The following is a 57,671-nucleotide window of genomic DNA, read 5'->3' as shown; positions in this document are numbered from 1 at the left end:
GTGGCACCGATCACCCCGGGCTACAACAAGCAGTTGGCCGGTGGCTCGGCCTGCGTTCCGCGGCGTGGCGGCCAGACCATCAAGACCCTGTACACCGGCAACGGCGCTACCAACCCCAACGCCTTCGGGCTGATCAGCTGGAACGAGATCAGCGAGGGTTCCTACATCGACCCGATGACCCGCTACGGCTACCAGGATCTGAACGCGTTGAGCTCATTGATCAGGTAATGGGCCCAGTACGAGGCGGTCAAGGGCGGACGGAGGCGCGGTTCAGGGCACCCGGTGGATCGGGCCGGCCCAAGTTGTGCGCTGGCTGGCACTATGTCGGCCATGGCCGGTGTAGGCTGAGCGCATCGCGGCCAGGCAAGCGGGGGCCACAGCCGCTGACGGTGGAAGAGCTGCCGGGCCTTGGGCCTGCGCGCGGGGGATCTTGCAGTGGCCGAATCTATTCGAGTGCTCGTAGTACAAACCGGCGGCTTGATGCGGCAGGCGGTGGTCCAGCGGCTGGAGGCCAGCGGGGTCACCGTGGTCGGGCAGGCCGAGACCAACGCCGAGGCCTTGGTCGAGTACGCCCAGCGACATCCTGACGTGGTGACGGTCGACGTGCGGCTGGGTGCTGAATCGGGCCTGGTGCTGATCGAGGATTTGCTCGAGTTCCATCCCGGCGCGGTGGTCGTCGTGTATTCCGGACACGGTGATGCCCGCCTGGCCAGGCAGGCCGTGGCGGCCGGCGCCGCTGGTTATATCTGCCGCGGCGCCAGCAGGGCAGAACTGCGGGACTGGCTGGAGATGGCGGTGGCCGGGGTCCGTCCGGTGCTGGATCGGCGCTTGGTCGAGGTGCGGTCCCATAGCGTGGCCGATTCGGTCGAGAGCGCCGGCTCAGCCCCCCAGTTGACTGCCCGCCAACGCCAGGTCCTGCATCTGGTGGCAGCCGGCACCACCTCGAACAAGGATCTGGCCAAGGAGCTTTTCATCTCGGAAAAGACCGTGAAGAGCCATATCGAGCGGATTGCCGCCAGCCTGGATGTCTCGCGCCGGACGCAGCTTCCGCTGCGCGCGGTGGAACTCGGCCTGCTGCCGGTGCCCGACCAGCCGCCCAATCGGACGCAGCCGCCGCGGCCCGCCACGGCGATGGCCGGATCCCGGCGTACGGGATAGCCGCCCCGGGCCACCGGCGGCTCCGGAGCCCGCGGCTGACCGCCCGGGGGGCTGGTTGCGAAAGCTCAGGGGTCGTCTAAGCTCGAATTACTGAGCAGTCAGTCCGGCCTCTGCAAGCACGGCCAAAAACCGAGTACCGCGCAGCGATCCGCATGCGCGGCTGGGGAACAGATGACTGACATAGTTGATCGCGCCAGGACCGTCGAGCCGCAGCCCATCTTGGTGCGGCCGTACCCGGCGCCTGCCAATCCGCGTGGCTCGGTGTTCCTCAACCTGCTGCGTACCACTGACCACAAGATCATCGGTCAGATGTACCTGGTGACCTCATTCCTCTTCTTCATGCTCGGTGGTCTGCTCGCCATGGTGATGCGGGCCGAACTGGCATTGCCGGGAATGCAGTTCCTGTCACCGGAGCAGTACAACCAGCTGTTCACCATGCACGGCACCATCATGCTGCTGCTGTTCGCGACCCCGCTGGTGTTCGCCTTCGCGAACCTGGTGGTGCCGCTGCAGATCGGCTCGCCGGACGTGGCCTTTCCCCGGCTCAATGCCTTCTCCTACTGGCTGTTCCTGTTCGGTGGGCTGACCGTCGTCTCCGGTGCGCTGACCCCGCAGGGCGCACCTGACTTCGGCTGGACGGCCTACACCCCGCTGAGCAACATGCAGCATTCTCCCAACGTCGGCGCGGATCTGTGGATCGTGGGCCTGGCGGTCGGTGGTCTCGGCACGATCCTCGGTGCGGTGAACATGGTCACCACCATCCTGTGCATGCGAGCACCGGGCATGACCATGTTCCGGATGCCGATCTTCACCTGGAACATCCTGGCCACCTCGCTGCTGGTGCTGCTGGCCTTCCCGATCCTGACCGCGGCGTTGCTGGTGCTGTGGACCGACCGACATCTCGGTGCGCAGGTATTCGAGGCGCGTAACGGCGGGCCGGTGCTCTGGCAACACCTGTTCTGGTTCTTCGGCCATCCCGAGGTCTACATCGTGGCCCTGCCGTTCTTCGGCATCGTCACCGAGGTCATCCCGGTGTTCAGCCGCACCCCGCTGTTCGGTTACAAGGGCATGGTGCTGGCAACCCTCGGCATCACCGGACTGTCGCTGACGGTGTGGGCGCACCACATGTTCGCCACCGGCGTGGTGCTGCTGCCGTTCTTCGCCTTCCTGACCTACCTGATCGCGGTGCCCACCGGGCTGAAGTTCTTCAACTGGATCGGCACCCTGTGGCGCGGCTCGATCACCTTCGAGACTCCGATGCTGTGGTCGCTCGGCTTCATGGTGACCTTCCTCTTCGGCGGCCTGACCGGCGTCATCCTGGCCTCGCCGCCGCTGGACTTCCACGTCTCGGACACCTACTTCGTGGTGGCGCACTTCCACTACGTGCTGTTCGGAACGATCGTGTTCGCCGCCTTCGCCGGCATCTACTTCTGGTTCCCGAAGTTCGTCGGTCGCTACATGGACGAGCGGTTGGGCAAGCTGCACTTCTGGTTGACGTTCTTCGGCTTCCACCTCACCTTCCTCATCCAGCACTGGCTGGGCAATGCGGGCATGGCCCGGCGCTACGCCGACTACCTGCCGAGCGACAACTTCACCACCATGCACCTGATCTCGACGCTGGGGTCCTTCGTGCTCGGTGCCTCGATGCTGCCGTTCCTGTACAACGTCTACAAGTCCTACCGGTTCGGTGAGCTGGTGACCCAGGACGACGCCTGGGGCCACGGCAATTCCCTCGAGTGGGCCACCTCGTGCCCGCCGCCGCGGCACAACTTCATCTCGATGCCGCGGATCCGCTCCGAGCGCCCGGCGTTCGAGGCGCACTACCCGCACCTGATCCCACGGCTGGATCGCGAGGCACATGCGGAGAAGCGTCACCACAAGAATGTCGCGCAGGCCGGCGTGGCCGCGGTGGGCGCCGAGGGCACCGAGCCGCGTAGCCAGCGGGACCCCGATCCGGGCCCTGGCAGCTGAGCCTGCACCCGCTAGACGACACGCGGCCTGGGGCTGTCACAGGATGTCTGTGGCAGCCCCAGCCGTGTATGCGCATCGTGCCGGTTGATCGATCCCGTCGCCGTGCCGTAGCGGCTGCCGGGACCGGTGTCAGTGCTGGTTGATGGCCCCCATCACCACACCGCCGGCCGGCTCGTCGCCGCCGTCGTCAGCACCTGCTTGGACAGCCGCCGAATCGGGGGTCTCGGAGTTATCGCGGCCGTCCTCCTCGGCGGCGTCTGCCTGCTCCACGCCGGGAAGCCGGCCTTCATCGGCGGCCTGTTCGAGGTCACCGGTGCCGGTGTCGTCGTTCTCGCTCATCGTCGTCCTCCCCATAGTCCGGCCAGGTCGGTCGTGGTTGGCCGCCTCGCTCGCGCGCTCCAGTCTTGCGCTGCCGGGCGAATCGATGCAACCGGGGCCCCACGCCCCACGGGTGCGCAGGAACAGCAGAGGACCGTACAGCCGAGCTGTACGGTCCTCTGCGCTGATCCCACGGGGTAACTACTCCCGTTGGTACTACGGCTGGTGGCTATCCCTTCAGGCCGGACCGGGAGACGCTCTCGATGACCTGCCGCTGCGCGATGATGAAGATCAGGATCACCGGCACGCTGGCCACCACGGCACCGGCCATGATGATCGGATAGTCGACGGTCGCCGCGTTCTGCAGCTTGGCCAGACCTGAGGGCAGGGTCAGGTTGTTCGGGCTGAACAACACGTACACCGGCCACAGGAAGTCGTTCCAGTTGGTCAGGAACGACAGCACCGCCAGCGTCGACAGTGCCGGCTTCGACAGCGGCAGGATCACCCTGGTGAAGATCCGCCACTGGTTGGCGCCGTCGATGATGGCCGCCTCCTCCAGCTCCTTGGGCAGCGTGGAGAAGAACTGCCGGAGGAAGAACACCCCGAAGGCACCACCGGCACTGGGAACGATGATTGCCCACAGCGAGTCGAGCCAGCCGAGCTTGCTGACGATCAGGAAGTTCGGAACCAGGAACACGAAGGCCGGCAGGAAGATCGTCGTGATGACGCTGGCGAAGATGAACTTCTTGCCCGGGAAGTCCATCCGGGCAAGGGCATAGGCGGCCGCGGCGTCCACCGCCACGATCAGCACCGAGTTCGCCGCCGCCGCGAACAGGCTGTTGACGAACCAGCGCAGCACCGGGTTCGCCGAGCCGGAACCGAAGAGGGTCTTGTACGCCCCGACGTCCCAGGGGCTCGGCAGCCAGGACAGCGGAAGCCGGGTCGAGGCCTCATGGGTCTTGAACGAGGTGCTCAGCATCCACAGCAGTGGCGCCACGAAGATGATGGTGAGCACCGCCAGCATCAGCCAGAAGGCCACCTGTCCCAGCGGTGTCCTGGCTGCCGGCTGGCTGGGCTGGTGGCCGCCGTTGCCGGCCGGTTGGTCAGGATCGGGTGCGGTGGCGGCGCTGGCGCCGCCCGGCGCGAGGCTCGTCATGATTCGTCCTTCTCGCGGAACAACCGGAAGTTCAACAAGCTCACCAGCACCAGGATCAGCGCCAGGATGTAGCTCATCGCGGCCGCGATCCCCTGCCGGTACTGCTGCAGACCGACTTGGGAGATGTAGTAGATCGCGGTTCTGGTGGCGTTGTTCGGCGCTCCCTTGGTCACCAGGAACGACTGGCCGAACATGTTCGCCGAGGCCAGCAGCGTCAGCGTCAGGACGAAGAGCATCACCGGACGCAGCCCGGGCAGCGTCACGTTGCGGAACTTGTCCCAGGCTGTAGCGCCGTCCACCTCGGCGGCTTCGTAGAGCTCGGGCGAGATGTCCTGCAGGCCGGCCAGGTAGATGATCGCGTTGAAGCCCAGGGTCCACCAGACCGTCATCCCGACCAGGCCGACCCAGGCCCACGGCACCTGGGTGGTCCACGGGGTGGTGCCGCTGAAGCCGACCTTGGAGAGGTAGAAGTTCAGCATGCCGATGGTCGGGTCGAGCAGGAAGCGGAACAGCACACCGACGACCGCCACGCCCAGGACGTAGGGGGTGAAGAAGATCGCGCGGAAGAAGGTCCGTCCCGGGAACTTGCGGTTCAGCAGCAACGCGATCGCCAGCGGGATCGTCACCAGCAGCGGAACGCTGAAGACGGTGAAGATCGCTGTGGCGCGGATGCTGCGCCAGAAGTCCGCGCCGTCACGCGATCCGGACTTGAACAGGTCGGTGTAGTTGCTCAGGCCGACCCACGGCTGATGCGGCAGCAGGTAGTCGTAGTCGTGCAAGCTGATCCAGATGCCGTAGATGGCCGGCAGCAGGATGAAGCCGATGAACAGCACCCCGTAGGGCGCCAGGAACAGGTACGGCGTCAAGGAACCACTGCGCCGCACCCGCCGGCCGGCCGCCTTGGTCGGCGGCCGCCCTACAGCGGTTGCCTCACTGGTGGTGGTCACTGGATCAGCCGTACTTCTTCTTGTTCTGAGCCAGGATCTGGGATGCCTTGTTGGCCGCGCTGTGCAGCGCCGAAGCCGGATCCGACTTGCCCAGCACGGCCGCGTTGACCGCGTCGTACATCGCGGTCATGGCGTCGCTGATGCCGGCCACGGCCGGCGGGAAGTGCACGTCCGGGACCTCGTCGGCGAACGGCTTCAAGCCTTCGATCGAGGTGAACTCCGAGCTCTCGGCGAGCTTCTTGACCGCGGGAACCTTGCCGCTCTTGGCCCAGTCGGCACCGTGCTGGGTGAACCAGCTGACGAAGTAAGCGGCGGCCGACACCTTGTTGGCGTCATTGCCCTGGGTGCGCGGCAGCACGAACTGGTGGGAGTTGCCCCATACGCCGCCCTTGTCGCCGATCTTGGGCAACGCGGCCAGGCCGATCTTGGCGGTGCTCAGCTTGGTGACCTCGTTGACCTGCCAGATTCCCTGCCAGTTCAGCGCGTTCCGGCCGTTCTTGAGTGCGACGTAGTCGGCGTCCTGACCGACGTTCTTCGGGCTGTAGCCGTTCTTGACCAGATCAGTCATGAAGGTCAGCGCCGCGATTCCGCCCTCGGAGTCCCAGGTGGCCTTGGTGACGTCCTCGTTGAACAGCTCGGCACCGAACTGCCACAGCAGCGACTGGTACATCAGGCCGCCGGTGAACTGGAACGGGCTTACCCAGCTGCCCTGAATACCCTTGGACTTCAACTTGTCCAGGGCGTTCATGTACTCGTCCTTGTTGGTCGGCGGCTTGTCCGCGTCCAGACCGGCCTTCTCGAAGAGGTCCTTGTTGTAGAACAGGCCAAGGCAGTGCACGTCCACCGGGATGCCGTAGCGCTTGTTCTGGTAGATGCCGCCCTGCCAGACGGCCGGTGCGAAGTCGGACTCGCTGAGCTTCAGGTTGTTGGCGATCGCGTCGATCGGCACGATCACCCGCTGGGCTGCCTGGGTGGGGATGTCGTCGCCGTGCATGGCCGAGATGTCCGGGCCGTTGCCGCTGGTGACCGCCGCCGGCATCTTCTGGAACAGGTCCGCCCACTGGAAGACGTTCATGTTGACCTTGATGTTCTTCGTCGCGGCGTTGAACTCGCTCACCATCTTCTTGGCGTAGTCGCCGTCGGCGCCGGTCCAGCCGTTCCAGAAGGACAGGGTCACGTTGGGGCCGTTGTACGCGCCACCGGCCGCCGATCCCGACGGGCCGCCGGCAGCGCCCGGCGGTGTGCTCTTACCGCCACAGGCAGCCAGCGCGAGCGCGCCACCGAAGGCTCCGGCCGCTCCGATAAAGCCCCGCCGAGACAGTGGAACGTAGAGCTGGTTCATCGAAGATCTCCTTGGTAGGTAGAAGTCAGGGATCGTGAAGGCAGAGCGGGTGTCACAGTCTGGACGTGCGGGGCTGAGCCGGAGCGACGGCCGGTTACCTCAGTCATCTCGGCAGTCATCTCGGGTGCAATCGCTGAAGCACGCTGGAGGCAGCGGATACCAAGGTGTACCCCAATCGCGAGGGGCTCCTGCGGTCTCGTCTGACCGTAAAGATCGCAACAGTTCGATCTCCCAGTCGAAGGTAGCGGCAGTGGTGACGTCAGGCACCGGCCGAACCGCATTGGTATCAATCTGTGCCGAAAAATTGGGCCACTGCCCGTGCTGCATCCGGACATTACTGCAGAGTCCGGCAACTCCGCTCGGTGGCTGCCCCGCACATGCATAGGTCAGCACCCGAACAGGGCAGGCCGGGGACGGCCTTGTCGGTGTCCCGTGCACAGCGCGCCTTCCGTCGAAGGGGGTCCGCTTCACGTTCTACAACGTTGAATATCTGTTGTAAAGAGTTGATACCTGTGTGGTTCGGGTGTGAGCCGTGCGCTGGCCGCGGGCGTGGCGACGGTCTTTACAACGTTAGAAGCCTGGGTCAGGATGGCTAGGCCGGTCGCTGTCCCCATTTTTCGGAGGTTGTCAATGCGCTGGTCCAGAAGAATCGTCGTGCCGATGCTCGCGCTGGCCACAGCCGCCGCGACCGTCGCCGCTGCCGGCCCGGCACCGGCAAGTACCGCGGCTTCCACGCTGACACAGCAGAGCCAGCACCCGGTCGCCCCGTCCTACACCAACCCGCTGAAGTTGGCATTGCCGTCCGGCGCCCAGGCCGAGAGCTGTGCCGACCCGGACGTCATCCACGGAGCCGGCGCCGATCGGCACTGGTACCTCTACTGCACCTCCGACGCGCTCACCGCCTCCGAGCTGGGGCCCGACGGCAAGCCGGTGCTGCACAACGTGCCGATGTTCAGGTCGCTGGACCTGATCCACTGGTCGTACCAGGGCGATGCCTTCCCGACCAAGCCGTCCTGGGTGAGTGGCTTCCTGTGGGCGCCGGAGATCGTCTACCGCAACGGCCAGTACCGATTGTATTACGCGGCGTCGGACACCTCGCTGCCCGGGGGCGGCTCGGCGATCGGCGTGGCCACCAGTGCCAGCCCGACCGGACCGTGGAGCGACTCGGGACAGCCGGTGGTGGAACCGCAGGGCCCGGTCGGCGGCCGCCGCTGGATCTTCGACCCTGAGGTGCTCACCGCCAAGGGCGTGAACTACATCTACTTCGGCAGCTACTTCGGTGGCGTCGCGGTCCGCACGCTGTCCGCCGACGGGCTGTCCACCGATCCGGCCAGCCAGAAGCAGGTCGCGATCGACAACCGGTACGAGGGAACCAACATCGTCGTGCACAACGACTGGTACTACCTGCTCGCCTCGGCCACCAACTGCTGCAACGGACCGCTGACCGGTTACTCGGTGTTCGCCGGGCGTTCGCGCAGCCCGCTCGGGCCGTTCGTCGACCGGGACGGCGTCTCGCTGCTGGCCGGTCGGGTCGGTGGCACGCCGGTGCTGGCGCAGAACGGCAACCGCTGGGTCGGTGCCGGTCACAACACCGTGATCACCGACTTCTCGGGCCAGCAATGGATGATCTATCACGCGGTCGACCGCAACGATCCTTACTACGCAGGCAATGTCGGCTACACCAAGCGGCCCGCGCTGATCGATCCGCTGGACTGGAAGCAGGGTTGGCCGATGGTGCGTGGCGGCCGCGGCCCGTCGGACAGCCCGCAGCCGGGCCCGGCAGCCCAGCCGGGCGAGCGAACCGCCTACCGGCCCCGGTTCGTGGTCGAGCCACGGCCGACCCGGCTCTACAAGTCGCTGTCGGATGAGTTCCGGTCCGACACCCTGTCCTCCCAGTGGACCTGGATCCGCCAGCCGGCGGCGGGCAGTTACCGCCTCGATGACGGGCAGCTGCGCTGGCAGACCCAGGCCGCCGACCTGCACCCGCCGGCAACCCCGCTGGCCTCGGTGCTCGCCGAGCCCGCGCCGGCCGGCAACTACGTGGTGGAGACCAAGGTCCGGGTCACCACCCCGCCCGAGGGCTGCTGCTTCAACTACGTGCAGGGTGGCCTGGTCATCTACAACGACGACGGCAACTACCTGAAGCTGGCGTCGGTCTCGATCTGGAACACCCGGCAGACCGAGTTCGGCAAGCAGGTCTCGCCGGTGCCCGCCGGGTACCCCAGCTACGGCAATGCCGTCGTCGGACCGGTCGGCGTCACCGCGTACCTGCGGATCGTCCGGCAGGGCGAGCGGTACACCTCCTACACCAGCCTGGACGGCAAGCGCTGGGACAAGGGCGCCACCTGGACCCAGGCGAGCACCCCGAACACCAAGATCGGCCTGATCTCGATGGGCGGAGCTGGCTTCAGCAGCAACTTCGACTACGTCCGGGTCAGCAGGGTGCACTTCGCACCGGAGGCCAGTGGCAAGTCCGGCTGGTAGGAGTTCGGCTGATCGGCGGTTGAAGCTCGGCTGATCAGAAGCCGCGGCGCCGGCGGGGATTCCCCGCCGGCGCCGCGCTGTCTGGGGAGCCGGCTGGTTCAGCAGGGCAGCTCGGCGGCCTCGTCGTAGCTGCGGTAGCCGCTGGGAATGCCGAATGCCGGTGTTCCGTCGGCGTTCCAGCCGGCCGGCTGGGCGAAGATCGCCCGGTCGTTCCAGCCGCCGGCCGTGGTGGTCTTGGCGTGGTAGACGATCCAGTTGGTCCCGTTGGCACCGGGCACCGGAAGTGATTCACCGGCCGTGCCGTAGACCCCGTTGGCGGAGGAGAACACCGGGCCGCGCTTGGTGTAGGAGAGGTAGGTCGTCAGGTCTCCGCCGTGGTAGACCAGCTCTCCTAGGCTGTAGGACGTGGTCCAGCTGGCATTGGCGTTGTAGACGATGGTCAGGGTGTTGTTCGGCCCGATCCAGGCTTCCGGGCCCTCTTCGATCGCCTGCACCGAGGTCTCCCAGGGCTGGTCGGGGTTGGCGATCAGCCGGCGGTAGTCCTGGTCGATGTGCAGCGGATCGCTCATGTGCGCGATGTAGATCTGCTGCGGCGCCGAGCCGCCGTTGCCGGTCGGCGTACCGGACCACAGCATCCACCAGTTGCTGTTGTAGTAGAAGACGGTGGCGTCGATGGCCCACTGGTTGGTCGAGTCGCTGACCTTGCCGAAGAAGGCCCAACTGCCGAGCGGATCCTGGGTGTTGGCCGTGATGGCGAAGATCCGGTGGGTGTTGTTGGTTGCCGGGTCGCCGCCCTTGTCGGTCGCGCCGGCGAAGTAGATGATCCAGCGCCCGTTGAGGTATTCCAGCTCGGGCGCCCAGATCTCGGCACTGTGGTCGGTGCCCAGGGGCGCGGTCCAGATGACCCGCTTGGCTGCGGTGTTCAATCCGCCCAGCGTCGGCGACACCCGGAGGTTGATGCTGCGGGCACCGTCGGACTGGACCAGGTAGTAGTTACCGTTGCGGTACCAGATCGACGGGTCGGCACCCGCGGACAGCACCGGGTTCTTCATCGTGCAGGTCGCGGCGACCGCGGTGCTGGCCCGATCCGAACCGGCCACCACCGCAACGGGCATCAGGCACAGGGCCGACACCAGTGCGATGGAACGCCGGCCGCGCATGGTGCGGCGGCGAGTGGGCTTGTTCTTAACAGCGGTGTCATCCATGCCTGGAATGAGAGCACCGGCACCGCAAGGCGTCAAGCGGGCCCGGCTCGCTCAGGCGTCGCCCATCACCAAGCCCTCGATGGTGTGCCGCTGCACGATGGGTACCAGCTCGTCCACGATCGGGCAGTTCAGGTGCCGCCTGATCGATTCGGGCAAGGCCTGCCAGTAGTCCTTGGTCACCGCGAGGTCATGGTGCTCAGCACCGTTGGCCTCCGGTGAAACCACGCCCAGGATGAGGACCGGGCGCAGCTTGTTCGAGTGGTTCACCGTGCCACGGTGGATGGTCAGGGCGGACCGGGCTGAGATGTCGCCCATCTGCGGGTACTTGCGAACTGCCCTGGCCTCGAACCGGGGGTAGTAGGACTTGGGCGGGAACATCGAATGCTCGTAATCGGTGCTGTCGTCGAACTGGGTGCCGTGCGCGATCTCGAAGGGCCCCATGTCCTCGGTGGTGTCCACCGTGGTCACATTGAAGGCCAGCGAGGTGAGCCGCCGCTCGTCACGGGTCTCCTTCGGGCTGGGAAAGTCCCGGTGCCACGGTTGGTTCACCGCCCCGGGAAAGGGGATGTCGAAACCGACTTCGACGATCCGGTAGTCGGGCCCCAGCACCGCCTCACTGATCGCCTGAACCCAGGGATGGCTGACCAGCTGCACAAATCCCCGCAGTGCCTCCGGGTGGATCTGGACGTACCAGCGGTTGGGCCCGCGCCCGACCGCGCCGTATGGGCGGCTGCGGGCATCGTGATAGGCCGCCATGACGTCCTCGCCGAGGGCGTTCACCCACTCCCGCGAGAAGGCTCCCTTGCGCCCCACCACCCCGTCGCTGTACAGGGACCTGACCGCCGCCGCGATATCGCTGTCACCGTCACTTGACGTGACCAACTGGACCCTGGGGGAAAGTGTTTGAGTCATAAGACCCTCCATGCGACACACGGGATGCGTGAAGGTTACATCGGCAACTCCGTCTGCGACATGCACGAATTGCTAAATGTATTACAACAGTTTTCCCCAGGTCCGATCAGCTGCCGGTTCAGGCTCTGTCGGGTGCCTCCACGCCCTGGTAGTAACTCTCCGTGGGCGCCTTGGCCTGCCGCCACCAGCTCTCGTTCTGCCGGTACCAGTCGACGGTGGCAGCCAGGCCCGCTTCGAAGTCCTCGTAGGTGGGGCGCCAGCCCAGCTCGGTCCGCAGCCGGGTCGAGTCGATGGCGTAGCGCAGATCGTGCCCGGCCCGGTCGGTCACGAATTCGATGGGAACCGTTACCGACATTATCCTGGCAAGTGCTTCCACCACCTGCACATTCGATCGCTCGCCGGCTGCGCCGATCAGATATGTCTCACCGAGACGGCCCTTGTCAATTATGGTGAGGACGGCGGAATTGTGGTCGTCCACATGAATCCAGTCGCGGACGTTGCGGCCGCCGCCATAGACCTTGAACGGAATTCCGTCGAGTGCATTCGTGATCTGGCGTGGAATGAATTTCTCTACGTGCTGGCGTGGGCCGTAGTTGTTCGAGCAGTTCGAGATGGTCGCGGCGATGCCGAATGAGCGTACCCAGGCGCGCACCAGGTGGTCGGCGCCGGCCTTGGTCGCGGAGTAGGGGCTCGAGGGCCGGTAGGGGGTGTCCTCGGTGAACGAAGCCGGGTCATCGAGCTCCAGGTCGCCGAACACCTCGTCCGTAGAGATGTGGTGCAGCCGTCGATCGTGCTTGCGGACGGCCTGCAGCACCTCGTAGGTACCGATCACGTTGCTCTGGAGGAAGCGGCCGGGAGAGGTGAGCGCCACGTCGTTGTGGGATTCGGCGGCGAAGTGCACGACGATGTCGCTTCGCGCCACCAGCGGATCCAGCACCGAGGTGTCACAGATGTTTCCGGTCACCAGTTCGATGTCATCGATGACGTGGGCAAGGCTCTGCTCATTCGCGGCATAGGTGAATGCATCCAGTACGATCACTGACGCGGCAGAGCCGCTGGATAGTACCGAATGCACGAAATTGGAGCCGATGAATCCGGCACCGCCTGTCACCAGATATCTGGAACCTGCCACTGTTTACCGCTCCTTTGTGACGCCGAATCTCACTGATCGCAACCCTCGACGATACCGCATGCGCATTGTCGGATATCCGGCTCGCAAACCGCCCCCCGGCGACGGTCCCACGCCGATGTCTGAGGGCGTGGAACGGCTGGGGGCCGGTGGCGGGTAGGTGCAGGCGGTTAGGGAGGCGTCACGTACGGCGCGAGGAACGACCGGGCTGACGGCGTGTCCAAGCGGTAGCTGACCTGGGTGGAGTAGCACGGTATGTCGCCGGTGATCGTGGTGGCGGGGTAGGCCTGGTCGTGCGCCGGGTCGCCCTCGAGGTCAGACGAGGCATTGCGCGCTCCTGGGCGGTGAGGTTGGAAGGTGAGGCGGGGAACTGCGGGCCGGTCGGGAGTACGCCAGTGGGGAGCCCGGCCGAAGCCGGACTCCCCACTGTGCCTTGCGGTTGGAGCTGAGCGGTCAGAGCTGAGCAGTCAGAGCTGAGCGGTCAGCCTAGAAGGCGCTGGTGCCGTTCGGGGTGCCCAGACCGGTCGGGCCGTCCCAGCCCACAGCGGCGTGGCACCAGATCGCGGGACTGCAGGTGCCGTTGGAGCCGGAGGTGACGTCGTTCAGGCCGGAGGCGTGGCTCCAGGTGTAGGACGCCGGGTAGCCGGCGGTGTTGCCCGACAGCGCGTACACGCTGCCGATGATCGGCGCGGAGGCACTGGTGCCGCCGTAGACCTGCCAGCCGCTGCGGCCCTGGTACAGGGTCGAGTCGTACACCGCGACGCCGGTGTTGGGGTCAGCCACCGCGGAGACATCGGCGTTGGCCTTGCCCGAGCACTGGGTGACCGAGGTCTGCCATGCCGGCTTGGCGTTCAGGGTCGAGCAGCCGCTGCCGGCGCCACTCCACACGGTCTCGCTCCAGCCGCGGGTGTTGCTGGCCTTGGTCAGGCTGGTGCCACCGACGGCGACGACAGTGTCGAAGGAGGCCGGGGACTCGATGCCGTAGCCGGCGTCACCGGTGGAGGCCGTCACCGCGATGCCGGGGTGGTCATAGGCCGAGGTGCCGGCACTGTCACTGCCGCCGTAGCTGTTGCTGATCGCGACCACGCCCGGCTGGGTGGCGGCGTAGTTCACCGCGGTGCCCAGGTTGGCGAAGGAGTTGGAGGTCGCTTCGACCAGCAGGATCTTGCAGTCCGGGCAGGCGGCCGACACCATGTCGAGGTCCAGGCTGATCTCGGTGGCCCAACCAGCGTTGGTCTTCGGGAGGCTGGTGGTGCTGCCGGTCTGGCTGACCTTGCGGAAGCAGCCATTGGCCGTGGTGCAGGCCGACAGGCCGTACTGCGAGCGGTAGACGCCGAGGTCGGACTCGGCGGTCGGGTCGTTGTAGGCGTCGACGATGGCGACGGTACGGCCACCGCTGGAGGACGCGGTCAGGGCGTAGGCGGAGCGGATGTCGGCCGGGCCGAGACCGGCCGGGGTGGCGGTGACGACGGGCTGGCCCTTGCTGTCGACTACGACCTTGGCGTGGCAAGCGGCGTAGCCCTTGGCCGGCGCGGCGCAGACGTTGGCGGCGTGGCGGACCTGGGGAGCGGCGGCCGGGGTACTCGCGGATGCGATACCCACGGTCGAAAGCGAGGCAGCCGCGACGGCGGCACCGATCGCGACGAGCGTGCTGGAGAGCTTCACTAAACCTCCTGGGAAGTGGTGTGGGCAGGCGCGGCGGTCGGCGCTTCTAGCCGGGGGGGTGACCGCCTTGCCCACGTCGGGGTGGGTTCATCGTGACCCCTTCCCAGAGCCGGCGCAATAGGTGACACCACTCGCCAGTTACAGCAGTGTTTGGCAGGTGAGCTAAATGCCCTGATTATGCGCATTATTGAGCTATGACTGCGCGAAAGTGGTCTAAATTGGTAGGACCTGATGAAGGCCTTAAGACGGCTTTCTTTACTCAGAACTGACAATCATGTGATATATGGGACGCTCTGACAGCTGCCGGCAACGCACTGCTGCCCGCCGCGAGCGCGACGGGCAGCAGGAGGGCGTGTCTTACGGCGTCTCTACGGCGTCGGATCGCTGAACCGCCCGCCGCGGATATCGCTGTTTCCGAAGGTCGCCGGGCAACTCGCGAGTACGTCGGGTGCCGGTTGCGGAGCGGCTGTGTAGAGCGAGGCCCGGTAAGCGTCGATAGCGGGGCAGTCAGCCGCATTGCTCGCGTCGTTCCAGACAGCGGTTACCGCCGAATTCGTCGCCGCCCCATACACGTAGTCACCCAGGAACTCCGCAGTCAGGCCATTCTGGCTTGTTCCGCGCGGGTCCCCATTGGCTGACCGGTCGAGTTCGGTGAAGGCGCCCGGCACTGCGTTGCTGACATCGGCATGCAGCACCACGCCCACCAGATTACGAGGGTCGGAGGTGTTGTTCCGGTAGGGCGTGGTGTAGGCGTTGTAGACCAGGTAGAGGTCGGTGCCGTCCGGGGAGACCGCCGGGGCGGTATAGATCGGCCGGTCGCCGGCTGCCAGCGGCACCGCCATCGGTGTCGCCCAGCTGTTGCCGCCGTCGCTGGACCAGGTCAGCATGAGCTGCTCGTGGTTCAGGCCCGCGCGGCCGTCTGCCCAGGTCATGAAGATCTCGTCGGTGGCCGGACTGCCGGCCGGCCGACCGTTGGCGATGTCCACGCTGGGACTGGCCGCCAGATCCACCCGGGCGCCTGCGATGCCGTCCATCACCGGACGTCCCAGCACCGGGTCGATCACGCCGGGCGCGACTACCGGGGCAATCTCGGCGGGGCCGGCCCAGTGCGCGCCTCCGTCGAACGAGCGGTACATCATCTGCATCGACTGGCCGCCGCGAGTACCGATGCCGAAGATGTAGACGGTGCCGTGGCTGTCGGTTCGCACGGTGCAGCCGTCGGGCTGGGTGTTGATGCCGTTGTCCGTCGCCGGTCCCACCTGCCTGGTCCGCCAGGTGGTCCCGCCGTCGCTCGAGGTGGCCACCGTCAGCGGTGTGGGAAGGGCATTGCCCTTGCTGTTGCTGCGGAACGACGCCCAGCAGGAGTAGACGTTTCCGAAGAACGGGCTGCTCTGGGCACTGTCGGCCCAGATCTGCTCCTTGTCGGAGAACGTGGTCGAGGACTGCTTGGAGATGACCACCGGGCTCTTCCAGGCCGAGTTGTTACCGGCTGCCGCCGACCGCACGTCGTCGGTCCGGGACACCGCAATGGCCTCGAAGCCGCGGATCGTCTGCTCAGACCGGGTCGCGCTGAAGTTCGAGGCGAGGGTCGCGTAGTAGAGCCGCGAGCCGTTCGCCCAGGAGAAACTGCCGTCGGCACCCGGTCGCGGCCCGAAGGTGAGTGCGGGGTCACCGTCGGCGACCAGGCCCGCTTCGTAATACCCCGGGAGCGTGCCGATCGGCCCGACGTGCGGCGTGCAGGGTGCCGGTCCAAGGCAGTCCCGTGCCGTCCAGCCGGTATAGGTGGGCTGGGTCCAGGACTGGCCGCCGGTGAAGGAGAAGTACACGCCGGACACGCCTACGCCCCCGGTGAACGGGCAGGTGTCGGGTGCTCCGGCGGCGCAGGATTCCAGATCGATCTCGTCGTTGGATCCGGCAGCAACCACATTCGGGTGCGCCGGGTCGATCGCGACCGCCGGTTCGTTCTGCTTGTTCTGGGAGAACGGGGTGACCGGGCTGCCGACAGATACGAGAGTGTCGGTTGGCGGCGCCGCCACCGCGACTGCTGCTCCGGTGAATGCCGCCGACGCCGCGGCGATGACCAGGAGGAAGTTTCTGGGTCTTGCCATTCGTATTGCCTCCCCGTTGAGACACGATGCCCGGTTGATTCCCTGATGCCCGAGCCGGATGTCCATGAGGGTTGACCTACCCGCCGCGGTTGGCAAGGACCAACTTATCAGCGCCACCTCGCGTGGATAGCGGACGTGTCGAGCCCGGTAGGCGTCGCCCGTCGGCCGGGGCAGACCCTGACCCGGAACAGGCAATAACCGGGGTTGTCTCAGGGCCGTCCCCGAAGCATCGAGGCCCTCCCTTCGCCCAGGCTTACTACATCGAGCCGCAACCAGCGGCGTGCCTGAGCAGGCCGATTACGAAGAACCGAACTCCAAGGAAAGGTGCAGGGGTATGACCGTCCCAGAGTCCACCACGCCGCGGCGAGGCCTCCGATGATCACAGTGGAAGCACTCACCAAGAAGTACGGCGCGTACACCGCCGTGGACGGCATCAGCTTCACGGCCCGACCTGGCCGGGTGACCGGGTTCCTCGGTCCGAACGGCGCGGGCAAGTCGACCACGATGCGGATCATCGTGGGCCTCACCCCGCCCACGTCGGGAACCGCCACCGTCGCCGGACGCAGGTACCGGGACCTGCCCAACCCGGGGCTGGAGGTCGGCGTCCTTCTCGACGCCTCCGCACAGCACGCCGGCCGCACCGGTCGCGAGATCCTCACCATCGCCCAGCAGACGATGGGTCTGCCGGCTACCCGGGTCCGCGACATGATCGAGCTGGTCAGCCTGACCGGTGCCGAGGCTGACCGCCGGGTCGGCAACTACTCCCTCGGGATGCGCCAGCGGCTCGGCATCGCCACCGCCCTGATCGGCGATCCCGAGGTGCTGATCCTCGACGAGCCGGCCAACGGGCTGGACCCGGCCGGCATCCGCTGGATGCGCGACCTGCTCCGCGAGTACGCCAACCGGGGCGGAACCGTCCTGCTCTCCTCGCACCTGCTGCACGAGATCGAGGTCATCGCCGACGACATCGTGGTGATCGGCAACGGCCGGATCGTCTCGCAGGGCACCAAGACCGAGCTGCTGCAGGCGGCAGGCACCATCGTCCGGGCGGCCGACCTGAGCGGCCTGGGACGGGCCTTGGGCGCCTGGGGACTCACCGCGACCGCGTCCGGCGCTGGCGCGCTGCGCACCGACGCCGATCCGGCGCTCGTCGGAACCGTGGCGCTGAAGGCGGGCATCGCCCTCACCGAACTGCGGCCCGCCGACGGCGCCGGCCTGGAGGAGATGTTCCTCGAACTCACCGCCACCACCCAGAGAGAAGGAGCAGCGGCATGACCGCCGTCCACACACCACCCGCCCTGGAGCGGCGCGAGATCATCCGGCGGGTGCCGGTGGCTCCGGTACCGCTGTCCCGCGTGACCAGGGTCGAACTGCGCAAGATGTTCAACACCCGCTCGGGTTTCTGGTTGATGGCCAGCATCGTGCTCGCGGCGCTGCTCGCCACCACCGCGGTGATCCTGTTCGCCCCGGACAGCGAACTCACCTACGCGACGTTCGGCGCGGCGATCGGCTTTCCGATGGCGGTCATCCTGCCGATGGTGGCGATCCTGTCGGTCACCAGCGAGTGGAGCCAGCGCAGCGGGTTGACCACCTTCGCCCTGGTGCCGCACCGCAGCCGGGTGATCCTGGCGAAGGCGATCTGCTCGGTCACGGTCGGGGTCGTCTCCATGCTGCTGGCGTTCGCGATCGGCGCACTCGGCAACCTGGTGGGCACCGCGATCACGGGCACCCCGGTGGTCTGGGACATCTCCCTGGTGGAGGGCCTCTGCATCGTGCTGGCCAACGTCCTGGGACTGCTGACCGGCTTCATGCTGGGAGTGCTGATCCGCAGCTCGGCGGGCGCCATCGTCGCGTACTTCGTCTACTCGTTCGTGCTGACCGGTGTCTTGGAGGTGCTGGCCGTCAGCCAGGACTGGTTCGAGAAGCTGCGTCCCTGGGTCGACGTCAACTTCGCCCAGGGGGTGCTGTTCAACGGCGCGCCGACCGGCGCGGAGTGGGCCCACATCGCAGTCACCGGTCTGGTCTGGCTGGTCATCCCGCTGGCGATCGGGATCCGGTACGTGATGAGGTCAGAGGTCAAGTAGCGCTCCTGCCGATACTGCGGTGGGCAGATTCAGTGGCACTTCCGGTCGCATCGCAGCGATCGGAAGTGCCACTTTCTTTTTCCGTCGTGCGCCTTACTGCCTTGAAGTCGGACCTCCTGTCTGTAGGAGCCGCTCACTGAATCAGCCGCAACCACACCCTCAGCCGACTATCTCCGACGAATGCTCTTGACTAGAGAGGTATTGGAGAGCATCGTCTTTCATGACCAATTACTCCTATTCCTGATAGATAGCCCCGTCATAGCTCGCTGTGGTTGTGGTCGACGTGTCGATGTCAGGTGATGGTGGTGCTGGTCGCTCGGCTGCGCACGGTGTGCCTGTTTGGCGATAGGAGTGGCTTGGAATGGCTATGGACATGTCGTTCCTGGTCACCGATCAGGATTACTACGAACCCTGGGATACGGCCGATCCGGGTCAGCGTTTCCACGCGCGCCACATGCCGTCCAGTTGGCTGCGGCGTGATTCTGGACCATGGACTCATTGGGGGCCGGCCGGTCTTGTCTTACCCGATCAGGGATGGAAGGTGCACGTTTCCAGTTCGCTGGACAACGCACAGTCGGTGCTGGCGATTGTGGCCGCGGCCTGTACCGAGTTGGGTGTCCCGTTCAAGCACTTGGCTGGTCGTCGCATGTTCCTGCTGATGCACGACAAGCACGCGGTTCGGGTGCAGGCAGGCAAGTTCTGCACCCTGTATCCACCAACCCAACAGTGCGCCTCGCACATCCTGCGCCGGTTGGAGGGGGATCTGTCCGGAATCAGCGGGCCGTTCGTCCTCACTGATCGCCGGTTCGGAACGAGCGGGTGCGTGTCCTACCGCTATGGGGCATTCCGGAGCCGAACCCGGGTCGATGCGGAAGGCACCGAAGTGCACACCATGGTTGGACCGGATGGCCAGGAGATGGAAGATCAGCGTTCTCCGGAGTTCTTGATGCCGCCTGGGATGGTTGACCCGTTTCGTACGGAGGTTACGGGCGAATCGTCGGGGCCGGTGACGTTGCATGGCTACAGCTTCGAGTCGGTGATTCAGCACAGCAACGCCGGTGGCGCCTATCGATTTCGCTCCCAGCTGGATGAACAGGTGTTCATCAAGGAGGCCAGGGCACACAACGGCTACACCCCTGACGGCGCCGATGCAAAGGCTCGATTGAGCGCTGAGTACCTAGCTTTGCGAGCGATACACAGTCGTGAGCCGGGGTTGTGCCCGCGACCAGTGGAAATGTTCCATCAGTGGGAACACAGCTACCTCGTCATGGAAATGGTGCCCGGCGACTCGCTGTATCGATGGATGGTGTCCAACAGCTCGTTACTGGACACCGAGACTACCGATGTAGCGGTCGCTGAGTATTACCGCCGTGCCATGGCTTTGCTCGACCAACTGGACGCGCAGCTGCGCCGGCTGCACGAGCTCGGTTACGTCTTCGTCGACCTCAGCCCGAACAACGTACTCGTCGAGGGTGACCGAGCCAGGCTGATCGACTTCGAAGCGGTCCAACCCATGGATGATCTGCGCCGGCTCATGGGCACTCCCGGCTACCAGCATCCGGAGCCGAGATCGTTCGCGGCTTCTGATCCTCGAGAGCTCGACCGGTACGGTCTGGCTGCGCTGGCGCTGCTGATGTTGTTCCCCCTGCACGATGCGGCCGAACGAAATCCGGCAGTGCTCGACCACCTGCACGCCGACCTCAACGAACTCGCACCTGTTCCGCCGCGGCTCTGGCAGCGGGCGACGACGTACTACCCGCCAACCGAAGAATCCCTGCTCCCCACGCCGCAAGCCGTTCGAAACGACACCGTCGGCGCCTTGCGCTGGCTGGCTGACCGCACCGCCGACTGGTTGGAGGCGGTGGCGCAACCTCACCACCCCGCCCGGGTATACCCGACGAGCCCGTTGGGCCATAACACCAACACCCGCGCGGTGGCCGCGGGTACCGCAGGGGTGTTGTATGCACTGCACCGCGCCGGCCGTGGCTGCGATCCGGCTGTGCTCCGCAGGCTGCGGGACGAGTCCGTGGCCGCGATCGAGAGTACCGCTCCAGGCCTGCTCTTCGGCAGCGCGGGAGTGGCCTGCGTGCTGGCGGAACTGGGCGAGACAGATGCGGCTGAGACTTTGCTCGTCGCCGCCGCCGCGCATCCACTGAACAGCACGTCGGCCACGCTCGGTGGAGGCGCAGCCGGTACCGCGTTCGGCTTGCTGGCTCATCACCGTCGTACTGGTGAGCAACGTTGGCTGGAGTTGGCACAGCATCTGCTCGAACGCCTTCCGGACGGGGCCGCGCTCAATGCCCAGTTGAGCGTCACCAAACGATCCGGGCTGGTCGGCGGACGGACCGGAGTGGCGCTCGCGCTGCACGACCTGTACTGCCACACCGGTGATTCGCGCTTGTTCGACAGGGGGATGCACCTGCTGGCCGAGGAACTGGCCTATGCCGAGCCAGTGCCGGTGGATGGCCTCGGGTTCAGGGCTGCCACGAACGACCGGCGGGTGTATCCCTACCTGTTCGCGGGCAGCGCCGGATATGCCGCCGTGCTCTCCCGCTATCTCGCGCACCGTCCGGACGCGGAGTTCGGTGGAGACGCCGAATTCACCCCGGCAGATGCATTGGCACGCTGCCTGCGTGCCTGCTCGGTGCGCTTCGCGGCCCTTCCGGGACTGTTCTCGGGTCTAGCAGGTCTCGCCGTGTCGTTGGCAGGAGTTGGCCGGCGGCTGGACAGGCCCGAACTGGTCAACGCGGCGCTACTGAGCGCCCGCGGGCTGTTCCGGTACGCAATCCCACGGAAGGAGGGAGTGGGCTGGCTGGGTGAGCCAGGGCAGCGGCTCTCTGCCGACCTGTGGTCAGGCTCGGCCGGGGTTCTGATCGCCCTGCGCCAGCTGACGGACCCCGAACCGAGCCCCTCGACGCCGTCACCATGCATCTGACCGTGCCGAGGGATTTTGTCACGCCATAGTGGAGGAAAGGAGGGATCAGCATGGAGGAAGTCCTGCGTTTGCAGAAGGAAGAGGCTGAGTTCGACCCGTTTGCCTGCGGCATACGTACCGGCAGTAGCAGTGGCAGCATCTGTCAGTAGTGCACATGCCTGCCGGGTTCGGACCGCCGGACCCGGCAGGTGCTCCTGACGCCCAGCAGCGGCAGCCAGCCGCCAATCGAGGCAGCGGGACACCAGCGAACTTCGACAGCTGTGGTCGGCAGCATCTTTGCTGCAATTACCGGTCCGGCCCCTTCTGCTTTGACCGCGCTCTCACCCTCGCGTTCTTATGGTGAATTAGCGGATACAGCCAGGTTTCCGCTTTGTGTCGCGGTACTTCGGCTTCGGCGGGCGCGCCGTGTGGCACGCCATCCGTTCCGGAGGTCCCTGTGTTCCATCCATCCCATCCACCTCGGCGTGCCCGTCCGGCAACGGGCACACTGTCTGCCGTTGCGGCTCTCGCCCTCTGCGCAAGCCTGCTGTCGGCCACCGCGTCCGCCTCGCCCGCAGGCGCTTCTGCCATCACGGTCGGCGCGGACGCCGTCGTCACCGTTGGCCAGGGCACCACAGCCACCGTCAGCGTGGAACTGGCGGGCACCGGCGCCCTCAGCAAGCCGGTCGAGGTACGGTGGCGCACCCGTCAGGGCAGCGCTGTCGCCGGTCGCGACTTCCGCGCCGGCTCCGGCACTGTCGTCTTTCCGGCCGGCAGCCGGGCGGGAGCCAGCCGTACGGTAAGGATCAACACCCTGCGCGTGAAGGGCGCCGCAACCGCCAAGACGCTGGCCGTCGAACTCTCGCCCCAGGGAGCGGCACTGTCCGGTGCGCGACCCACAGTAGTCATCAACGCCCACGGCCTGCCGTACCAGAACCGGCGCCTTTCGGTTTCCGCTCGGGTACGCGACCTCTTGTCCCGGATGACCTTGACCGAGAAGGTCGGCCAGATGACCCAGGCCGAGCGGGGTGCTATCGATACCGACCGTCCGCTGATCAGGACCTGGCACCTGGGCTCGCTGCTGTCCGGCGGCGGTTCCACCCCGCCGTCGAACGATCCGCAGTCCTGGGCCGACATGGTCGATGCCTACCAGTCCTACGCGCTGGCGACCCGGCTGCAGATTCCCCTTATCTACGGCATCGATTCCGTACACGGGCATGGCAACCTCAAGGGCGCGACGCTGATCCCGCACAACGTCGGGCTGGGCGCCACCCGTGACCCGCGGCTGGTCAGGCGGGCTGAGCAGATGGTGGCCACCGAGACCCGGGCGACCGGCATTCCGTGGGCCTTCGCACCCTGCGTGTGCGTGGCGCGCGATGACCGGTGGGGGCGCACGTACGAGTCCTTCGGCGAGGACCCGGCGCTGGTGATCAAGATGGAGACGTCGATCGACGGTCTGCAGGGCACCAGGGCGAGGGACCTCGCCAGCAGCAGGCACGTACTGGCCTCGGCCAAGCATTTCGCCGGTGACGGCGACACCACCTACGGCAGCGGACGGAACTCCGCCGGCGCGAGCAGCAGCGACTATCCCATCGATCAGGGAATCACCCAGCGGAGCCGGGCACAGTTCGCCAGTATCGACCTGGCGCCGTATGTGCCGGCGGTGCGCGAGCATCACGTCGGCTCGATCATGCCGTCGTACTCCAGCGTGGACTACTCCGACGACGGGCTCGGCAATCCGGTGAAGATGCACGCCAACCGCGAGCTGATCCAGAGCTGGCTGAAGGACAAGGTCGGCTTCGACGGCTTCATCATCAGCGACTACAACGGCATTCACCAGATCCCGCCGACCGGCACCGATTCGCCGACGCCCTACCAGGTGCGCACGTCGGTCAACGCCGGCATCGACATGGCGATGGAGCCGTTCGACTACCAGAAGTTCGAAACCCGTTTGCTCACCGAGGTGAAGGCCGGCAACGTCACCAGGGCCCGTATCAATGATGCCGTGTCCCGGATCCTCACCAAGAAGTTCCAGCTCGGCCTGTTCGAGCACCCGTACGCAGATCGCAGCCACCTCGACGAGATCGGAAGCGCGGCGCACCGCGGCATCGCCCGGCAGGCTGCTGCCGAGTCCCAGGTGCTGTTGAAGAACGCCGGCGGCGTGCTGCCGCTGCGGCGCAACGCGCGGGTCTACGTCGCGGGACGCAACGCCGACAACCTGGGTAACCAGGCCGGTGGCTGGACGATCACATGGCAGGGCCAGTCCGGCACCTTCACCGAGGGCACCACCATCCTGCAGGGCATGCGCCAGGTCGCTCCGAGCGCACGGATCACCTACAGCCAGGACGCGTCGGCGCCGATGACCTCCTACGACGTCGGAGTTGTCGTCGTCGGCGAAACGCCTTACTCCGAAGGCTTCGGCGACGTCGGCGGCCCGCAATGGGCGTATGACCCGTCGGACAACAACGTTCCCCGGGAGCCCAAGACCATGGAGCTGAAGGCTCAGGACAAGGCGGCCATCGACAAGGTCTGCACGGCGCTGCCCAAGTGCGTGGTGCTCGTCGTGTCCGGGCGCCCGCAGATCCTCACCGACCAGCTCCGCAAGATCGATGGCCTGGTCGCCTCATGGTTGCCGGGCACCGAGGGTGAAAGGTGTGGCCGACGTGCTCTTCGGAAACCGCGGGTTCACCGGGCAGCTGTCGCTGTCCTGGCCACGCACAGCCGACCAGGAGCCGATCAATGTCGGGGACGCGTCCTACCGCCCGCTGTTCCCCTTCGGCTGGGGCCTGAGCACGAAGGCTCGGGATCGCCATGACGGTGACCGGAACGCCCATCCGTTCAGGGCAGACCTGCGGCGGGGCAAGCTGATCGCCTCCGGTCACGTCAAGGCAAGTGGCCTCGATCGCCAGTTGGTCAACCGGTTGCGGCTTGCGGTCCAGCGACACACGTTGAACCCGAATACCGGCGTGCCTGCCCGGCCGGCTGACCGGATCGCACGGGCCGACGTGGCAACCCTGCGGGGCGATTACCGCACCGCGATCTCGCTGTTGATCCAGGCCCTCGGCTAGCACGGGTACCGACGGACGGGCCCGCCTCCGGATCGGGCGGCCCTGTCCGCTGTGTGGAACCTGTCCGGTGGCAGGCGCGGTGTGAGCTGGTATCTCCTCCCAGGCCAGCGAATACGGTTCCGAGCAGGCGGGTCTTGTTCGAGCAGCCAAGGCCCGGACGAATGCCAGGTGGTGCCACGACATCGGCTTCTCCACACCTTTCACCCTTTCAGCATCTGGCGCTGCGCGCTGCGCAGCTGCTGGCACGCCGGGGCCGATTGTTGTTCTGAGTAGGGCGACGGCGGGGGAGGGTCGCCTCCATCCCCCGCCGCCACGAATCATTCCTTGCCACTGCGGTATAAGCTCCCTAGCCCAGGATTCCCAGGATCCGGTTCAGCAGCATGGCGATCTGGCTGACTAGCGCGCTCAGCCCGGTGTTCCCGTCGAGCAGACCTGCAATCGCGCACAGCAGGTTGCCCAGCAGGTTGCCCGGTCCTGACTGCGCCGTGATGTCGAGCACGACCCGGTCCAGGTGAACCTGTAAGCCCAGCAGGTTCAGGTCCAGCGGGCCGAGGGTGAGGTGCAGGATCTGACACGATCCGGAACTGCTCGCCAGGTCGACGGGCAGCGTGATCGTCTGTGTTCCGGATGCCAGGACGGCCCCCGCGGCATCGGTCACAGTGCCGGTGAACGTGCCGGTAGCCAGCAGCTGAGTACCCGAGGCGGTGAACTTGTTCACATCGAAGACGCCCGTGACCGCTCCGGTGCCGTCCGCGAGGGTGCCCGTGACGCTGACCGTCGACGGATGGGCGGGTCGAGGCGCGGCCACAGCGATGACGGCAGTGCCGACGAATAGGGTGAACGCCGCTGCAATCGCGACGAGCACGAACCAAACCTTGTGCAGGGAACCACCATGCTTCGGTTCACTTGCCGGGTCATAGAACATCGAACCACCTCTTTCGGCTTCCATGTCAATGCCAGGCGACCTGGCTCACCCGGTCCCCTGCTGGCATCTAGCACTATGAAGAGCGGCCCGAAGCCCTCGCATCACGTGGGCCGGATCGCCCATACACCAACCGGCCGTCACGGTATAGCTGGGCGGTGGGTAGGTGTGGCTCCGTCGCGGCAGCTGTTCCGCGGCCCGGTCTCGCGTAATGCCGGCCGTGCCGGGGCGTCCACGGCGGCAGCGGGTTCCGGCGGCCCGTGGCGTGGCGGGATTTCTGGCCTGGTACGTCGCGGTAGAGGCTCCGATTGCCAGGCCGCTGGTCGCCCTTGCGGGGGTAGGGTCGCAATATGGGCGTCGCCATCCCGCCGGACCCTGGCGCTGGGGATAGCGGGATTGACATCCCGGAACTCATGTCGCTGGTGCGGCGTGTGGTGATGCCCCGGGTCCCGGATCCAGCCACGGCCGACGACCTGGTGCAGGAGACGTTGGCACGGGTGCTCGGGGCTGGAGATCGAGTCACGCAAGGCATGCACGGGCCTTACGCCATCGTCACCGCCCGCAACCTTGTTGCGACCTTCTACAAACAGCAGGAGCGGCAGCGCCGTAATCAGCATCGACTTGCGGAAATACCGCCGGGTGAGCAGGTCGATCAACAGTTGCTGGAGGGCGAGCAACGGGAGGCGATGGTGACGGCGCTTGGCCAGCTGTCCGAACGAGACCGGCAGGCCCTCGTCGCCCATGAGGTCAATGGCCAGGACACGGGCACGCTCGGATCCCAGCTCGGTATGACGGCCGGTGCTGTCGCCGCCCAGCTGCACCGGGCCCGTGCTCGGTTGCGGGTTGAGTATCTGCTCGCTTCGGAGAAGGTCGAGCCGCCGACCGACCGTTGCCGACAGGTCCTCCTCTCGCTCTCGGCCCGAGACCGCCGTCGGCAACGTGAACTGGACGCTGCCCGCCATCTACTTGAGTGCGACATGTGCTCGAAGATCAGCCAGCCCCTGTTCGAGAGAACGGCCGACGTCTCAAGGAAGGATGTCATCGCAATTCGCAGGGACGCCGACATCGTGACGGCGCGTCAGGCGGTACGAGAAATCGCTTCCAGTGTCGGGTTCTCGCGGACGGACTCGACCATCATCGCGACGGCGGTTTCCGAGATCACCCGTAATATCGTGCGTTTCGCTGAAAAGGGCGAACTCAGCATTGAAGTGATCGAGGACGGACGGTACGGCCTACTGATAACCGCTCGGGATACCGGCCCGGGCATCCGCGATGTCCACCAGGCCATGGTTGACGGGTACAGCACCTACAGCGGGTTAGGGCTCGGCCTGCCCGGTGCGCGCCGGCTGATGGATGAGTTCGAGATCGTGTCAGAAATGGGCCGAGGAACGACGGTGACCATGACCAAGTGGCAGAAGGGAATGCCAGATGAGTAAGGACGAGCAAGTCGTCGAGCAAGCCGTGTCAGACTTCCCGGCCCTGGATCCTCAAGAGCTGTTGCCGCAGCTGGTGGCACACCTGCGCGACAACCGCACCAGGCTTCGACAGGAGTGGGCCACCCGCATCCAGGAAGCACACCTGTTGCAGGCCATGACGCCCCAGGAGGTCGCCGCGGAGACCACCTCGGTATACGACAACTACGTCGAGGTACTCGAAACCGGAAGCGTCGAAGCGCTCCAGCACTACGCCCGCGACCTGTCCGAGCGCATCATTCCCCGTGGGGTCGAGACTCATGAGGTGGTGGGCATCGTGCTGCTGCTCCGCGACGTTCTGGCGAGATCACTCTTCGGCAAGTACCAGCAGGACTTCTCCATGCTCAACAGGGTTCTGGACGCTTACGAGCCCGCCGCGAACCGGATAGCCAATACCGTTGCGGTGAGCTTCGTAGACGAGCGAGAACGGGTGATCCGTCAGCAGCAGGACGCCATTCGAGAGCTCTCCACGCCCGTTCTCCCGGTTCGGGAACGACTTCTGATCCTTCCGATCATCGGAGTTCTGGACACTGAACGCGCTCGTCAGCTCACCGAGCAACTTCTCGCCGGCATTCGCAGGCATCGGGCAAAGGTGGTCGTCATCGACATCACCGGCGCCCCCACCGTGGATGAGGCTGTGGCCAACCATCTCGTTCGTACTGTCGACGCCTCGCGTCTGATGGGCGCAAGCGTCATCATCACAGGGCTGTCGCCGGGTATCGCTCAGACCCTGGTGACGATTGGAGTTGACCTCAGCAAGATGAACACGATCGGGGATCTGCAGGGCGGCCTCGAAGAAGCCGAGCGGCTCTTGGGTTACGCCGTCAGTCGCCAGGACGGTTTCGCGGGATAATGGATCCTGGCCCAGCACTCGTCTCAATATTGCGGCAGGGCTCTACCCTGATCGCGTCGATCCATACTGCCCTCGATGACAGTCAGTTGACCCGCTTCCAGCAAGATCTGATCGAACAGATCGGTATGCGGCGGTCGCGAGGCGTGATCATCGATGTCGCCGCGCTCGATGTGCTGGACTCATTCGGACTACGCACCCTGAGAGACATAGCGGAGATGGCTCGCCTTCGCGGAGCCACTACCGTGATCGTAGGAATCCAACCGGACGTGGCTCTTGCCATGGTGGAACTGGGACTCGGCACCGGAGCGGTGCGGACCGCCTTGGACCTCGAGGAGGGCTTGGCTTACCTGGACCTCGTGACAGGCGCTACCAAGCACCCGGACCACAGTGTGTCGCCATGGCCGTGACCCAGGAGTTGCAACGTAACTACCGGGTTGCGTTCCTGCGTTATCTTCCGCGACGCGAAGAGGCTCCGCTTCGAGCGGCCTACGAGATCGGGCGCTTGGCGGTCATCCAGGGAATCACGATCTTGGACCTGGCCGAGCTGCACCACAAGGTATTTCTGGAAGTGATACAGAGCACGCCTGAAGCCGAGCTGGCCGGGGTCACCACCGGCGCCTCAGAGTTCTTCCTGGAGGTGCTCGCCACCTACGACATGACCCATCGGTCGTTGCTCGACCAGCAGCGACCTCCCACCACTGGACGCTAAGACGCATATGTGGGTCAGATCAGGTCGGCATCTTCCCTGCGGTCGAGCGGAAACAGACTGGCCCGCCCCGAGATACGGGGCGGGCCAGCTCGCTGTTGGAACTGTCAGGCGACCGGGTTGTTCACCGTCACGGTGAGCGCTCCGTTGGTCACCTGGCTCGTCACGGTCATCGTGACGCCATGCCCGGCAACGTAGGCCGAGGACAGCGGGTTCGCCGACGAGAAGTACCTGTCGGTGACCGAGTCGGTGAACGTCGGGATACCGGCGCTGGACGGCGCCGAGGCCGTCAACGTCTGCACCGTGGCGTTCTTGCCGCTGCCCACCTGGACCTCCTTGTGCAGGGCGACCGCGTCGGTTGCCTGCAGGCCGAAGGTGGCGTCGAACGGTTGCCGCCGGTTGCCCGGCTTGCTGCCGTCGGAGTACGTGAACGGCGCGGGCCGCGCGTCGACCGGCAGGGTAAGCCCGTGACCCTGGTGGTCAATCGTGTTGTTGTCGGTGTACGTCTCGTCCACGGCCCACACCAGCATGCCGTCCTGGTACGGGAACCGCTCCACCCAGTTCGGCGCGGTGATGCCCTTGCTGAACTGGTACGGGCCGGTCTGCAGCGTCGCGTCGTAGCCGGTGTACGTCCGGTTCTCGGCGAGGTAGTACCGGTCCCCGACCGTCGACTCGGTGCCGGTGCTGCGCTTGAACCCGCCTACCGCGGTCCAGCCGTTGTCACCGGACTCCACGTTGTCGGCCAGCAGCGTGGTGCCGCCGGACTTCACCGTGATGTCGTCGAGGAACGCGTTGGCCAGGTGCACGCCACTGTCGCTCTGGAAGCGGTAGCGGAACAGTGTCTGCTGACCGCCCGGAACGGAGTACTTCACGGTGCCCCAGCGGCCGTTGGACGAGCCGGTCAGCGCAGTGCCGACCTCGGTCCAGGTGGAGCCGCCGTTCGTGGAGTACTCGCCGTGCAGGTAGTCGAAGCCGTCCTCGATGTCGTACCACGCACTCGCCTGGACGGTTGCGCTGCGCACACCGGTCAGGTTGAGGCTGCGGGTCAGCGTCGTGTTGAGGTCGTCGGCGCTGGAGGTCCACCATGCGTAGCTGCCCGAGTTCGGCGTGGTGTAGCTGTGCTGGATGGCCTGGTCGGGCACGTCCACGACCAGCCCTTGGGCCTGTCCGGAGACCTGCTGCGACGCGGGGCTCAGCGTGTAGCTGCCGCCCGCTCCCGGGGACACCACCGAGTAGGACAGCCAGCCCAACTGCAGCTTCTCCCACGGGCCCATGTGGTCGGGCGTGGTGCCGATGTCCACCGTGCCGTGGTTGAGCCAGGACCCGGCGGACATGATGGTCCAGAAACCGGTGCCGTTGTCGCCGCCGTTGGTGTCGTAGAGGTCCGGCAGGCCGAGGTCGTGGCCGAACTCGTGCGAGAACACGCCGAGTCCGCCGTTCTCCGCCTCGACGGTGTAGTCACCGATCCAGTAGCCGGTGTTGCCGATCTGCGAGCCGCCGAAGAGCACCGGCGTGCCGCCGATCGAGGGACCGGTCAGGCCGTAGTCGGTCTGGTTGACGTACCAGCGGTGCGACCAGATCGCGTCCGCGCCGCCGTTGCCGTCCTCGCCCTCACCGGCGTGCACCGCCTGGAAGTGGTCGAGGTAGCCGTCCGGCTCGTCGAAGTTGCCGTCGTGGTCGTAGTCGTAGCGGTCCCAGACGTCGAAGGACGCCAGCTGCGCCTTGATGTCGGCATCCGAGCGGCCGGCGGCGACCTGCGCCGCGTACCACGCGTTGCCCGAGTCCTGGATGAACTGCCAGGCGCCGCCGTTGTTCTCGACGGTGTTGTCACCGTAGGTGGAGGCGTTGTTCGCGACCCGCACCCAGTTGCTGACGTCGCCGTCGACCGTGTAGTGACCCGAGGACTGCGCCGTGTAGAAGTTCTTGAACGACTCGCCGGAGCCGAACAGCAGGTTGAGGTAGTACGCGCGGTTGAAGTCGCTCGTCCACGCCGTGCTGTTGTCGAGGCTGCGGTTCGGTTGCGCGATCTGGTTGTGCAGCGGGCCGGGCGTGGTGCCGAGCTTGCCACTGCCCGCGGTGCCGAACTCGGAGAGGATGGTGAAGACGCGGCCGGTGCCGGCCACCGCCGCCTGGTAGTACTTGTCGTCGGCCAGCTTGACGACGCCGTCCTTGTTCGGCGATGCCTTGCCGGAGAGGATGAGCTTCTGCGCCGCCTTGCGGCGGGCGTCCTGACGAGCGGTCAGGGGGCCCGGGTGATTGTCCGAGCGGTTCGCCGCCGCAGGCGAGTCTTGTGGAGCCGTAGCCGCGGCTGCTGAAGGGATGACCGCCACGCTGGTGAGCATGGTGGCCACGGCGCCTAGGACGCCGTAAGTAAGTCGATGCACGAGGCCTTTCCTCCTGCTGTGTGAGTTGGGTGAGAATTGAACTGTAACCGGCGCAGTGGCAGAAGTCATCGGTGCGGCCGAATCCACGCGGCCAGCAGCCCCATAACCGGGCAACTCGGGCCGGCCGGCGTGCGGACGAACCCGGCGTTCGTGCTGAGCACCGCGCTGGTGACCGCGACCGATCTGGCGGTGCCGCTGCTGGAGTGGAACCTCGACCTGGAACTCGAGAGCGGGACCTGAGGCTCCGGCTGCAGGATGCGTTCGGAGCGCGTGTCGCTCTCCCTCGCCTCCAGCCTGAGCGGAGCGCAGCCGCGCCCGCTGCTCACCCTCGCTCGGCTCCTCGTGCCGGTCCAGCCCTGACCGCCCACCGGGCAGGGCAGCTGGGTAGCTACTCGGTGGCCACGGGAGGTGGCCATCGGCTCAGCTACCGAGGGCCCCAGCAGTTGCCTTCAGCAGCATGGTGTCGGAGTTCCCGTTGCGGCTGTGGCGTAGGAAGCCGGCTCTCTCGTACAGGATGCGGGCTGGGTTGCCGTCCTCGACGCTCAAGCTGAGCGCGTCGTGGCCCCGGCCCCGGGCCTCGCGAATGAGCGCAGCGAGCAAGCGGGTACCCACGCCCTGGCCTCGGAAGGCGGTCACGACCGCCATGCTGATCTCGGGTATGTCCTTGGCGACAAAGCCATAACCGGGATCGTCGATGTCAAAGCTTCGGGCCCACGCCGCTCCCATCGGCTCGCCGGCATCGTTCAAGGCGACGACTCCGAAGTCAAATGGTCGCCCCCAGCCACTGATGTAGTGAGCAAGTGCGGGGTCAGCCTCGACCTCGGCCGGCGTAAGCAGTAGCTGACCGTTCCAGTTGGCAGCCTCGACGAGCATGGCGAGCAGGAACGGGCGGTCACCGGGATCGGCTGACCGGATGCGGGTCCCGGTCATGGCTCAGGCATCTCAGCTAGGGCGTCGGGTGCGGCGCAGCAGTGGGATGAGCAGGCCCAGCGCGCACAGCTGTACAGCGCCGATGAAGAGAACGGCCACGTGTGCGCCGTGTTCGTAGAGCAGGCCGATGAGTGCCGCGCCGGCGAGCCAGGCCAGGCCGTAGATGGCGGTGAAGGTGCCGTATCCGCCGCCCCGGCGGTGGGGTGGGACCAAGTCGGCGACGGCGGCGCGCATGGTGGAGTCGTGGATGCCCATGCCGGCACCCCACACGAGGGCACCTGCGATCAGCAAACCCGTGGTCGTGGAGAAGGACAGCAGCGGAACGGCGGCCGCGAGCGGCGGGAGCGCGAGGAGCCCTCGTAGCCCGACCCGGTCATAGATGCGGCCGAAGCCGACAGCGGCTGCTGACGCCGCGGCCATGGCAAGGGCGTAGAGAACGGGGACCAGGGATGCTGAGATCAGATGCCGCGAGGTGAGGTGGTAGGCGAGCACGGCCCAGGTTGAGAAGCCGAGCATCGTGGTCGCGGAGAACGCGGCGTAGAGCCAGAAGGCCGCTGGGAGGCGGGCGTCGAGGCGGAGCTTCTTCTTTTCCGATACTTGGGCAGCCGGTTCCCACGCGGTCGGGTCGGGTGCGGCTCGGCGCAGCCGGGCGAGGGCGAGTAGTGCGAGCGCGCCGGGTATGGCCAGTAGCACGAACGCGAGGCGGTAGTGGCCGCCAAGGGCGAGAGTGACTGCGATGACCAGCGGTCCGGCCATAGCGCCGAATTTGTCGAGTGCTTCGTGTAGGCCGAAGGCGTAGCCGCGGCCCATCTCGGCGGAGGCGTGGGCAAGCATGGAGTCCCGTGCCGGAGTGCGGACCGCTTTGCCGACCCGCTCGCCGTTGTACAGCAGCCCGGCGGCGGGAAGGCTGCCGGAGACGGCGAGCAACGGCACGCAGACGGCGGTGAGGGCGTAGCCGAGCATCGTCTGGGGCCACGGCCGCCCGAGCCGGTCAGCCAGCTTGCCGGTGACCAGGCGCAGGACCAGCGCGGCAGCTTCGCCCGCGCCGGTGATCACGCCGACGACAGCGGCGGACGCGCCGAGGGTGCCGAGGTAGGGGCCGATGATCGAGCGGGCACCCTCGTACACCATGTCTGCCAACGCCGAGACGATGCCGAATCCGACGATGAAGCGGATCGGGCTGATGCGGTTCGCAGCCTCGACGCCGGCGGCAGCCGCTACCGGTACGGCTGGGCCTGCCTTGCTGGTGCTGTCCTGCTCGGTTCCCACCTGCCGCCACCCGTCACCGTCTCGCCGTCGGCGATCACCACCCGCACAGCGTCACACCGCTGCTCAGCCACAGACAAGTTTCCCTCATGAATCGAGCGTTCCCGATCAACGAACCCAGCCGTGACCCATCAGCCGAACGCTGCCACCACTCCACCGAACGCCGAGTGGGAGATCATGTCCTGGTGGGACACGGCGGACTCCGTCACGGAGCGTCCTCAACGACTTCCTGGGGTGAAAGGACGTCATGCGCGATCGGTACCGGGTGGCGGTCTACGTCTTCGACGGCCAGCCAGCGACAGCGGCGAGAGTGCTGTGTTTGGATCACGCCGACTTCCCTGAGGCTGGAACCCAGATCCCGGCCGGGGGCGTAGACCGGTTCGAGACGCTGGAAGCCGCTGCTGCCAGGGAGGTTCTGGAAGAGACCGGCATCCGGATCACACCCGCCAGGGCGCTGGGCGTTCAGGTGATCGAGGACCAGGCCAGCCAAGTCCGGAAGGTGACCGTCTTCCTTGCTGCCCGCGCACTGCAGGTTCCTGCCGAGCGCTGGCGCCACACCGTTCCGCCACAGGAAGGCCAGGACGCGGGCATGGTCTTCGAGTGCTTCTTCCTCGACCTGCACCAGGCAACGGCTGCGCTGCAGATCGATCGACAGGCCGAATTCCTGCCGCTGGTCCCCAGCGACTGGCACGCCCCGGCGTCCTGACGCCCGGGCAACTGCCCTGGTGCGTCCGAGCCGAACAGGGCACCGAACGTCGAGGGGCTGATCGGCGCGCGGACGATCCGCCGCACACGGGCTACTCGGCGATGCCGCGGGTGAGCAGAACAAGAGTGACGAAGGTGCGGTAGAGCCGGATCGGGTCGTCGTCCACGAGCTGTATGACGGTCGGGTCGTTCGCGTCCGGCTCGACGCGTTCGAGCCAGGTGGCCATCTCGGCCAGGTCCGGGTTGCGGAGCCGGACCGTGAGTGTGGCTGGCAGTTCGATACGGGCAGTCGGCTTCGTGCCGGAGTCGCGTAGCGCCTCGACCGCTTCTCGCGCGGTCTGGGCGATCAGTCGGGTGGCCCGCGCCGGGTGCAGGCTCTCGGCGGCGAAGCGGGAAACCGAGTGCTTCACCACGGCCGCGTGGGCCTGGGGCCAGTAGGGGCGCAGCTCCGACGCCGTGGTCTGGTCGCCTGTCACCAGCACCACCGGTACTCCATGACCGAGTGCCACCAACGAGTTGATGCCGGACTCGCCGGCAAGCGTGCCGTTCAGTCTGACCTCCGCGATCGCCGCCGGGTTGTAGGTGTGCGAAAGGGTTGCCGGCCCGGCCGAGGCGGAGCCGTGGTAGGAGACGAAGAAGATCGCGTCGAAGGACTCGTCGAGGCCCTGCATCATGTACAGCGGCTTGTGCCGGCCGGACAGATATGCGGCTTCCCCGTTCAGCCGCTCGGGGCGCAGGTTCGCCATCTGCCCGTGCGAGTCGTTGACGAGGAACTCGTGCGGTCCGCCGGCCTGGTTCGCCCCGTCGATCACCGCGTTCACCTCATCCTGCAGCAAGCCACGGTAGTGCTCGTAATCCTGCTGACCCGGGCGGCACTGCTCCCAGGCCACCACCCCGGCCGTGCCCTCCATGTCCGAGGAGATGAAGATCTTCACCGGCGTTCCCTTCTCGGTACGGATAATTTGTACGTGTGTACTCCCCGCGTCAGGCGTCCCAAGCGGCAGGTGATCCGGACGGTCTGGCAACTGTGTTGGGTGCGAGTTCAGTCAGGCCAGACTGGCGGCAGTCCTGCCCGCCACGGGTGCGAGGGTGGCAATCCCACCCTCGGCTCTGATGAGCGATCCCGTAGCCAGCCTGGCAGCAGGACCGGCGCGGCGCTTGTCGACTGGTTCAAGAGATCCCATCGACCTTCGTACCGCTCCCAGACCGTGGTGTTGACACGGGAACGAGAGGCTGGTGCGTTGCGTTTACCCGGCTTGACCGTGGGGTTCGTCAGCCAGTCCTGATGCACGATCCAGGCAGCTGCTGCTACGTGGTCGCGCGGAATGACGTAGCCCCGGATCGGCGCGGACAGATCCCGGGGGACGAAGGCGAGTACGAACCACTCGCGGTCTGACTTGGCGCTCATTTGGGCCTTGTCGCCGAGCGGCCAGCTCGTTCTCGACCCGCTCTCGTTCGCAGTCTTAACCTGAACCTCGATGGTGGGCCGATCTGGCAAGTGGCCCCCAACTGCCAGCAGGTCTGTACGTTCCAGGCCGTCGCGGGTTAGTGCAGGCGACCAACCACGTCGTGCGAGTTCGGCGCACGTCCAGTGCTCGCCGACGGATTTGGTCAGCTTGTAGTCCGCCATCGGTGCTCCTTCCCGCCGCGTTCACGGGCCGCCACTAGCCACCGGCCCCACGGATGTTCAGCGTTGGCCGGATTCCTTCGCGGCGCTCGGCCGGGTTGCACCGCGAAACTTGCGGGTGAGGACGGTGTCGAAGCCGTCGAGTGCGTCGGGCCGGGCATGGTTGCACAGGGCAAGGCCGAGTATTCGAACGGCGCGGTTGGGTTGACCGGCGTCGAGGAGGATGAGGGCGGCGAAGGCCTCGACAACAGGGTCTTCTGGGTAGCGCCTGCGGGCGCGGCTAATGACCTTGAGGGCCTGGTCGTGCTCGCCGAGGTTACGGTGGGAGGAAGCCAGGCAGATGAGCGCGATGCGTTCGTCTGCGCCGTCGAGTCCGAGTTTCAGGGCGTGCATGTAGTCGGCTACCGCTTGGGCTTCGCGGCCGGCTTTGTCGTGGCGGAGGGCGCGGCCGAGGTAGTCCTTGGCGCTGGTGGGCGCCCTCATGCTGTCGTGCTGCTGGTTAGTTCCCGCTGTGCGAGCTTGCTAAGGCTGACCAGCACCGCGACGGCCAGACATGCGAGAGCACCGACCGTACCGGTGACGTGGGTGATGCCGTTGCTGATAAGTATGCCGGCGAGCAGGTAGCCGGCCGGGATGGAGTCGAGAGAGACGAGCACGTCGAAAGCGTAGACCCGGCCGCGTAGACGGTCGGGCACTCAACTCTGCAGCATGAGGTTCTCAAGCACCCCGGCGGCCAGGCCGGCCCCGACCAGGGCGGCAGCGAGCAGTACGCCAGCGGCGCCGTTTACAAAAAGCAGGATTACCAGTGCGACAGGAAACGCCATGGCAACGGCGGCAAATCAGCGGCCAGGCCGGGCTGACGGCCAGCAGCGCAGCGAGAACACGCGGAGCCGGAGGGCTCGGCCGAGCGCAGCGAGACTCTTGAACCAGTAAGGAGATTTGTGACCGCTCCGATGCCCGGCCCAGGGATCGGCAGGGATGCGCCATAGCGGAACGGCTGTCGGGGCAGCTGGCCGACCGCGGGGGAGCGTTCAACGGGACAGATCGGCCGAGGAAACCTCGGGGAGCAATTCGCCGAGCTTTGGGAGAATGCAACCCATGGGGTGGGAGGCGCTCAAGCACTGGGGTGACGATGTCACCCGGGTGGAATCGCTCGCCGGCGGAGTCGCCAATCAGGTTTGGAGTGTCCGCCTCAAGGGGCAGCTCGTGGTCGGTCGTCTCGGCGCCCGGAGCAACGCTGATCTCGCGTGGGAGACCAACCTGCTGCGACACCTCAACCGTGAGGGGCTGATGGTGCCGGTGCCGATCGCGACGACGGATGGCCGGCTATTCGCTGACGGTCTGGTGGTGATGACCTACGTGGAAGGCGGACCGCCCGAGACGGAGACCGACTGGCGTCGGGTGGCCGAGATGCTGCGCCAGCTGCACCGGTTGACGCGGGCTTGGCCGCAGCGCCCGGGCTGGCGTTCGTCGACCGACCTGCTGAACGAAGAAACCGGGACGAAGGTTGACCTGGGCGCGATGCCGCCTGAGGGTGTTGCTCGATGCCGAGCAGCATGGGCGCGGCTTGCCGGGCGTGAGACGTGCGTCGTTCATGGAGATCCCAATCCGGGCAACATCCGCATGACCGCCGATCGGGTTGCGATGATCGACTGGGACGAGTCGCACGTCGACGTTCCGGACCTCGATCTGGTGCTGCCTTACAACGCCGCCGATCTAGCCGACGCCGCGCACGACATCGCCGCGCAGGCGTCGGCCGCATGGGAAGCCGCCGTCTGCTGGGACGACGATCACGCACGGGAGAGGCTCGCCCAAGTCCGAGCGGTCTGAGTACAGGCAGCGAGTCAAGCGAAGCGGCACATGCCGGTGTCTTCGACCGGAGGGCGCCCAGCGGTCGACAGAGGTACGAACCTATCGTTAGCCGACCGGTTGAGGGCTCGCACTGCCTGCGCGGCTGGACGGTTACTCCTCCCGGACCGAGGCGTTCCGTTTGACCGCCGGAGGTGTGAGAGCCGCAAAGGGGAGGCCCTACGGCTCAGCTGCGTGGGACGAGTTCGTGGTCGGCCGTCCCCTCTAAGTGTTTGTGGACCTCTTGGGACAGCTTTGAACCTAGGAGATGGGGTAAGTGAAATGTTTGGAGTAGGCCCCCGTCGCCCCGCGGCTACGAGAACGGGAGCCCGACCAGTGTGGTGTCGGCTGACTCACTCAATTTCTGGTGGTCTTCCCACCGAGAGGCAAGCGGCGGCTCGCCAGAGAACGGGTTGTAAGACCCGGCCGGTCGCGACGAACCTTGCAGACCGAGATCGGTGCGCATTGCATCGATCGCATTATGGCGCGCACTCCGGACTAGCACCGAGATGCGCCTGAACGCGTGGTCACCGCCGATACCTTTGCCTGCGAGCTCCAGTCTCAGCTCCCGCAGACGCCAGGCGTACACGCGTGTAGCTTCAACGAGCTCAGGGTTCGCCGCTGCCGTCTGAATGACACCGTAGGTAGTGAAGCATTCGACGAATGCCCGGGGCACTCGGCCTACCTCAGCTCCAAAGTGTCGCTCCTCTTCGCAGGCAATGTGCAGCGTTTGTGCGGCAGTGAGGAATCGGATATAGGCATCTCGTCTGTTCGTGAGACTCCAAGTGTTGTCAGCCGCATCCATGGCGTGCTTTGTCGCGGAAACGCTGGCCCAAGCCCCTATGCCGGCGCCAACAAGAGACCCAACGAGACCTAACAATCCCGCGATGACTGCTATCACAGGCCCTCCATGTTCAAGCGCGATCAGCATGGAGCTGAAGGTCGGGGTTAATTAGTAACACGGATTCGCGAGGCGCCCAGCAGGCGAGCGGCTCAGTGTTCCGGAGGCGAGGAGGGCTAGCGAGTGCACCGCCCGACGATCTTGCGCGCCACCCGAACCGGGTCGCCACCGCTGTGTCACCGTCTCGCCGTCGGCGATCACCGCCAGCACAGCCTCATACCGCTGCTCAGCCACGGACAACTCCCTCATGAACGGGAGTGTCACCCATCAACCGAAGTAGCCGTAACCCATCAACCGAAACACCGTCACCAATCAGCCGAAGGCCAACTGAGGCATCACCCGAAGTAATACAGCAACGATGTGGGCCCCGTGGGACTCGAACCCACAACCTACGGATTAAAAGTCCGCAGCTCTGCCATTGAGCTAGAGGCCCGGAGAGTGCCGACAGGATCGGTATCTCCGCACCACAGTGTTCCAGATCCGCACGATCGGCGTACGGACGGTGGACCGGCTCAGCTGCGAACGCTTGCTACGACGGTGTCGGTGAGGCGTCCGGGCTGGCCGACCCTGAGGCCACCGGAGACTTGGGTGGTGTGCTGGCCGAGGCGGCCGGGTCGCGGAGCTTCGGGTTCAGCGCAATCGCCTTCTTGACCTCGGCATTGCCTTGTGCGGTCTGGCCATTGGCCCTCAGCAGTAGGCCCAGGTTCAGGTGCGCGGCAGCGTCCTTGGGGGCGGCGGCGATCGCCCGCTTGTACAGCGAGATGGCCTCGGTGTTGTTGCCCTTGGCCTTCACCAGGATGGCCAGGTTGAACAGGGCCGGCTCGAAGGCCGGATCGATGGCCAGCACCACCCGGTACTTGTTCTCCGCCTCGCCGTAGTTCGACCGGGCCGCGTCGATCAGGGCAAGGTCGTACAGCGCGTACTTGTTCTTCTTGTCGTACTTCAGCGCCTCGTTGTACTGGGCGACGGCCTCGTCGAGATTGCCCTTGGCCTGGGCGTCGAGGCCGGCAGCCAGCGCATTCGATGCCTTCTTGGGATCCGGCTTGGCGGTGCCGTCGTCACTGCCGCACCCGGTCAGCGTCAGGATGGCAACGCACATCGTCATGGCTGTGTAGCGGCGCGCGACCTTCGTCGAGAACCTGCTCGGTGTGCCACTACGCATGATCTTCTCCAGCATCCTGTTGGGTGGTACGGCCGATCTGGACTGGCCTGCAACGGCGTTCTGCCTGCGATCTAACATAAAGATAACGTCCATATCCTAACCCGGGACAGCTGTCTCCCGGTGACGCGCGCTCTTGAGCCAACCTGATCGCGACTCGTGACAGGCACCGCTGACGGTGTTGGCATGGTTGTACGGCAGCGAGGCTGCACAGGACGCGGGGCCCGCCAGTTGCCTGGCGGGCCCCGATTCCTGCGGTCTTACTGGGCTGTGCGTGAATCTGTCCGCTAGCCGCCGCAGATTGCGAACGCCGTGACCGTCACTGACCCGGAGCCGGCGACCACGATGGTGGCCGTCGCCTGCCAAGCGTTCGTGCCGGATGGCGCGGACGACTGGACTGCCGCTCGACTCTGCCCACCGTTGGTGACGGTCGCACCGCCACCTAGCAGGATCTTGCCAGCAGCACACGTCGCCGTGCTGGTGCTGGACACCGTTCCGGCTACCGCAGCGCTGGCGATCGAACCGTTGCTGCCCGTGACGATGGTCGAGCCAGCGATGGTTCCGGCCGGGCCGGCCGGACCAGTCGCACCCGTGGCGCCAGTGGCTCCGGTCGGGCCAGCGGGACCAGCCGGACCAGCGGGACCAGCTGCACCTGTCGCACCGGCTGCACCCGTGGCTCCGGTGTCACCCTTGTCGCCCTTGGCTCCGGTCGCACCGGCCGGGCCCGTTGCACCTGTCGCCCCGGTCGGTCCGGCTACACCCTGCGGACCGGCAATACCCTGCGCACCGGTCTGCCCCTGCGGACCCATCGCGCCGGTGTCACCCTTTGCGCCGGTTGCACCCGCGGCACCATCAGCTCCCGCCGGGCCAGCCGGACCCTGCGCGCCCTGCGGACCGACATCGCCCTGCAGCCCCTGCGGGCCCATTGGACCAATGGCGCCCGTGGCTCCGGTGTTGCCCTGTGGTCCCTGTGCGCCGTCCGCGCCCGTGGCACCGGTTTCACCCTGGACGCCTTGTGCGCCGGTGGCACCAGCCGCCCCGGTTGCTCCGGTGTCGCCCTTCTCGCCCTGAGCACCAGTGGCACCTGTTGCCCCGGTGTCGCCCTTCGGACCCGTCGGGCCAGCCGGTCCAACTTCACCCTGCGGACCCTGGGCTCCAGTCGCGCCCTGCGCACCAGCTGCGCCGGTGTCGCCCTTCTCGCCCTGGATGCCTTGTGCGCCGGTGGCACCGGTGGCACCAGCTGCGCCGGTGTCACCCTTCTCGCCCTGGACGCCGGTGGCGCCGGTCTCACCCTGGGCGCCGGTGGCTCCGGTGTCGCCCTTGGGACCCTGCGGACCCATCGGGCCAGCCGGTCCTACCTCACCCTGCGGACCCTGGGCGCCGGTTGCTCCGGTCTCGCCCTGAGCACCAGTGGCACCAGCCGCGCCCTGGGCGCCGGTTGCTCCGGTGTCGCCCTTCTCGCCCTGAGCACCAGTGGCACCAGCCGCGCCGGTCTCGCCCTGAGCGCCGGTAGCACCCGTCGCTCCGGTGTCGCCCTTCTCGCCCTGCGCGCCGTCGACACCGTCAGCTCCAGCAGCACCGGTTGCGCCGATCGGGCCCTGCGGCCCCATCGGGCCGGTCGGGCCGGCCTCGCCCTGCGGACCCTGTGCGCCGGTCAGACCAGTAGCGCCGGTGGCTCCCTGGGCTCCGGTTGCGCCGGTCTCGCCGGTGTCGCCCTTGGGACCGGTGGCTCCGGTTTCGCCGGTGGCTCCCTGGGCTCCGGTTGCGCCGGTCTCGCCGGTGTCGCCCTTGGGGCCGGTGGCTCCGGTCGCGCCGGTGGCTCCCTGGGCGCCGGTTGCGCCGGTCTCGCCGGTGTCACCCTTGGGGCCGGTCGCTCCTTGAGCTCCGGTGGCTCCTTGGGCTCCGGTGGCGCCGGTGTCGCCCTTGGGGCCGGTGGCTCCTTGGGCTCCGGTGGCGCCGGTAGCGCCGGTGGCGCCGGTGGCGCCGGTGTCACCCTTGGGGCCGGTCGCTCCAGTCGCTCCGGTGGCGCCGGTAGCTCCCTTCGGGCCGGTCGCTCCAGTGGCACCAGTGGCACCAGTGGCACCCGTGTCGCCCTTGGGGCCCTTCTGGTTCCAGGTGATCGACTTCTCGTTCTTGGCACAGCTCGCGCTGGAATCGATGATCCGGGTCGCGCCGGTCTTGGCGTCGTAGCAGGCACTGATCACGCCGGTCGAGCTGGGGATCGAAGCCTGGGCAACCGTGATGCCGCCCAACAGGGCGATGCCGGCGCCTGCGGCGACCGCGGCCGCCACTCGACGATTGCGACGCGTAGTGCGACGTGCTGAGTTATGACGACTAGACATGGAGTGACCCATGATCCTTCCCCCGCGCGGATGAATGAGTACCGTTTTTCGCGCGTGGGTTCGCCTCTAGCTCCCTGCCAGGCCGAGGGCGACCATAATGCCTGACAGATCTATGCCCGCTCGGCCATGTGACCGTTTAGCCAAGCTAACACACACTTCAAACCGTGCCTAGGGCCAGTTTATTTCTTGTGAAGTTCTTGAGGTTCGGCTCACCCAGCCAGCTCAAATAGGCACAACTGAAAGACCCTTACCGACAGTGCACGGAAGTAGAACCTCCCTTAACTCACCGTGGTCGTGTCGAACACCGTCCCGTTGGAGTTGATCGCCTCGACCTTCGCGGTACCCGAGCCGAGCGTGACCCGGACGTAGTGGTACACCTGCGCGGCGGACGTCGGTATGGCGGCGCCGTTGCAGGCGCTCCCGCCGCTGCTGGTCCACCCGCGCGCGACGGCCACCACCGCGCCGCCGGTGTCCGGGTAGGTCTGCGAGCACCTGCCGCCGATCGTGGTGTCGACCCCGCTGAGGTCGGCTCCGCCACCACCGCTGATGACCGTCACCATCCCGTGGTGCGGCCGGTTGCGCTCGTAGATGTGCGAGTGGCCGTTCAGCAGCAGCTTGACGTTGTGGCTGGCCAGCAGGTTCTCCACACTCTGGCTGCCGTCCGTGGGCGCGGTGAGGTAGCTGTCCTGGACGTCCTCGCCCACCCCCACCGCCGAATACATCGGGTAATGCATCACGACAATCTTGGGCAGCGAGGAGTTGGCCGTCAGGTCGTTGGTCAGCCAGCTGCGCTCGGTGGCCCCCGGCGCCCAGTGCACCTTGTAGTCGACCGCGTAGGGGTTGCTGACGCCAGTGTCCGACCACGCCGCGGTGAGGATGTAGATCCGCCAGCCGTGCGCGTTGAAGGCATACCAGTAGTCCGGCGTGGTCACCGAGACCCCGTTCACGGTATGGGTTCCGTTGGACGCCCGGCCGCCTGACGTCCCGGCGATCGAGGTGGACGGCCACAGGTTGGTGAACGTGCTGGTGAAACCGTGGTTTCCGGGAGCCGGGTACATCGGCAGCTTCTTGCCGGCGACCGGCCAGTATCGAGGCCCGAACACCGCGCTGACGTCACGACCGGTGTGCTGCAGGTCGCCATAGGTGGACTGGGTCCCGCTCGGATAGCCGATGTCCCCGGTCGAGACGGCGAAGTCGGACCCGCCGCTGGCCATGTGCGAGATGACGTTGGCCTGCGCGCTGTTGAGGTAGCTCGGCGCCGTGCGACCGGTCTGGCCCCAGTCACCGATCACGGCGAACCGGTCGGCCGGCGCCATGCTGAAGGTCGGCGAGGCCACCGTCGAGCCGAGCAGGTCGATATAGGTGCTCGACGTCGTGCTGGTGGCGCCCTCCAGGCGGTAGCAGTAGGTGCCGCTGCTCAGTCCGCCCAGCTGCGGTTTCCACTGATAGACGTTGCTGGTCGCGCTGCCCGAGCTGGTCGGGTAGGTGACGGTGTAGCCCTGCCGGCTGGTGGTGGCGGCGGTCGCCTTCGTCGTGCTGCAACTGCCACTGCTCGTCAGCCCGTACTTGAGCCGGACCTTGACGATCGGCGCGGTCGTCGCGAAGTTGACCTTGACCGCGGAGGCCGTCCGGTCGGTCAGGTACGGCGCTCGGCTCAGGTAGCTCGAGTAGGCCCCGGCCGGTGTCGCAGCGGTGGTTGCGATCGCCGAGGTGGCCAGCGTGACCCCAGCGGCGGCAAGGCAAAGACGCCGAACTCGGCTCAACTTCATGTTTCCCCCGTGAGCACAGCCGGTGAGGGACCGGCTGCGTTGCGTGCCGGCGGCCGTTGTCTCGGCCGCGAGAACATCGAACTCCGCTGTCCGGTGCCCGTAAGGCTGCTGCGGCCGGGCCGGAAAGCGCGCTTCTCATTCTAATGAGAGTGGCTCCGGGATGCCTGTCGCGCGTCCCGCTCAGCTCGTGGGCGGTGCCGGCCGATCCGCGGCGTCGGCCCGCTGCTTGCGGTGGGTCAGCTTGTCGATCTCGGCTTGCAACTCCGAGTTGGCGGTGCGCAGCGCGAGCACCATCTCGATGCCGGCCAGGTTCAAGCCCGCGTCGAGCAGGCTGGCGATGTCGCGCAGCCGGTTGAGGTCGTTCTCGCTGTACCGGCGGGTGCCGCCGGCGGTTCGCTGCGGGGTGAGCAGGCCGCGCGCCTCGTACTGGCGCAGGTTCTGGGGACCGCTGCCGACGAGCTCGGCGGCCACTGCGATGCCGTACAGGCCGCGGTTCGGGTCCGGCTGCGGGATGTCCATCGACAACCTCCTCTCGCTACTTGCATCAGTGTAGAAAGTTTGGTACAACAAATCTACATCAGCTAGAGCACATTAGGTGAGATGGCAGATGCGACTAAGGAGAGACTCAACCCGTCACTTGTGGAGGTGGCAACGATGCTCATCCGTACCGACCCGTTCCGTGAACTCGACCGGATGGCCTCTCAGGTCTTCGGCACGGTGGCGCGGCCGACCGGTATGCCGATGGACGCCTGGCGTGAGAACGACCGCTTCATCGTCGAATTCGACCTGCCCGCCGTCGACCCGCAGAGCGTCGACCTCGACGTGGAGCGCAACGTGCTGACGGTGCGTGCCGAGCGGCGCCTGCAGGCCGACGACAACATCGAGCTGATCGCGGCCGAGCGCCCGCGCGGCGTGTTCAGCAGGCAGGTGATCCTGGGCGATGCCCTCGACACCGACCACATCGAGGCCAGCTACCAGGCCGGCGTGCTGCGCCTGACGATCCCGGTTGCCGAGAAGGCGAAGCCGCGCAAGATCTCGATCCAGAGCGACGCCCAGAACCGGCAGGCGATCTCGGTCTGATCCGCACCACGATTCCGACGGCCCGGAACGGCACCGCCCGTTCCGGGCCCGCCTGTTTCCGGGCTGGCTTGTTCCGGGCCGCCTGTTCTGCGCTGGCTTGTTTCTGGTGCTGGCGGTCAGCCTGCCAGAGTGGTCAGCCGTGCCAGGGCGTCGGCTCCACCGCCGGCACCAGCCGGTAATAGATGGTCTGGCGTTGCAGCACGCGATGCACCAGCGGTACCAGCCGACCCTGGAGGATCGGGAACCGGCGGACCAGCAACGTCCGGGCCACCTCGATGTCGCCGCCGGCCAGCAGGCTGGCGACGGCCGGCTGGTCCGATCCCTGCGGTCGCCCGGTGAACGAGCAGGGTGCCACCCGGACGCCGGGGAAGTTCCGCAGCCGCCGCGCCGTGCCCGATGTCGACCAGGTCCGGAAGTAGCCGTCGCCACGCTCGTCCACCGCGACGTTGACGGGTGTGTCGACCGTCGCCCCATCCCGGCGCCTGGTGCTGAGCAGCACCGTGTCCGCCCGCCGCAGGTGCTCGAAGGTCTCCATCACCGGCTGGCCGCGCCCGAGGTGGTCAGCACGCCGCCGGCAGAGCTGATCTCGGCCCGGGCCGCGGCACCGGACTCCTCGGTGACCGGCACCGTCAGGTCGGTCAGCACTCGCACCGCCAGGCCCGCCGCGATCGCGTCCAGCGCGCTGGCCCGGACGCAGTGCGACTCGGCGATGCCACACACGTCGACCTCGCTGATGCCGGCGGCGGTGAGCACCTCGGCCAGTGTCCGGCCGTCCGGCGCCGTTCCGTCGAATGCCGAGTAGGCCGCTTCGTGCAGGCCCTTCTTGATCGTCACGTCAGCGCCGGAAGGGGCCAGGGCGGCAGCGACGGCGGGATGCAGTTCGGCGTTCGAGGTGCCGACCAGCCCGTGCGGTGGCCAGCTGTCGACGTAGTCCGGATGCTCGGAGAAATGCCTGCCGGGGTCCAGATGCCAGTCCTGGCTGGTGATCGTCAGCCGGTACTCGCCGCGGTGGGCCTTCAGGTGCTCGGCGATCCGGTCGGCGACCAGGTTGCCACCGGGCACCGCCAGCTCGCCGCCCTCGCAGAACGTCGGCTGCACGTCGACTATCAACAACGCGCGAGTGGTCATCGGGTGTACTCCTCCGCAGTGGAACTCCGCTGGCCCCGGGACGACGGACGCGTCTGGAACGTGTCAGCAGACCGCGCCGCCAGGCAGGTGAGGGCCCAGCTCCACGATATGCCCGAACCTCTGCTGGCCGCGCGGCGGTCGCGACCTCGCGGGGCTGGCAGGATGGCGGGGTGGACATCGCGGTGGCCCTGGTGCTTCTGGTGGCGACGTCGACCATCCTGGCCGCCGCCGCCCGCCAGTTCAGGGTCTCCGAACCCTTGGTGCTCACCCTCGCCGGGATCGCCGGGTCCTACCTGCCGTTCGTGCCCGAGGTGGCGCTGAGCCCGGACCTGGTGCTGCTCGGGCTGCTGCCGCCGCTGCTCTACACCACCGCGATCCGTACCTCGCTGGTGGACTTCAAGGCGAACCGGCGCTCGATCGGCCTGCTGTCGGTGGGTCTGGTCCTGTTCACCACCTTCGGAGTCGGTGCGGTCGCCTGGCTGCTACTGCCGGTGCCCTTCGCGGCCGCCGTCGCCGTCGGTGCGGTGATCGCCCCGCCGGATGCGGTGGCGGCCACCTCGATCGCCCGCCGGGTGGGGATGCCCCGCCGGATCGTGACGATCCTGGAGGGTGAATCGCTCTTCAACGACGCCACCGCGCTGGTCGCGCTGCGCACCGCCATCGCCGCGTCGGCCGGTTCGGTGAGCGTGCTGCACGCCGCGGGTGACTTCGTGCGGGCCGCGGTCGGCGGGGTGGCGGTCGGCATCGCGGTGGCCCTGCTGCTGGGGACGCTGCGCCGCCGGATCACCGACCCGGTGCTCGACACCACCGTCTCGTTCCTGGCGCCGTTCCTGGCCTACCTGCCGGCTGAGGAGATCCACGCAAGCGGCGTGATCGCGGTAGTGGTCGCCGGCCTGATCCTGGGCCATCGCGCGCCGGTCTGGCAGAGCGCGGCCTCGCGGATCGCCGAGCGCACCAACTGGCGCACGGTGGAGTTCCTGCTGGAGAACTCGGTGTTCCTGCTGATCGGGCTGCAGGTCCGGGTGATCGTCGACAACGCCTGGCGCTCGCCCCTCAACCACGGGCAGCTGATCGGTGCCTGCCTCGGAATCCTGGCGGCCACGGTCCTGTTGCGCCCGATCTGGGTCTTTCCCGCCACCTACCTGCCGCGCCGGTTGTCCCGGCGGGTCCGCGAGGCAGACCCGTCTCCACCATGGCGGTACCCGGCGGTCATCTCCTGGGCCGGCATGCGCGGGGTGGTGACGCTGGCCGCGGTGTTCCTGCTGCCGCAGGACATCCCCTACCGGGATGTGCTGGTGCTGGCCGCGCTCGTGGTCGTCGGCGGCACCCTGTTGCTGCAGGGCACCACGCTGCCGTGGCTGGTGCACCGGCTGCACCTGCGCGGGCCGAGCCGCTCCGAGGACGCGCTGCAGGAGGCCGGCCTGATGCAGCAGGTCACCAACGCGGGGCTGCGCGCGCTGGCCGAACACTCCGACGACGACACCCCGGCCGAGGTGACCGAGGGCCTGCGCCAGCGGGTCGGGCATCAGGTGAACGCCGCCTGGGAGCGGCTGGGCCCGAACGAGTCCGACCTGCTGACCCCCAGCGAGCACTACCGGCGGCTGCGGCTGCTGATGCTGCAGGCCGAGCGCGAGGAACTGCTCAAGGTTCGTGACTCCGGGGTGCTCGACCACGAGGTCCTGCAGGCGGTGATGCGGGTGCTGGACCTGGAGGAGTCACTGATCGACCGGTTCGACGAGGGTGAGGACGAGCTGCCCCCGGACGAGCCGCTGCGCAGCGTGATCTCCGGCCTGGAGTGCGAGCATCTGCAGGCCGCGCCGCGGACCGCCCGGCCGGACACTCCCGGCCGGTGCCAGGAGTGCATCGAGGAGGGGCTCAGCTGGGTGCACCTGCGGATGTGCCTCACCTGCGGGCATGTCGCCTGCTGCGACTCCTCGGACGGCAAGCATGCCGACAAGCATTACGCGCACACCGACCACCCGGTGATGCGCAGCGTGGAGGCCGGCGAGGCGTGGCGCTGGTGCTACACCGATTCGCAGCTGGGTTGAGCCGGCTCAGCTGGATCGACGGCTCAGCTGGTGCGGTTGGCCTCGAAGTAGGCGGCCAGCGCCTCTTCCACGACGGTCACCCGGTTGGTCGGCACGCCCCGGCGGGCACCCAGGACAACGGTCATCCGGTCGAGCTGGCGGTAGAGGTCGGCCCGGATCCGCATGTTCAGCTGCTCGGTCTCCGGCTTCTGGCCGCCGTGCTGCACGGTTGCCGAGGCACCTGAGAACATCGCGCTGCCGTTGGGCATGCCGCCATGGGAAGTGCTGCCGTTATGGGTTGCTGCCGGATTTTCAGCAGTGCTCACTGGATCTTCTCCATGGTCGGTCGATCCGGCGGCGGCTGGGCGCCTGCCGTATGTGCTGCCGGGACGTTGCTGCCCGGAGCGGGCTGTCAGATCACGCTGGGGTTGGGCTGTGGCATCAGGCCATGCAGCGTGGGTACGCCCCTTAAGTTGACCATGGACGGCTGGGCTCGCCCGTCAGCTACCAGTTGCTTGGCGTGCAAGGCGATCAACTCTGAGCTGACTCCGAACCGGCGGGCCAGATCGCCGAACGTGGCCGGCCTTCCGGAGGCATTCATGCCCTGGAGGACGGTGAGGATCTGTAATTCCATGTTAATGGGCACGGCCTCAGCGTAGCCCCTGAATGACGGAAGCGGGCCACCTCGAGGGAGGCCCGCTTCTTGATGTCCTCAGTCGTCCCAGGGACCGTAGTCGTCGGTATCCACGACAGTATTCCTTTCACCATCGGTCCTACCGCGGGCCTGAAAAGGCAACCGCCGATGACCGTTTTTTGCTACCTGCTTGAGGCGATTTTGCTGAGCCACGTCACAGACCAGGCGCGTCTTGTGCGCTGCCTGACAGCCGCTAGGTGGGCTGCTGAGAGACCACTATACAGCCCGAACCGGCCGGCCGAGCAGTATTGTCAGATTTCTGTGAGCTCAGGCCCCGGTACGCCGGCCGCGGGGCCGGGCACCGGCCGAGAACGCGGCCGCCCCGGAGACCCGGGGGCCACTGCCGGCAGGCCGGCTCTCGCTGGTGTGGATCGGGGTGCTCGCAGCACCGCGACCCGCCGAAGTCCGCCGGGATGAGGCCTGCCGCGACGAGCCCTGCCCGGCTGCCGACCGGCCGGCTGCCGGGTGCCCGGCCGAGCCCCGGCCGGTTCCGCCCTGGCCCGAGCCGCGCCCACCGGAGGCTGAGCCGGTCGCCGGCTTGCCGCGGCCGGCTGCCGACCGGCCGGTGGATCCACGCCCGGAGCTGTGGCCCCGTCCGGCCGGTTCGGCGATGCTGGAGCCGGCTGGCGGCGTCACGAACGCACGTTCGCCCGGGGCGAGCTCGGCAAGCAACGGGTGCCCGGGACGCGTCCGGGTGATGGTCGGGCGGATCGCCGCCCGCCGGGTCAGGTCCCGGACGTCGGCGACCTGGTCGTCGGTCATCAGGGTGATCACGGTGCCGGCGGCGCCGGCGCGAGCCGTGCGTCCAGACCGGTGCAGGTAAGCCTTGTGCTCGACCGGTGGGTCGGCGTGCACCACCAGGTTGATGTCGTCGACGTGGATGCCGCGGGCCGCGATGTCGGTGGCCACCAGCGTGCCGGTGCTGCCGTCGGAGAAGGCCTCCAGGTTGCGGGTCCGGACGTTCTGGCTGAGGTTGCCGTGCAGCTCGACCGCGGGCACCCCGGAGGCGATCAGTTGCCGGGTGAGCTTCTTCGCGCCGTGCTTGGTCCGGGTGAACACCAGGGTCCGCCCGGGAGCGGCGGTCAGCTCGACCAGCACCGGCAGCCGGTCGTCGGCCGCCAGGTGCAGCACATGGTGTGCCATCTGCGAGACCGGTGACTGGGCCGGGTCGACGCTGTGGGTGACCGGATTGCTGAGGTAGCGCTTGACCAGCACGTCGACGCCGGCGTCCAGGGTGGCGGAGAACAGCATCCGCTGGCCCGAGGCCGGGGTCCGGTCCAGCAACCGCCGGACCGACGGCAGGAATCCGAGGTCAGCCATGTGGTCGGCCTCGTCCAGCACCGTGATCTGGACGTCGCTGAGGTCGGCGTGCCCGCTGGAGATCAGATCCTCCAGCCGGCCGGGACAGGCCACCAGAACGTCCACCCCGGCCCGCAGCCCGGCGATCTGCGGAGAGGCTCCGACGCCGCCGAAGACGGTGAGGGTCCGAAGTGACAGGGCTTGGGCCAGCGGCGCCAGGGAGGCCTCGATCTGGCTGGCGAGCTCGCGGGTCGGGGCCAGGATCAGCGCCCGCGGGCGCTTGGGCCGCCGCGGCTTGCCGCTGTCGGCCAGCCGAGTCAGGACCGGCAAGGCGAAGGCGTAGGTCTTGCCGGAGCCGGTGCGGCCCCGGCCCAGCACGTCCCGGCCCGCCAGCGAATCGGGCAGCGTCGCCTGCTGGATCGGAAAGGGGGTGGTGACGCCGTTGGCAGCCAGCACGGCGACCAGGGCGCTGGGCACGCCGAGCTCGGCGAAACCAGGACGGGAGGGGGAAGAGGAGGTGGACGGGGAGGGGGAAACAGACGAACGGGGGCGGTCAACCGCCATAACGAGAACTCCAGAAGCTAGAAGGTCGTCCTGCCCGGCGCAGACCAGCGGTCGCGGCGCGTGGTGTGGGACCAAAGTGAGCCGGAGGCAGAACTGAGCCGGCTACCAGGCGCTAGTCTACCTTGCCCGGAACCTCTACATTGCCCGTCCTCTGCCCAGGCATCCCGCTGCCCTCCGGTCAGCCGTTAGGGTGGGACGTCGACACAAGCAGGAGGACAGCCGTGTTCAGGCGGGTTGCGATCGTCAATCGGGGAGAGTCCGCCATGCGGCTCATCCATGCCGTGCGCGAACTGAACGCAGCCGGCGGTGAGCAGATCGAGACGGTGGCCCTCTACACCGACGCCGAAAGTTCGGCCAAATTCGTCCGGGAGGCCGACCTCGGGTACCCGATGGGCCCGGCCTCGGCCCGGCCCTACCTCGACTACGCGGTCCTCGAACGTGCGCTTCGGGAGACCGGCGCCGACGCCGCCTGGGTGGGCTGGGGCTTCGTCGCCGAGGACCCGGCCTTCGCCGAGCTGTGTGAGCGGCTCGGTGTGACCTTCATCGGCCCGAGCGCCGAGGCGATGCGGGCGCTGGGTGACAAGATCGGGTCCAAGCTGCTGGCCGAGAAGGTCGGCGTGCCGGTCGCGCCGTGGAGTCAGGGTGCCGTCGCGGATCTGCGCTCGGCACTGGCCAAGGCCGAGACGCTCGGCTACCCGCTGATGCTCAAGGCCACTGCCGGCGGTGGCGGCCGGGGCATCCGGGTGGTGCGCTCGGCGCAGGAGCTGACCGCGGCCTTCAACCAGACCCGGGACGAGGCCGTCCGGGCCTTCGGCAGCGGTGTGATGTTCCTGGAGACCATGCTGTCGGGCGCCCGGCACGTCGAGGTGCAGGTGGTCGCCGACGGCCAGGGCAGCGCCTGGGCCATCGGGGTCCGCGACTGCTCGGTGCAGCGGCGCAACCAGAAGGTGATCGAGGAATCGTCCTCGGTCGTGCTGGCGGCCGACCAGGCCGCAACGCTGAAGGCGTCGGCCGAACGGCTCGCCCTGGCGGTGGGCTACTGCGGGGCGGCCACCGTGGAGTTCCTCTACCGCCCCTCCGATGGCATGTTCGCCTTCCTGGAGGTCAACACCAGGCTGCAGGTCGAGCATCCGATCACCGAGCTCACCACCGGCCTGGACCTGGTCAAGCTCCAGCTCCAGGTCGCGGCCGGCGGCCGGTTGACCGGGCAGCCGCCGACCGAGTCGGGGCATGCCGTGGAGGCCCGGCTCAATGCCGAGGACCCCGATCGGGACTTCGCGCCGGCTCCTGGGCGGATCGCGCTGCTGGACCTGCCGGACGGGCCCGGCGTGCGGGTGGACACCGGCTTCAGCACCGGCGACGTCATTCCCGCCGACTTCGACTCGATGATCGCCAAGATCATTGCCTACGGCCGGACCAGGGACGAGGCGCTGGCCCGGTTGCGCCGGGCGGTCGCGGACACCACCGTCATCATCGAGGGCGGGGCGACCAACAAGAGCTTCGTGCTCGATCTGCTGGCCGAGCCGGAGGTGATCGCCGGCACCGCCGACACCGGCTGGATCGACCGCACCCGTGCTGAGGGCAGGCTGGTGTCACACCAGCACGCCGGCATCGCGCTGGTGGCCGCCGCGATCGAGGCCAACGAGCTGGAGGAGCGTGCCGAGCGGCTGCACTTCTTCGCCACCGCGCACGGCGGCCGGCCGCAGGCCAGGCACAAGGTCAGCCGGGCGATCGACCTGAGCCTGCGCGGAACCAGCTACCGGGTCACCGTCTCGCAGCTGGGACCCAACCGCTACCGGATCGGTGTCGGGCAGGACGGCGAGGTCCAGACCGTGGACGCCCGGATCGACCGGTTGAACAGCTACGCCAGCCGGCTGGAGGTTGGCGACCAGCGGTACCGGGTGGTCAGCGCCGTCCACGGGCCGATAAACCTGGTCGAGGTCAACGGCGTGACGCACCGGGTCAGCCGGGACGAGGGCGGTGTGCTCCGCTCACCGGCGCCGGCCCTGGTGGTCGCGGTCCCGGTGGCGGTCGGCGACGAGGTGCCGGCCGGTGCCCCCGTGCTGGTGCTGGAGAGCATGAAGATGGAGACGGTGCTGTCGGCACCGTTCGCGGCCAGGGTGCGGGAGCTGCTGGTTTCCACCGGTGGGCAGGTCGAGACCGGCACACCCCTGATCCGGCTGGAGCCCGTCGCCGAACTCGATGCTGGCGAGGACGATGCGGCGCAGAAGCCCGAAGCCCCGGTGCTGGAACTCCCGACCGGCCGCAGTGGCACCGCGGCGGCCCGGGCCGCGGGCTGCTTGGACGACCTGCGCAGCCTGCTGCTGGGTTTCGACCTCAGCGACGATGCCGCCGCCCGCACGCTGAGTGCCTACCAGCGGTTCCGGGCCGAACTCGTCAGCGGCGGCGACTACCCGGTGACAGCCGAGCTGAGGGTGTTCCGGGCCTTCGCCGACCTGTGCGAGCTGAGCCGCAACCGGCCCGGCGGTGAGGAGGTCGTCCCCCACGAGCGGATGCACAGCCCGCGGGAGTACTTCCACTCCTACCTGCACAGCCTGGACGTCGAACGCGAGCAGCTGCCCGGTGCCTTCCGGAAGCGGTTGTCCCAGGCGCTGACCCACTATGGAATCAGCGAGCTGGACCGCACCCCGGCACTGGAGGAAGCCGTCTACCGGATCTTCCTCGCCCAGCCCGTCGCCCCGGCGCACCTGCGGGTGGTCACCTCGCTGCTGCAGCAGTGGTTGCTCGACGACGCGCCCGGCGAGGAGGTCGCCGAGCAGGTTCGTGACGTGCTCGAACGGCTGGTGGCCGCCACCCAGTTGCGCTATCCGGTGGTCGGTGACCTGGCCCGCAGCGTCCGGTTCCGGTGGTTCGACCAGCCGCTGGTCGACGCTGTCCGGGCCTCGGTGCTGGCCGGGGTGCGCGATGAGGTCGCCTACCTGGCGGCCAATCCGGAGGCCCTCGACTACGGGCAGCGGATCAACGCGCTGGCCGCGATCCCGGAGCAGATCGTCCGGTTCCTGGCCGAGCGGCTGGAGGCCGGCATCGGCGAGCACGAGCCGATGCTGGAGGTGCTCGCGCGCCGCCACTACCGCGAGTACGAGTTGCACGACCTGCGCAACCTGCACGCCGCCGACCGGCCGTTCGTGGTGTGCGACTACACCCTGGACGACCGGCCGACCCACCTGGTGACCACGGTGGCCGAGCTGCCGGAACTGGTGCCCGGCTCGGCCCTGGTCACCGAACTGGAGCAGCAGCTGAAGGCCGCCCCGGCGGGCCATCAGGGCGTGCTGGACCTCTACGTGCGCTGGCCGGAGGTGCCGGACTCGCCCACCGAGGCCTCGGCCCAGCTGAATGCCATCCTCACCAAGCTGGACCTCAGCCGGCAGGTGCGCCGGGTGGTCACCGCGATCAGCCCGGGCTCGGGCCGGCCGGTGTCCTACTACACCTTCCGGCCACAGCCAGAGGGCGCGAACGGCGCCGGTCAGCTCGTCGAGGACGACCTGGTGCGCGGGGTGCACCCGATGGTGGGCCGGCGGCTGAAGATGTGGCGGCTGAGGAAATTCAAGATCACCCGCCTGGACGCACCCGAGGACGTGCTGCTCTACCTGCTGGTGGCCCCGAACAACGAGGAGGACCGCCGGCTGGTGGCGCTGGCCCAGATCCGGGAGTTCGCGGTGGTCCGCGACGCCGAGGGCCGGGTCGTCTCGCTGCCGCACGCCGAGCGGGCGGTGGCCAGCTGCGGCGAGGCGATCAGGCGAGCCCGGGCCAGTCTCGGCGGCACCCGGCTGGACATGAACTACGTGGCCCTGCACGTCTGGCCCACGGTCGACGCCCCGGTCTCGGAGCTGACCGACCTGCAGCGCACCATCTCACCGCTCACGGTCGGCGCCGGCATCGTCGAGGTGATCGCCGAAGGCATGGTGGTCGCGCCGGACGGCCGGGCTCGCAACACCGTCGTCCGGTTCTCCTTCCAGCCCGGAGCCGGCGTGATCACCTCGATCAGCGGCCGGTTGACCGACTGGCTGCAGCCACTGGACGACTATGCCCAGAAGGTGCTCCGGGCCCGCCGACGCGGCACCGTCTACCCCTACGAGCTCGTGGCAATGTTCAGCGGCCGGGAGGGCCGGTTCACCGAGTGCGACCTCGACGAGAACGGCAAGCTCGCCCCGGTGCAACGCGCGCCCGGCGGCAACCGGTCCGGCATCGTGGTCGGCGTCGCGAGCATGCCCACCGACCAGCACCCGCAGGGCATCACCCGGGTGGTGCTGCTCGGCGACCCGACCCGCGCGCTGGGTGCGGTCGCCGAGCCGGAGTGCGCCCGGATCGTCGCCGCGCTGGACCTGGCCGAAGAGCTGTCGGTCCCGGTGGAATGGTTCGCGCTCTCGGCCGGTGCCCGGATCTCGATGGACTCGGGCACCGAGAACATGGACTGGGTGGCGCGGGCGCTGCGCCGGATAGTCACCTTCACCCAGGCCGGCGGCGAGATCAACGTCGTGGTGGCCGGCATCAACGTCGGCGCCCAGCCGTACTGGAATGCCGAAGCGACGATGCTGATGCATACCAAGGGCATTCTGGTGATGACACCGGACAGCGCGATGGTGCTGACCGGCAAGCAGTCCCTGGACTTCTCCGGCGGAGTGTCGGCCGAGGACAACTTCGGCATCGGCGGCTATGACCGGGTGATGGGTCCCAACGGCCAGGCGCAGTACTGGGTTCCCAACCTCGCCGCCGCCTGCGATCTGTTGATGAGTCACTACGCGCACAGCTACATCGCGCCGGGGGAGAGCACCCCGCGCTCGGCCAAGAGCTCGGACCCGATCGACCGCGACATCAGCGACTACCCGCACCAGCTGGCCGACAGCGAGTTCAACACGGTCGGTGACATCTTCTCCCCGACCGGCAACCCTGACCGCAAGAAGCCTTTCGACATCAGGTCAGTGATGCGCGCGGTCGCCGACCAGGACCTCTCGGTGCTCGAGCGCTGGGCCGGCATGGCCGATGCCGAAACCTCCGTCGTGTTCGACGCCCATCTGGGTGGGCGTCCGGTGTGCCTGATCGGCATCGAGTCCCGGGCCATCCCGCGGCGCGGCTTCCCGCCCAGTGACGGCCCGGACCTGTGGACGGCCGGCACGCTGTTCCCGCGGTCGTCGAAGAAGACTGCCCGGGCCATCAATGCCGCCAGCGGCAACCGTCCGGTGGTCATGCTGGCCAACCTGTCCGGCTTCGACGGCTCGCCGGACTCGATGCGCAACCTGCAGTTGGAATATGGCGCCGAGATCGGCCGGGCGGTCGTCAACTTCAAGGGCCCGATCGTGTTCTGCGTGGTTTCGCGTTATCACGGCGGTGCATTCGTGGTCTTCTCCAAGACCCTGAACAGCGAGATGACGGTGCTGGCGATCGAGGGATCCTTCGCGTCGGTGCTCGGCGGCGCGCCTGCCGCGGCAGTGGTGTTCACCGGTGAGGTGGACGCCCGGACGGCCCGTGACCCGCGGATCAGGGAGCTTCAGGAGCGCGCCACCACCGCGACCGGCGTCGAGAAGGCCGCCCTGGCCACCGAACTGGCGACGCTGCGCGGCACCGTCCGGGTCGAGAAGGTCTCCGAGGTGGCGGCAGAGTTCGACGCCATCCACAGCATCCAGCGGGCCGTCGAGGTCGGCTCGGTCGATGCCGTGATCGGAGCGCACGAACTGCGGCCACGGCTGATCCAGGCGCTGGATGCCGCCGACGCCAGGCGCCGGGCCGCGGCCCTCGCCGAGAGCGGCCGGCTGCAGGCGGTTGACTAGAGCTGACCAGAGCTGGCTAGAGCTGGTTAGGACAGGCCCGCCGAACCGGGTGGCTGGCAGTACGGGCACCAGAACAGGTTGCGCCCGACCAGCTCCTCGGTCCGGACCTCGGTACCGCAGATCCGGCACGGCAGGCCGGCCCGGCGGTAGACGTAGCGGGCCTCGTCCGGCGCCAGCGGCCCGCGCTTGCGCGGCCGGTCCTGCGGGCGCAGCGTCTCGATCCGGCCCACCCGGACCCCGATCCGCATCAAGGCCACCAGGTCGTTCCACATGGCCAGCCAGGCGGGCAGGCTCAGTGCCTGGCCGGGCAGGTAGGGATCCATCCGGTGCCGGTACAGCAGTTCGGCCCGGTAGACATTGCCTATTCCGGCGACGACCTGCTGGTCCATCAGCAGCGCCGCGATCACCGTCCGGCTGCGGCTGATCCGGCCGAAGGCGGCCAGTGGATCGGCGTCGCGGCGCAGCGGATCAGGCCCCAGCCGGGCGAACAGTGCCCTGACCTCGTGCGGCTCGATCAGCTCGCAGGCCGTGGCGCCGCGCAGGTCCGTCCAGGCGTTCTCACCGACCAGCCGCAACCGAAGCGCTCCCTTGGGCTCGGGCGGCAGGCCGGAGCCGGTGGTGAAACTGCCGTACAGGCCGAGGTGCACGTGCAGCACGGGGCCGCCCTGGTAGTGCTGCAGCAGGTGCTTGCCGTTGGCTTCGGTGCGCCGCAACACCCGGCCGTCGATCACGCCGGCGCCCTCGGCGAACCGGCCCTGCGGGCTGCTGGCGCGGACCGGGCGGCCACCGAACAGCTTGCGCTGCTCGCGGGCCAGCCGGTGCAGGGTGTGGCCCTCAGGCACGGGCGCCGGCTGCCGGAACGGGGATTGCCTGATGCATGGTTACGAAACTAGCCGTCGCAGCCGGCCATGCCAGAATCGAGGTATGCCAGCCTGGATCTGCTGGACCTGCGGAGTGCAGCAGGCCGAGTCCGACACCCCGCCCGCGAGCTGCCCGATCTGCACCGACGAACGGCAGTACGTCGGCTGGGAGGGCCAGCGCTGGACCACCATGGCTGAGCTCGCCGGCGAGCGGGCCAGCGAGCTGCGCGAGGAGGAGCCCGGCCTGCTCGGCATCGGCACCCAACCGTCGTTCGCGATCGGGCAGCGCGCTCTGCTGGTCAGCACCCCGAACGGCAATGTGCTGTGGGACTGCGTCTCGCTGCTCGACGATGCCGCCCGCGCCGAGGTTGCCCGGCGTGGCGGCATCGACGCGATCTGCCTGTCACACCCGCACTTCTACGCGGCCTGCGTGGAATGGGCGGACGCCTTCGACGCACCGATCCTGATCCCCGAGGCCGATCGGCAGTGGATCCAGCGGCCCTCGGATCGGGTGCGGTTGTGGCAGGACAGTGTCGAGCCGGTGCCGGGGCTGACCGTGGCCAGGATCGGCGGCCACTTCGACGGGGCAGCGGTGCTGCACTGGCCGGCCGGCGCCGAGGGCCGCGGCGCCCTGCTCACCGGGGACACCGTCACCGTCGTGCAGGACCGGGACTGGGTCAGCTTCATGTGGAGCTTTCCCAACCTGATCCCGCTGGACCCCGCCACCATCAACCAGATCGTCGAGCGGATCGCGCCGTTGGAGTTCGACCGGATCTACGGCGGCTGGTGGGGCCGGGTGGTCATCCACGACGGAGCCGCCGCCGTACGCCGTTCGGCGGACCGCTACCTCGCCCGCTTGCGCGGCGAGCGACCCGCATGAGACGCAGC

The 57,671-nt window shown here is 67.5% G+C and carries 45 protein-coding genes and 1 tRNA gene (1 of these 46 running past the window's edge); 18 read left to right on the top strand and 28 right to left on the bottom strand.

Annotated features, from left to right (window positions below; genetic code table 11):
• The 3 genes from VF542_RS10190 to ctaD form a co-directional block, all read left to right on the top strand.
• A protein-coding gene (locus tag VF542_RS10190; RefSeq protein ID WP_408651594.1) for a hypothetical protein crosses the window boundary here: on the top strand, positions 1 to 228 show its end. It extends 813 nt beyond the left edge of the window; 228 of the gene's 1,041 nt are visible here — the last part of the coding sequence; the start codon falls outside the window, past its left edge; the stop codon is at positions 226 to 228.
• Between the two features lie 207 nt (positions 229 to 435).
• Positions 436 to 1,158, top strand: coding sequence for a response regulator transcription factor (locus VF542_RS10185; RefSeq protein WP_408651593.1), 723 nt, complete (start codon positions 436 to 438; stop codon positions 1,156 to 1,158).
• A gap of 171 nt (positions 1,159 to 1,329) precedes the next feature.
• Positions 1,330 to 3,129 carry a cytochrome c oxidase subunit I gene (gene ctaD / locus VF542_RS10180; RefSeq protein WP_408651592.1) on the top strand — a complete coding sequence of 600 codons (1,800 nt, stop codon included), beginning with the start codon at positions 1,330 to 1,332 and terminating at the stop codon, positions 3,127 to 3,129.
• Positions 3,130 to 3,258: 129 nt separating this feature from the next.
• Here the strand turns inward: ctaD and VF542_RS10175 are convergent, their stop codons facing one another.
• The 4 genes from VF542_RS10175 to VF542_RS10160 all read right to left on the bottom strand — a co-directional run bounded on the left by VF542_RS10175 (position 3,259) and on the right by VF542_RS10160 (position 6,892).
• Positions 3,259 to 3,468, bottom strand: coding sequence for a hypothetical protein (locus VF542_RS10175; protein ID WP_408651591.1), 210 nt, complete (start codon positions 3,466 to 3,468; stop codon positions 3,259 to 3,261).
• A gap of 208 nt (positions 3,469 to 3,676) precedes the next feature.
• Positions 3,677 to 4,603 (bottom strand): carbohydrate ABC transporter permease, encoded by a 927-nt coding sequence (locus VF542_RS10170; protein ID WP_408651590.1) that lies wholly within the window; start codon positions 4,601 to 4,603, stop codon positions 3,677 to 3,679.
• Positions 4,600 to 5,550, bottom strand: coding sequence for a carbohydrate ABC transporter permease (locus tag VF542_RS10165; protein WP_408651589.1), 951 nt, complete (start codon positions 5,548 to 5,550; stop codon positions 4,600 to 4,602). The genes VF542_RS10170 and VF542_RS10165 overlap by 4 nt, the downstream gene beginning before the upstream one ends.
• Before the next feature lie 4 nt (positions 5,551 to 5,554).
• Positions 5,555 to 6,892 carry an ABC transporter substrate-binding protein gene (locus tag VF542_RS10160; RefSeq protein WP_408651588.1) on the bottom strand — a complete coding sequence of 446 codons (1,338 nt, stop codon included), beginning with the start codon at positions 6,890 to 6,892 and terminating at the stop codon, positions 5,555 to 5,557.
• 660 nt (positions 6,893 to 7,552) lie between these two features.
• Between VF542_RS10160 and VF542_RS10155 the strand changes: the two genes are divergently transcribed.
• On the top strand, positions 7,553 to 9,376 hold the full coding sequence (locus VF542_RS10155; RefSeq protein ID WP_408651600.1) for a family 43 glycosylhydrolase: 1,824 nt from the start codon (positions 7,553 to 7,555) through the stop codon (positions 9,374 to 9,376).
• Between the two features lie 98 nt (positions 9,377 to 9,474).
• On the opposite strand, the gene VF542_RS10150 is transcribed toward VF542_RS10155, so the two are convergent.
• The 5 genes from VF542_RS10150 to VF542_RS10130 all read right to left on the bottom strand — a co-directional run bounded on the left by VF542_RS10150 (position 9,475) and on the right by VF542_RS10130 (position 16,395).
• Complete coding sequence (locus VF542_RS10150) at positions 9,475 to 10,581, bottom strand: family 43 glycosylhydrolase (RefSeq protein ID WP_408651587.1); 1,107 nt, start codon at positions 10,579 to 10,581, stop codon at positions 9,475 to 9,477.
• A 51-nt stretch (positions 10,582 to 10,632) separates the two neighbouring features.
• On the bottom strand, positions 10,633 to 11,493 hold the full coding sequence (locus VF542_RS10145; RefSeq protein ID WP_408651586.1) for a phytanoyl-CoA dioxygenase family protein: 861 nt from the start codon (positions 11,491 to 11,493) through the stop codon (positions 10,633 to 10,635).
• 118 nt (positions 11,494 to 11,611) lie between these two features.
• A complete protein-coding gene (rfbB, locus tag VF542_RS10140; protein WP_408651585.1) occupies positions 11,612 to 12,625 on the bottom strand; it encodes a dTDP-glucose 4,6-dehydratase in 1,014 nt (337 codons plus the stop codon).
• 483 nt (positions 12,626 to 13,108) lie between these two features.
• Positions 13,109 to 14,287 carry a S53 family peptidase gene (locus tag VF542_RS10135; protein WP_408651584.1) on the bottom strand — a complete coding sequence of 393 codons (1,179 nt, stop codon included), beginning with the start codon at positions 14,285 to 14,287 and terminating at the stop codon, positions 13,109 to 13,111.
• 368 nt (positions 14,288 to 14,655) lie between these two features.
• Positions 14,656 to 16,395 carry a sialidase family protein gene (locus tag VF542_RS10130; protein ID WP_408651583.1) on the bottom strand — a complete coding sequence of 580 codons (1,740 nt, stop codon included), beginning with the start codon at positions 16,393 to 16,395 and terminating at the stop codon, positions 14,656 to 14,658.
• Positions 16,396 to 16,770: 375 nt separating this feature from the next.
• Here VF542_RS10130 and VF542_RS10125 point away from each other — a divergent pair, with 375 nt between their 5' ends.
• From VF542_RS10125 to VF542_RS10110, 4 genes are all read left to right on the top strand, one after another.
• Positions 16,771 to 17,670, top strand: a complete 900-nt coding sequence (locus VF542_RS10125; protein WP_408651582.1) for an ABC transporter ATP-binding protein — start codon at positions 16,771 to 16,773, stop codon at positions 17,668 to 17,670.
• Complete coding sequence (locus VF542_RS10120) at positions 17,667 to 18,479, top strand: ABC transporter permease (protein WP_408651581.1); 813 nt, start codon at positions 17,667 to 17,669, stop codon at positions 18,477 to 18,479. Before VF542_RS10125 ends, VF542_RS10120 begins: the two co-directional genes overlap by 4 nt.
• Before the next feature lie 361 nt (positions 18,480 to 18,840).
• Positions 18,841 to 21,414 carry a class III lanthionine synthetase LanKC gene (gene lanKC / locus VF542_RS10115; protein ID WP_408651580.1) on the top strand — a complete coding sequence of 858 codons (2,574 nt, stop codon included), beginning with the start codon at positions 18,841 to 18,843 and terminating at the stop codon, positions 21,412 to 21,414.
• 628 nt (positions 21,415 to 22,042) lie between these two features.
• Positions 22,043 to 24,208, top strand: a complete 2,166-nt coding sequence (locus VF542_RS10110; protein WP_408651579.1) for a glycoside hydrolase family 3 N-terminal domain-containing protein — start codon at positions 22,043 to 22,045, stop codon at positions 24,206 to 24,208.
• Between the two features lie 599 nt (positions 24,209 to 24,807).
• Here VF542_RS10110 and VF542_RS10105 read toward each other — a convergent pair.
• Entirely contained in the window at positions 24,808 to 25,326 is a 519-nt protein-coding gene (locus VF542_RS10105; protein ID WP_408651578.1) for a hypothetical protein, read from the bottom strand.
• 407 nt (positions 25,327 to 25,733) lie between these two features.
• On the opposite strand from VF542_RS10105, the gene VF542_RS10100 reads away from it, so the two are divergent.
• Genes VF542_RS10100 through VF542_RS10085 form a run of 4 tightly spaced genes read left to right on the top strand, consistent with a single transcriptional unit; the run spans position 25,734 to position 28,417 of the window.
• Positions 25,734 to 26,819: a sigma-70 family RNA polymerase sigma factor gene (locus VF542_RS10100; protein ID WP_408651577.1), complete on the top strand. Its 1,086-nt coding sequence runs from the start codon at positions 25,734 to 25,736 to the stop codon at positions 26,817 to 26,819.
• A complete protein-coding gene (locus tag VF542_RS10095) occupies positions 26,812 to 27,708 on the top strand; it encodes an STAS domain-containing protein (RefSeq protein ID WP_408651576.1) in 897 nt (298 codons plus the stop codon). The genes VF542_RS10100 and VF542_RS10095 overlap by 8 nt, the downstream gene beginning before the upstream one ends.
• Positions 27,708 to 28,115: an STAS domain-containing protein gene (locus VF542_RS10090; protein ID WP_408651575.1), complete on the top strand. Its 408-nt coding sequence runs from the start codon at positions 27,708 to 27,710 to the stop codon at positions 28,113 to 28,115. The genes VF542_RS10095 and VF542_RS10090 overlap by 1 nt, the downstream gene beginning before the upstream one ends.
• On the top strand, positions 28,106 to 28,417 hold the full coding sequence (locus tag VF542_RS10085; protein WP_408651574.1) for a phosphatase RsbU N-terminal domain-containing protein: 312 nt from the start codon (positions 28,106 to 28,108) through the stop codon (positions 28,415 to 28,417). Before VF542_RS10090 ends, VF542_RS10085 begins: the two co-directional genes overlap by 10 nt.
• A 104-nt stretch (positions 28,418 to 28,521) precedes the next feature.
• On the opposite strand, the gene VF542_RS10080 is transcribed toward VF542_RS10085, so the two are convergent.
• The 3 genes from VF542_RS10080 to VF542_RS10070 all read right to left on the bottom strand — a co-directional run bounded on the left by VF542_RS10080 (position 28,522) and on the right by VF542_RS10070 (position 32,997).
• Positions 28,522 to 30,798, bottom strand: coding sequence for an immune inhibitor A domain-containing protein (locus VF542_RS10080; protein ID WP_408651573.1), 2,277 nt, complete (start codon positions 30,796 to 30,798; stop codon positions 28,522 to 28,524).
• 420 nt (positions 30,799 to 31,218) lie between these two features.
• On the bottom strand, positions 31,219 to 31,728 hold the full coding sequence (locus tag VF542_RS10075) for a GNAT family N-acetyltransferase (RefSeq protein ID WP_408651572.1): 510 nt from the start codon (positions 31,726 to 31,728) through the stop codon (positions 31,219 to 31,221).
• A gap of 12 nt (positions 31,729 to 31,740) precedes the next feature.
• Positions 31,741 to 32,997: an MFS transporter gene (locus VF542_RS10070; RefSeq protein ID WP_408651571.1), complete on the bottom strand. Its 1,257-nt coding sequence runs from the start codon at positions 32,995 to 32,997 to the stop codon at positions 31,741 to 31,743.
• A 244-nt stretch (positions 32,998 to 33,241) separates the two neighbouring features.
• Here VF542_RS10070 and VF542_RS10065 point away from each other — a divergent pair, with 244 nt between their 5' ends.
• Positions 33,242 to 33,700 (top strand): NUDIX domain-containing protein, encoded by a 459-nt coding sequence (locus VF542_RS10065; RefSeq protein ID WP_408651570.1) that lies wholly within the window; start codon positions 33,242 to 33,244, stop codon positions 33,698 to 33,700.
• A 91-nt stretch (positions 33,701 to 33,791) separates the two neighbouring features.
• Here the strand turns inward: VF542_RS10065 and VF542_RS10060 are convergent, their stop codons facing one another.
• The 4 genes from VF542_RS10060 to VF542_RS10045 all read right to left on the bottom strand — a co-directional run bounded on the left by VF542_RS10060 (position 33,792) and on the right by VF542_RS10045 (position 35,982).
• Positions 33,792 to 34,634, bottom strand: a complete 843-nt coding sequence (locus tag VF542_RS10060; RefSeq protein ID WP_408651569.1) for a M55 family metallopeptidase — start codon at positions 34,632 to 34,634, stop codon at positions 33,792 to 33,794.
• Positions 34,635 to 34,741: 107 nt separating this feature from the next.
• Positions 34,742 to 35,329: a hypothetical protein gene (locus VF542_RS10055; protein WP_408651568.1), complete on the bottom strand. Its 588-nt coding sequence runs from the start codon at positions 35,327 to 35,329 to the stop codon at positions 34,742 to 34,744.
• A gap of 57 nt (positions 35,330 to 35,386) precedes the next feature.
• Complete coding sequence (locus VF542_RS10050) at positions 35,387 to 35,809, bottom strand: tetratricopeptide repeat protein (RefSeq protein ID WP_408651567.1); 423 nt, start codon at positions 35,807 to 35,809, stop codon at positions 35,387 to 35,389.
• Positions 35,806 to 35,982 carry a hypothetical protein gene (locus VF542_RS10045; protein WP_408651566.1) on the bottom strand — a complete coding sequence of 59 codons (177 nt, stop codon included), beginning with the start codon at positions 35,980 to 35,982 and terminating at the stop codon, positions 35,806 to 35,808. Before VF542_RS10045 ends, VF542_RS10050 begins: the two co-directional genes overlap by 4 nt.
• A 442-nt stretch (positions 35,983 to 36,424) precedes the next feature.
• Between VF542_RS10045 and VF542_RS10040 the strand changes: the two genes are divergently transcribed.
• Positions 36,425 to 37,156 (top strand): phosphotransferase, encoded by a 732-nt coding sequence (locus VF542_RS10040; protein ID WP_408651565.1) that lies wholly within the window; start codon positions 36,425 to 36,427, stop codon positions 37,154 to 37,156.
• 1,280 nt (positions 37,157 to 38,436) lie between these two features.
• Here VF542_RS10040 and VF542_RS10035 read toward each other — a convergent pair.
• The 5 genes from VF542_RS10035 to VF542_RS10015 all read right to left on the bottom strand — a co-directional run bounded on the left by VF542_RS10035 (position 38,437) and on the right by VF542_RS10015 (position 43,864).
• Positions 38,437 to 38,508, bottom strand: a tRNA-Lys gene (locus VF542_RS10035).
• A gap of 96 nt (positions 38,509 to 38,604) precedes the next feature.
• Entirely contained in the window at positions 38,605 to 39,237 is a 633-nt protein-coding gene (locus tag VF542_RS10030; RefSeq protein ID WP_408651564.1) for a tetratricopeptide repeat protein, read from the bottom strand.
• A 284-nt stretch (positions 39,238 to 39,521) separates the two neighbouring features.
• Positions 39,522 to 41,525, bottom strand: a complete 2,004-nt coding sequence (locus VF542_RS10025; RefSeq protein ID WP_408651563.1) for a spore surface glycoprotein BclB — start codon at positions 41,523 to 41,525, stop codon at positions 39,522 to 39,524.
• A 329-nt stretch (positions 41,526 to 41,854) separates the two neighbouring features.
• Entirely contained in the window at positions 41,855 to 43,345 is a 1,491-nt protein-coding gene (locus tag VF542_RS10020) for a metallophosphoesterase family protein (protein ID WP_408651562.1), read from the bottom strand.
• Between the two features lie 180 nt (positions 43,346 to 43,525).
• Positions 43,526 to 43,864 (bottom strand): MerR family transcriptional regulator, encoded by a 339-nt coding sequence (locus VF542_RS10015; RefSeq protein ID WP_408651561.1) that lies wholly within the window; start codon positions 43,862 to 43,864, stop codon positions 43,526 to 43,528.
• Positions 43,865 to 43,999: 135 nt separating this feature from the next.
• On the opposite strand from VF542_RS10015, the gene VF542_RS10010 reads away from it, so the two are divergent.
• Positions 44,000 to 44,425, top strand: coding sequence for an Hsp20/alpha crystallin family protein (locus VF542_RS10010; RefSeq protein ID WP_408651560.1), 426 nt, complete (start codon positions 44,000 to 44,002; stop codon positions 44,423 to 44,425).
• 133 nt (positions 44,426 to 44,558) lie between these two features.
• Here the strand turns inward: VF542_RS10010 and VF542_RS10005 are convergent, their stop codons facing one another.
• Both VF542_RS10005 and VF542_RS10000 read right to left on the bottom strand, forming a co-directional pair.
• Positions 44,559 to 44,960, bottom strand: coding sequence for a PPOX class F420-dependent oxidoreductase (locus tag VF542_RS10005; protein WP_408651559.1), 402 nt, complete (start codon positions 44,958 to 44,960; stop codon positions 44,559 to 44,561).
• Complete coding sequence (locus VF542_RS10000) at positions 44,960 to 45,553, bottom strand: isochorismatase family protein (protein ID WP_408651558.1); 594 nt, start codon at positions 45,551 to 45,553, stop codon at positions 44,960 to 44,962. Before VF542_RS10000 ends, VF542_RS10005 begins: the two co-directional genes overlap by 1 nt.
• Positions 45,554 to 45,723: 170 nt before the next feature.
• Between VF542_RS10000 and VF542_RS09995 the strand changes: the two genes are divergently transcribed.
• Positions 45,724 to 47,601 (top strand): Na+/H+ antiporter, encoded by a 1,878-nt coding sequence (locus VF542_RS09995; protein WP_408651557.1) that lies wholly within the window; start codon positions 45,724 to 45,726, stop codon positions 47,599 to 47,601.
• A 23-nt stretch (positions 47,602 to 47,624) separates the two neighbouring features.
• On the opposite strand, the gene VF542_RS09990 is transcribed toward VF542_RS09995, so the two are convergent.
• The 3 genes from VF542_RS09990 to VF542_RS09980 all read right to left on the bottom strand — a co-directional run bounded on the left by VF542_RS09990 (position 47,625) and on the right by VF542_RS09980 (position 50,137).
• Positions 47,625 to 47,906: a hypothetical protein gene (locus VF542_RS09990; protein ID WP_408651556.1), complete on the bottom strand. Its 282-nt coding sequence runs from the start codon at positions 47,904 to 47,906 to the stop codon at positions 47,625 to 47,627.
• Positions 47,907 to 47,992: 86 nt separating this feature from the next.
• Positions 47,993 to 48,226, bottom strand: a complete 234-nt coding sequence (locus VF542_RS09985; protein ID WP_408651555.1) for a hypothetical protein — start codon at positions 48,224 to 48,226, stop codon at positions 47,993 to 47,995.
• A gap of 315 nt (positions 48,227 to 48,541) precedes the next feature.
• Positions 48,542 to 50,137, bottom strand: coding sequence for a DEAD/DEAH box helicase (locus VF542_RS09980; RefSeq protein ID WP_408651554.1), 1,596 nt, complete (start codon positions 50,135 to 50,137; stop codon positions 48,542 to 48,544).
• Positions 50,138 to 50,358: 221 nt separating this feature from the next.
• Here VF542_RS09980 and VF542_RS09975 point away from each other — a divergent pair, with 221 nt between their 5' ends.
• On the top strand, positions 50,359 to 55,923 hold the full coding sequence (locus tag VF542_RS09975) for a carboxyl transferase domain-containing protein (RefSeq protein ID WP_408651553.1): 5,565 nt from the start codon (positions 50,359 to 50,361) through the stop codon (positions 55,921 to 55,923).
• 26 nt (positions 55,924 to 55,949) lie between these two features.
• On the opposite strand, the gene VF542_RS09970 is transcribed toward VF542_RS09975, so the two are convergent.
• A complete protein-coding gene (locus VF542_RS09970; protein ID WP_408651552.1) occupies positions 55,950 to 56,765 on the bottom strand; it encodes an Fpg/Nei family DNA glycosylase in 816 nt (271 codons plus the stop codon).
• 82 nt (positions 56,766 to 56,847) lie between these two features.
• On the opposite strand from VF542_RS09970, the gene VF542_RS09965 reads away from it, so the two are divergent.
• On the top strand, positions 56,848 to 57,663 hold the full coding sequence (locus tag VF542_RS09965; RefSeq protein ID WP_408651551.1) for an MBL fold metallo-hydrolase: 816 nt from the start codon (positions 56,848 to 56,850) through the stop codon (positions 57,661 to 57,663).
• Positions 57,664 to 57,671 lie beyond the last annotated feature (8 nt).

The organism is Jatrophihabitans sp., from assembly GCF_036389215.1.
Classification (GTDB): domain Bacteria; phylum Actinomycetota; class Actinomycetes; order Mycobacteriales; family Jatrophihabitantaceae; genus Jatrophihabitans_A.
The sequence above is the reverse complement of the archived record's forward strand: the minus strand, read 5'-3'. Positions and strand labels throughout refer to the sequence as shown.

Excerpts from the sequence above, each read along its gene's own strand:
- ctaD (WP_408651592.1), top strand. The coding sequence starts at position 1,330 with ATGACTGACATAGTTGATCGCGCCAGGACCGTCGAGCCGCAGCCCATC.
- VF542_RS10175 (WP_408651591.1), bottom strand. The coding sequence starts at position 3,468 with ATGAGCGAGAACGACGACACCGGCACCGGTGACCTCGAACAGGCCGCC.
- VF542_RS10170 (WP_408651590.1), bottom strand. The coding sequence starts at position 4,603 with ATGACGAGCCTCGCGCCGGGCGGCGCCAGCGCCGCCACCGCACCCGAT.
- VF542_RS10160 (WP_408651588.1), bottom strand. The coding sequence starts at position 6,892 with ATGAACCAGCTCTACGTTCCACTGTCTCGGCGGGGCTTTATCGGAGCG.
- VF542_RS10155 (WP_408651600.1), top strand. The coding sequence starts at position 7,553 with ATGCTCGCGCTGGCCACAGCCGCCGCGACCGTCGCCGCTGCCGGCCCG.
- VF542_RS10150 (WP_408651587.1), bottom strand. The coding sequence starts at position 10,581 with ATGGATGACACCGCTGTTAAGAACAAGCCCACTCGCCGCCGCACCATG.
- VF542_RS10145 (WP_408651586.1), bottom strand. The coding sequence starts at position 11,493 with ATGACTCAAACACTTTCCCCCAGGGTCCAGTTGGTCACGTCAAGTGAC.
- VF542_RS10130 (WP_408651583.1), bottom strand. The coding sequence starts at position 16,395 with ATGGCAAGACCCAGAAACTTCCTCCTGGTCATCGCCGCGGCGTCGGCG.
- VF542_RS10125 (WP_408651582.1), top strand. The coding sequence starts at position 16,771 with ATGATCACAGTGGAAGCACTCACCAAGAAGTACGGCGCGTACACCGCC.
- VF542_RS10120 (WP_408651581.1), top strand. The coding sequence starts at position 17,667 with ATGACCGCCGTCCACACACCACCCGCCCTGGAGCGGCGCGAGATCATC.
- lanKC (WP_408651580.1), top strand. The coding sequence starts at position 18,841 with ATGGCTATGGACATGTCGTTCCTGGTCACCGATCAGGATTACTACGAA.
- VF542_RS10100 (WP_408651577.1), top strand. The coding sequence starts at position 25,734 with ATGGGCGTCGCCATCCCGCCGGACCCTGGCGCTGGGGATAGCGGGATT.
- VF542_RS10095 (WP_408651576.1), top strand. The coding sequence starts at position 26,812 with ATGAGTAAGGACGAGCAAGTCGTCGAGCAAGCCGTGTCAGACTTCCCG.
- VF542_RS10090 (WP_408651575.1), top strand. The coding sequence starts at position 27,708 with ATGGATCCTGGCCCAGCACTCGTCTCAATATTGCGGCAGGGCTCTACC.
- VF542_RS10085 (WP_408651574.1), top strand. The coding sequence starts at position 28,106 with ATGGCCGTGACCCAGGAGTTGCAACGTAACTACCGGGTTGCGTTCCTG.
- VF542_RS10075 (WP_408651572.1), bottom strand. The coding sequence starts at position 31,728 with ATGACCGGGACCCGCATCCGGTCAGCCGATCCCGGTGACCGCCCGTTC.
- VF542_RS10065 (WP_408651570.1), top strand. The coding sequence starts at position 33,242 with ATGCGCGATCGGTACCGGGTGGCGGTCTACGTCTTCGACGGCCAGCCA.
- VF542_RS10055 (WP_408651568.1), bottom strand. The coding sequence starts at position 35,329 with ATGGCGGACTACAAGCTGACCAAATCCGTCGGCGAGCACTGGACGTGC.
- VF542_RS10050 (WP_408651567.1), bottom strand. The coding sequence starts at position 35,809 with ATGAGGGCGCCCACCAGCGCCAAGGACTACCTCGGCCGCGCCCTCCGC.
- VF542_RS10040 (WP_408651565.1), top strand. The coding sequence starts at position 36,425 with ATGGGGTGGGAGGCGCTCAAGCACTGGGGTGACGATGTCACCCGGGTG.
- VF542_RS10030 (WP_408651564.1), bottom strand. The coding sequence starts at position 39,237 with ATGCGTAGTGGCACACCGAGCAGGTTCTCGACGAAGGTCGCGCGCCGC.
- VF542_RS10020 (WP_408651562.1), bottom strand. The coding sequence starts at position 43,345 with ATGAAGTTGAGCCGAGTTCGGCGTCTTTGCCTTGCCGCCGCTGGGGTC.
- VF542_RS10015 (WP_408651561.1), bottom strand. The coding sequence starts at position 43,864 with ATGGACATCCCGCAGCCGGACCCGAACCGCGGCCTGTACGGCATCGCA.
- VF542_RS10010 (WP_408651560.1), top strand. The coding sequence starts at position 44,000 with ATGCTCATCCGTACCGACCCGTTCCGTGAACTCGACCGGATGGCCTCT.
- VF542_RS10005 (WP_408651559.1), bottom strand. The coding sequence starts at position 44,960 with ATGGAGACCTTCGAGCACCTGCGGCGGGCGGACACGGTGCTGCTCAGC.
- VF542_RS10000 (WP_408651558.1), bottom strand. The coding sequence starts at position 45,553 with ATGACCACTCGCGCGTTGTTGATAGTCGACGTGCAGCCGACGTTCTGC.
- VF542_RS09980 (WP_408651554.1), bottom strand. The coding sequence starts at position 50,137 with ATGGCGGTTGACCGCCCCCGTTCGTCTGTTTCCCCCTCCCCGTCCACC.
- VF542_RS09965 (WP_408651551.1), top strand. The coding sequence starts at position 56,848 with ATGCCAGCCTGGATCTGCTGGACCTGCGGAGTGCAGCAGGCCGAGTCC.